The organism is Streptomyces sp. NPDC022910 (assembly GCF_055561075.1).
Map to the genome: position 1 here is coordinate 1 of NZ_JBVHHL010000026.1, position 54,046 is coordinate 54,046.

Below are 54,046 nucleotides of genomic sequence, written 5' to 3' on the forward strand. Positions count from 1 at the left end.
CACGCTCGCGCAGTTCGTCAGGGTACTTACGGGGAGCAGCCATGATCGGCATCCTTCCGGGTCTTCGATGTCTCCATCAAACCCGGGGCGATTCACATGACTGCGTCAAGCCGGCGGGGCGCCATCAATTGGTTGATGACGACGCCCACGCTGGCACAGGCATTGAGATCTAGCCTCATCCTTATCAGGTCGATCCCGGGAACTGTCGACGTCGGCCAACCGAGCTTGCGCCTCGGCCGATCGGCCCTCGAACGACTCGCGCTGCGGTGCTGGTGACCTGCAACCGAGCGGTCGTCCACGGTCGTTGTTGGTTACTGTGGGCCGCCCTTCGACGGCCCACAGACGGCCCAACTCAGGTACAGGTGAAGCTTCGATCGCTGACCACCACCTTGTAAGGGCGGCTGTGCGAGGCAGCGAAGGCGCGCAGGTCACCCCGAGTTCGACGAGGGTCCAGCTCATCGGTGCATCTCGACTGCGGCGAACCGTCGTTGACCGTGATTGACCGCATGATGTGGCACGGCTGTGGCACGGAGACTGCTTCGTCCCGAAGCAACTTGGTTTGGCGCTCGACCTGAAGTTGGTGTGCCTCTCACCTGCCGTGACGGTCCACAGGTGTGCGCGCTTGTCCGCCGCTATGCGTGGGCGTTGTCACGCAGTCAGACATTCACCGGCGTCTCTGGAACACGCGCGGGTAGGGCTCCGGTACTGCTGCGCGACCTGCCCGTCCGAAGGCCCCACGGTGGACAAGCGTCATGACAAGCGCGGACCCGGTCGAAGACCTTTTCGTACGCGGCCTTCGGCCCGGTGAGAGGGGCCATAGGGTCTCAGCTCTGTGCGGTTGCCGCTGTGTGCATCTCTGCCCAGATTGTCTTGCCTCCGGGTGTGGGGCGGGTGCCCCAGCGGTCGGCGAGTTGGGCGATGATAAACAGGCCGCGGCCACCTTCGTCGGTGGCGCGGGCATGGCGCAGGTGCGGGCTGGTGGCGCTGGTGTCAGTGACTTCAGCGGTCAGTGTGCGGTCCAGGATCAGGCGCAGGCTCAGGGGTGGGGCGCCGTAGTGGACAGCGTTGGTGACGAGTTCACTGACGATGACCTCGGCGGCGAAGACGGTTTCCTCGGGTACATGGTGCTCGGTGAGCCAGCTCCGGGTCCGGGCACGGGCCGATGCCGGTGCCCGTAGGTCGGCCTCGACGCTCCAGACGGTGGTGCGGTCGGTGGGAAGCGCGTTTGCGAGGGCCAGAACGAGGACGCCCTCGCCCTTCGGGGGCTGGCCGAGGCCGCTGGCGTAGACGATCTTGTCGCACAGTTCCTGCATCGATGCTCCACGGTGGGAGAGGAGCTGCTGAAAGCGCTCCGTGCCCACGGTGTCGAGCAGCGCGGGGGTGGCGAGGGCGAGGACCGTGCCGTCACTGATGTCGAGCGTGGTCGCGGCGAAGGGTGCGACGTCTGTACTGCCCAACAGCGGCCCATCGGGAAGCTCAGCCGTGGTGACGGTTCCGTCAGGGCAGGCCAGGTACAGGCCGGGTAGTCCGGAACGCCCTGCGACGCAGGTGCAGGAGACAGGGTCGTAGAGGGCGTAGGAGTAGGCAGCTGTGAGCGATTCGCCGTGCGCGGGGGCCCCGGCCGGCTGAGCACGTTCCTCAGCCAAGCGCAGGACGGTGTCGTTGAGGCGGGCAAGCAGGTCGTCCGCTTCCAGGTCGAGGGCAGCGAGCGTGTGGATGGCGGTGCGCAGCTGTCCCATGGAGGTGGCGGCAGACATGCCTTCGCCGGCAACTTGGCCGATCACCAAGAGACTGCGTGAGCCGGAGAGTGGAATGATGTCGAACCAGCTGCCCCCGGCGCTGCCGCTGGCCAGGTAGGCATACGCAGTATCCAGCCCGGTGTGAGCGACCGGGCGCTGAGGCAACAGACGCCGTTGGACCGTGGCGGCCATGGCGCGCTCGCGGGCGTATCGGCGGGCGTTGTCCAGACACAGCGTGGTGTACGCGGCCAGGTCCATCGCCAAGGCCAAGTCGCTCTGGTCGAACCGGGGAGAGCCGCGGCAGCGACCGAGGCACAGCAGCCCCAGCACAGTGCCGCGCAGTTCCAGCGGCACGACCAGGACGCTTTGGACCTGGTACGAGCGCAAGGCTTCCATGATTGCGGTGTCGGCATTCAGCCAGTCACTGGGTTCGTCCACCGAAACGAGCCGCGCCCGCAGGTCTTCCAGCGACAGCGCGAACGGTGTGCGGTTCGGGAAGAGGTGCAGCTCGCCTGGTGCCCATTTCCATTTCCCGGCCCCGTCCTGCGCCCCGGCACATGCAGCGCGGCGCAGCGGCACGCGGGCGGCCGACGTGGGCTGAGCAGGTTCGTTGCCCCACACGATCGCCTCCACAACGTCCAGGAGGGCCAGGTCCGCAAAGGCAGGCACCACGACCTCGGCAAGATCCCGGCAGATGGAGACCACGTCCAGGGTGCGCCCTACCTTTTCTCGACTGCGGGAGAGGACGGCAACGCGACGCCGGCGTTTCTCGTATTCGGTGACGTCCGCGACGACTGCGGCCAGGCCCAGTACAGCGTCGTGAAGATCCTGAAGTCGGAAGGCAGATACAAGAAAAGCGCGATCGGGTTGGGGCCCGGGTTTCAGAGAGCCGCGTACCAGCCGTTCCACCAGCGGAACGCCGCTGTCCAGTACCCGCAGGAAGGCTGCTTCCTGCTGCTCGGGATCTTCGAAGTGGTATGCCTCGCTCAGGCTCAGGCCATCGATCGGCTCCGACGCTGGCCGGCGCATGGCTTCCGCCGCGGCGTTCACACGCACCACGCGCAGCTGCCGGTCCAGGACATGCAGACCAAAAAGCGACTGGGCGAACAACTGTTCTAGAACCGCCGCGCCCAGCTCGTCCTCTGAGCCGATCGGGGCCTCGTGCACGACCCATACCACGGAACCGTCCGCCAGAATCTGCGGCCACACCTGCAACTCAGCCGTTGCACCCCCGGTCGCGCTCACTGCAGGCCGCCCCAGCACCTGCGCGGCCGAGCGGCCGAAAATCTCCTGAGCCCGCAGACTCCACTGGACGACCATCCCGTCCTGGCCTATGCGCATCAGCTCCTCGCGACCAGTCAAGGATCACCTCCGCTGCGAAGCCTGACTCAATGGTTCGCCTGACCACTCGCTTGTGCACGGCTGCGCCGTCGGCACTCCGGAACCTGCCGCGCTCGCGGACGAGGCAAGCGGGCGGCCGTGCGGCGGGCACCATCCGACCAGGACATATCTCTTCACATCAACGCTAAGGCGCTTGCGCATGGTGGCAAATCGGGCACGGACCCTGGCCCGGCCCCTGTACGTGGCAGGTCAAGGTTCGTGTTGGTTCACAGCAGGTCGATGTTCTCCGCACGGGTGGCCGCTGTCGCTGCTGGTGGCGGGGGCCCGCGCCCTGAGCCGATTCTGTCTTGAGGCCGTTGAGCTGGTTATGCAAGCGCTCCACCTCAACCACCACTCACCCCAGCTCCCATCCCGTCTGCCGTCGACCCACACACCGTGGAGCGGGCGTGGTTCCTGGCGTCCAGGTGGAGCGCGCCACTGTACGAACGACCTGGACGCCAGGGGCCGCGTCTGCTCGGCTCTGCCTGGGGCGACGGCAGACGGGATGGGAGCTCCCGCGCACGCCACTACTTGTCGGCACTCGCGTACGGCGCCCCGTCCATCCTGGAGCCTGAGCGCCCCCGCCGGAGGCTTGTTCTGACCGTGCCGCTTGTCGTACGGGTTTCTACTCAGGGCCGTAGCCTGCTGCGGCCCCAGGGGCCGGCCCCGGCGCCGCAGGCGCAGAGGGGCCGAGCCCCAGGGGCCAGCCCGCGCTCGCGCGGGCCCTTGATGAAGTAGGGAAAGTCTTACCGCACAGCGGTCAGGCCGTGTCCTGCGCGATCACGCAGCTCGGGTACCCGGCTTCTGGCCGTGCTCCAAGTACACCGGCGCAGAGTCGATCCTGGCCTCGGCCGCCGCGAGGATGCATCGGGCCAGTCTGGGGATCGTGCGCTCAGTGATCTGCTCTGGGGAGAGGAACGCGAAGCTCTTCAGCTCCTCGGGCTGCAAGATGATCGCTGCCAGGTCTTCCTGGCTGAGCTGGCCGCCGTCGAAGAGGTACAGCACCTTGTCGCCCTCGGCGAGATCGCCGCCCGCGCCGGCATCACCCAGCGCGAGCTGAAGGAATGCGCCCGGCTCTCGTACGGCAAGGTCGCCGAGTTCCAAAAGCGCGGTGCGGTCCACTTCCATGCAGTGATCCGTCTCGACGGCCCGGAAGGACCGGACACCCCGCCCCGGCCTGGGCGACAGTCGACCTCCTCACCGACGCGATCCGCGCCGCCGCCGCGCACTCCTACACCTCGGTCTCCGTCCCGGCCGCCGAAAACCAGCCCGCCCGGACCTTCCGCTGGGGCACCCAGCTCGACGTCCGCCCCGTGAAGGCCTTCGGCGACGGCTCCGACATCACCGAACAGGCCGTTGCCTCCTACGTCGCCAAGTACGCCACCAAGGCCGCCGAGAACACCGGCACCCTGGACCGCCGCATCGGCGAGCTCGCCGAACTCGACCGCCACGGCGTCCCCGACCACACCCGCCGCCTGATCGAGGCGTGCAAGATGCTCGATCCGCTGTACCCGGACCGCCGCCTCTGGGCCTGGGCTCACATGCTCGGCTTCCGCGGCCACTTCAGCTCCAAGTCCCGCCGCTACTCCACCACCCTCGGCGCCCTCCGCCAGGAACGCGCCGACTACCGCGCCGCCCAGGAACGCGAAGCCCTCGGCCTGGACGACGCCGACCCGGACACCGTGCTCGTCCTCGCCGACTGGCAGTACGCCGGACACGGCCACACCCCCGGCGAATCCGCCCTCGCCGCCACCATCGCCCGCGGCCTCCAACTCAACCGTGAAACAGCCCGCGAAGCCCTACGCGACCAACTGGCCCTGGAAGGAGCCGCCGCATGACGACCGCAACCGCCGAGCTGCTGACCGTGCCGGAAGTCATGGTGCGGCTGAAGCTCGGGCGCTCGAAGGTCTACGACCTGATCCGTTCGCGCCGCCTGACCTCGATGAAGATCGACGGCGCCCGCCGCATCCCCGCCGACGCTGTCCACGACTTCATCCTCGGCCAGATCGAGGAGGCTGCCTGATGGCCGGTGAGCGCAAGCGCAACCCGAACGGCGCGGGCACCATCACCAAGCGCAAGGACGGCCGCTACCAGTGCGCGGTGTACGTGCTCCAGCCGGACGGCACCCGTGCCCGCAAGTTCGCCTACGGCAAGACGTGGGCCGAGTGTGACGCCAAGCGCCGGGAACTGCTCGCCAAAGTCGACCAGGGCGTGCCCGTGCCCACCCGGTCGGCCAAGCTCGCCGAGTGGCTGCCGTACTGGCTGGACCACTTCATCAAACCCAACCGCAAGCGGACGACCTACAACAAGTACGCCATGCACGTGCGCCTCCACCTCGTGCCGCTGCTCGGTTCGAAGAGCCTGGAGGCACTGGGGCCGCGCCATGTGCGGGCGTTCGTGGCCGAGGTGTCGCGCCGTGCCTCCCCGGCCACGGCCAAGGAGGCACACCGTGTGCTGAGGACCGCCCTCACCGCGGCCTGCCGTGAGGAGCTGGTGACGCGGAACGCCGCCTCGCTCGTGGAGGCCCCGAAGGTGCCCCGCCGCGAGCTGACTCCGTGGACGCTGGACGAAACGCTGAGGTTCCTGGAGGAAGCACGCCGCGATCCGCTGTACGCCGCCTTCGTCCTGGCGGTCTCCATGGGCCTGCGGCGCGGCGAGATCCTGGGGCTTCGCTGGTCGGACGTGGACCTTGAACACCGTGTGTTGCGGGTCAGCAAGCAGGTGCAGCGCGTCGGCGGGGAGCTCTACGAGGACACGACCAAGAGCGGCCGGGCGCGTCCCGTGCCCCTCCCGCTGATCTGCCTGGCGGCGCTCCGTTGGCACCGGATGCGGCAGACCGATGCGGGGCGCCGCAAGGGAGTCGAGCTCTCCCCGTCCTCGTACGTCTTCACCACCCGCACCGGCCGCCCGATCGACCCGCAGAACGTCAACCGGTCGTTCTTCCGCATCACGGCCGCCGCCGGCCTTCGGCGCATCCGTCTGCACGATGCCCGGCACGGCTGCGCCACGCTCCTCACCGCGGCCGGCGTCGCGCCCCGCGTCGTGATGGAGATCCTTGGGCACAGCCAGATCAGCATCACGATGGACGTCTACACGCACGTGACATCGGACACACAGCGCGAGGCCATCAGTCACATGGACCGTCTGCTCAGGCGCCGCGTCGACCGTGGGTGACCGCCACGGTTGATGTCACCCGTGGATGTCGAACGCCCCGGACCGATCATCGGCCGGGGCGTTGGTGCTGCTCAGAAAGGGAGCCCCCTGTCGGATTCGAACCGACGACCTTCGCTTTACAAGAGCGGCGCTCTGACCAGCTGAGCTAAGGAGGCGTGCACATGCGCGCCCGTGCAGTGTACCCAGGTCCGGGCCCGGCCCCGTCGAAAATTTCCGCGAAGTTCACAGTCCCCCAGGTACTGACAGAGCAGGCAAACGCCAGGTACCGTCCTGACCCAGTTCACTCTTGTGGACTACACCACTACGGAAACCCGTAGTGGAACACCACCTTTACAACGGATCGTCCGGCACGTTCCTGCCGGTGAAGGGGGCCCATTCACCATGGCCACTGTCTCGTTCGACAAGGCGACCCGGATCTACCCGGGTTCCGACAAGCCCGCCGTCGACGCGCTCGACATCGAGATCGAGGACGGAGAGTTCCTCGTCCTGGTCGGCCCGTCCGGCTGCGGCAAGTCCACCTCGCTCCGCATGCTGGCGGGGCTCGAGGACGTGAACTCGGGCGCCATCCGCATCGGCGACCGCGACGTCACGCACCTGCCGCCCAAGGACCGGGACATCGCCATGGTGTTCCAGAACTACGCGCTCTACCCGCACATGTCGGTCGCCGACAACATGGGCTTCGCGCTCAAGATCGCCGGCGTGAACAAGGCGGACATCCGCAAGAAGGTCGAGGAGGCCGCGAAGATCCTCGACCTCACCGAGTACCTGGACCGCAAGCCGAAGGCGCTCTCCGGTGGTCAGCGCCAGCGTGTCGCCATGGGCCGCGCCATCGTGCGCGAGCCGCAGGTGTTCCTCATGGACGAGCCGCTGTCCAACCTCGACGCCAAGCTCCGCGTCTCCACCCGTACGCAGATCGCGTCCCTCCAGCGCCGCCTCGGCATCACCACCGTCTACGTCACCCACGACCAGGTCGAGGCCATGACGATGGGCGACCGCGTGGCCGTGCTGAAGGACGGCATTCTCCAGCAGGTGGACTCGCCGCGGAACATGTACGACCGCCCGGCCAACCTCTTCGTCGCCGGCTTCATCGGCTCCCCGGCCATGAACCTCGTCGAGGTCCCGATCACCGACGGCGGTGTGAAGTTCGGCAACAGCGTCGTGCCGGTCAACCGCGACGCCCTCAAGGCCGCCTCCGACAAGGGTGACCGCACGGTCACGGTCGGCGTCCGCCCCGAGCACTTCGACGTGGTCGAGCACAATGGCGACGTCGCCTCCTCGCTCTCCAAGGACACCGAGGACGCCCCGGCGGGCCTCGCCGTCTCCGTGAACGTCGTCGAGGAGCTCGGCGCCGACGGCTACGTCTACGGCACCGCCGAGGTCGGCGGCGAGACCAAGGACCTTGTCGTCCGCGTCGGCGGCCGCCAGGTGCCGGAGAAGGGCGCGAAGCTGCACGTCGTGCCGCGCCCGGGCGAGACCCATGTGTTCTCCACCTCGACGGGCGAGCGTCTCTCCGACTGAGGCGGTTTCGATCGCCACCAGGGATTGACGAAGAGGGCCCCGCAGCAGACTGCGGGGCCCTCTTCGCTGTCGACAAATACCCCGGCAAAACGAGGCATTTCGATGGCCCGCGTCAACCCCCTACCCCGAAAATGCCCTTTCTTCATCCCCCGAACCGGTGACTAAATGTCGCCAAATCACTACCCCGCGCTACTCTCACTCGCGTGAAGCACACCACTACTCCAGGGACACGGCGCGGCCGCGGCCCCGCCCGGCGGATCGGCCGCACCCTCGCCCTCGTACTGCCCGTCGTCCTGGTGCTGTCCGGGACCCTGGCGGTCACTCGCATCAACTGGTCGGGGAGCCCTTCGAACTCGGTGCTCGCCGCCTCCTCCGAAGACGTCTCCACGCGCGCCTCCTCCCGCGCCCCGCAGGACGTGCTGCGCGACAAACTGCTGCTGGAGCTCCAGGAGAAGAACCCGGGCGTCGCGCTCACCCACCTCCAGCAGGCGGTCAACGGCCGGCCGTCGCTGGCGAAGCACTGCGTGGCCATCGCACGCGCGCTGGGCCGCGCCGCCGTCCGCATCTACGGCCCTTCGCGCGCCCAGTCCTACGCCCGCCCGGTCTGCGACACCTCCTTCGCCTCGGGCGTCGCCGCGCAGCACAGCTGAGACCGCCGGTCGTCCGGATCGAGGACGGGGCGCGCGGCTACAGTTCGGTCATGACCGACCCGCACGCCGCCTCGCGCCCCGTCCAAGCCGTCATCCTGGCCGGCGGCCAGGGCTCACGGCTGCGTCCGTACACCGACGACCGGCCCAAGCCGATGGTGGAGATCCCGGGCACCGGGACCCCGATCATCGGGCACCAGCTCACCTGGCTCGCCGAAGAGGGCGTCACGCACGTCGTGGTCTCCTGCGGCCATCTCGCCGACGTCCTGCAGAAGTGGCTGGACTCGGCCGACCTGCCCGTCCACGTCACGACGGTCGTCGAGTCGGAACCGCTCGGCCGCGGCGGCGGTCTGCGCTACGCCGCCGGACACCTCCCCCACCCCGACCAGCCGTGGTACGCGACGAACGGCGACATCTGGACCCGCTTCTCGCTGCGCGACATGGCGGACTTCCACACCGAGCGCGACGCCGTCGCCACGCTCGCGCTGGCACGTCCGCGCATCCCGTGGGGTGCCGTCAAGACGGACGGCTTCGGTCATGTCACCGACTTCATCGAGGCCCCGCCGTCGACGTTCGAGATCAACGCGGGGGTCTACGTCTTCGCCGCCGAGTTCGCCCAGCTGCTCCCCGAGCGCGGCGACCACGAACGCACCACCTTCCCCCGCCTGGCCCGGGAACGCCGCCTGGCCGGCTTCCCGATCCCCCAGGGCGCGTACTGGCGGGCCATCGACACGGCGAAGGACCTCACGGAGGCGGCCAAGGAGCTTGCGGCGCTGGGGCGTTGACGCTCCGCCGAAGCGCAGGGCCGTGCCCCCGGCACGTCCTCGCACTCGCACGAAGGGGCCCCGCACACCGAGTGTGCGGGGCCCCGTTCGCAGGACCACCCTGAGCTACCCCAGCAGCCCGCCGACCAGGTGGTCCGAACCTCCGGAGCTGCTGCCTCCGGTGCCGCTCGACCCGCCCGAGGGGCCGCCCGCACCGCTGCCGCCCGAGGACGAGGGCCCCGCGCTCGTGCTCGGGGGCTGCTGCGCCGGCGCCGAGTGGCGCGGCGGGACCTGGCCCGTGGTGCCCTGGGTCTGGCTCGGCCGGCCGCCGGACACCGTGCCGGTCGCGCCGGCCGCGCCCGGCGTCGTGGCCCCGCTGGACGGGGACGACGTCGTGCCCTGCGTCGACGCCGGCGAGTGGGAGGCCGAGGGGCTCGCCTTGTGCTGCTGCTCGCTCGGCGTCTCGGGCAGCGGCGAACCCGGCAGTTCGTTGCGGGGCGCCTCGCCGGGTCCGGGTACGACCACGCGGTCCGCGTCCCGCACCGCCCCGCCGAGCAGCGATCCGACCAGCAGCGTCACCCCGGTCACGAGCGCCGTCACCAGGGCCCCACGGCGCAGCACGTACTGCCGCAGCTCCCAGATGTCCGCCCGCGGCCCGAGCCGGCGCCAGGCGCTGCCCGCGAGGCGACCGTCCACGGAGTACACCGGTGCCCCGGCGATGATCAGCGGCGACCAGGCGGCGAGGTAGATGATGTCGGGCGTGTCGTACGCGGGAACCGCCCGCCAGCTCACCGTGACGATCAGGGCGGCCGACAGCAGCGCCCCGACCGTGGCCGCGATCCGCTGCCACAGGCCGAGGACCGTGAGCACGCCCACGATCACCTGGAGGAAGGCGATGACAAGACCGGTTCCGACGGGGTGCAGGAGCGCGAACTGCCGCAGCGGCTCAGCGACTTCCCAGGGGTGCAGCGTGTTGAGCCAGGTGACCATGGAGACCCGCTTGCCGCCGTCGAAGTAGACGGGGTCGCAGAGCTTGCCCATGCCGGCGTAGACGGAGATGGAGCCGAGGAAGATGCGCAGGGGCAGCAGCACCACGCCGAGGTTCATCCGGCGGCCGGGGTAATAGGCGTGCCGCACGGGATCGCCGGCGTGCCGCCTGGTCGGCGGCTCCGGCTCCCCGGTCCCGTCGCCGCCGGCGAACTCCGTGTTGTCGTAGGGGGATTTCGGGTAGCCCGGTTCGTCGTACGAGGGGTCGTCGTAGGCGGGCTCGTCGTAGCCGGGCGCCTGGTAGGCGGTTTCGTCGTACGCGCTGCCGGCGCTCCGCATGTGCGGCAGCAGCCGGGTCTCGCCGTAGCGGTGACCGCGTCGGCTGCCGGCGACCGGCGTCTCCACGGCCCGCGTGGCCATGCCGTCGTCGTAGGCGTCGGCCCCCGGCAGGTCGTCGACCCCGATACGGGGGATGACCTGGGTCGCGCCCATGTCCGCGGCCGACTCCTCGCCGTGGTGCACGCTCGAGCTCCGCACGGCCTGCAGCAGCCGGTGGGCGCCGGTGTCGTCGGGTGCGGACCTGCCGCTCCAGACGACGGGCCGACGGCGGCCGTCGGAGGCGTCGGCTCTGCCCGCCGAACCGACGACGGGCATGCGCGGCGTGTTCTGGGGGGCGCTCAAGTGGCGTGCGACCTGCGGGGACTGGGCGCGCCGAGCGGACGCGCCCAGCTGCACGCGGAAGCTCGCGTGATTGACGATGACCTGCGCCGGGTCGCTCGGCACCTTCACCATGCTCAGCGCGGGACTGTCGTCGAATCCCGACGATCGGTCCCCCGTGGGTGTGCGGGGCGTTCTGGTCTCCACACCCATCTAACCGAGTGCCGTGTGATTAGGACACTGCCTCGACCGCGCGGATCTGTCCGGACCCCGTCAAGCTCGCCGTGGACGACCGGATTACCCCATACGGGTGAGGATGTGAACGTCTGTTCACGCATCCACGGTCGTGGGTGTCACGACCGCCTGCGGGACGCCTCGTACAGCACGATGCCCGCCGCCACACCGGCGTTGAGCGACTCGGCGCCACCCGGCATCGGGATCCGCACCCGGACGTCGCACGTCTCGCCGACCAGCCGCGACAGCCCCTTGCCCTCGCTGCCGACGACGATCACGACAGGGCCCTCCAGGGCCTCCAGCTCGCCGAGTTCGGCCTCCCCGTCGGCGGCCAGCCCGACCACCGTGATCCCCGCCTTCTTGTACGCCTCGAGCGCGCGCGTCAGGTTGGTGGCACGCGCGACGGGCGTGCGGGCGGCCGTACCGGCGGACGTCTTCCACGCACCGGCGGTCATCCCGGCCGCGCGCCGCTCGGGCACCACGACCCCGTGCCCACCGAAGGCGGAGACGGACCGGACGACGGCACCCAGGTTGCGCGGGTCCGTCACCCCGTCGAGGGCGACGATCAGCGGGTCCTCGCCCTCGTCGTAGGCGGCGTCGGCGAGGTCCTCGGGGTGCGCGTACTGGTACGGCGGGACCTGGAGGACGAGTCCCTGATGGTTGAGGCCGTTGGTCATACGGTCCAGCTCGGGGCGGGGGGCCTCCATGAGGTTGATTGCACCGCGCTCGGCCGCGAGCTGCAGTGCCTCGCGCACGCGCTCGTCGTTGTCGATGAACTGCTGGACGTAGAGCGTGGACGCGGGCACGCCCTCACGGAGCGCCTCGACGACAGGGTTGCGCCCGACGACCAACTCGGACGACGCCTTTCCGCCCGTACGGCGCTGGGGGCGCACCTGTGCGCGGCGTGCCTTCGCCTGCGCGGCGCGCTGCTTGGCGTGCCCCTTGCGCATCTCGGCGGGCGGAGTCGGGCCCTTGCCCTCCAGGCCGCGGCGCCGCTGTCCGCCGCTGCCGACCTGCGCGCCCTTCTTGCCGGACATGCGGCGGTGGTTCGCGGCCATGACCTACCCGTCTGTTGAAAGTTTCGTACGTACGTCTATGAAGTCTGCCGCCGGGGTGGCCGGACGGCACAATCGATCACCGGAACCCCGGCGCGCTCAGCGCGGGCCGAGCGTCCAGCGCGGACCCTGCGGGCTGTCCTCGATGACCAGGCCCGACTGGTTGAGCTGGTCGCGGATGGCGTCCGCGGTGCCCCAGTCCTTGCGGGAGCGTGCCGCCTCGCGCTGGTCGAGGACCATGCGCACCAGGGTGTCGACGACGCCGTGCAGGTCCTCGCCCCGGTCGGTCTCGTCGGCCCAGTGCGGGTCGAGCGGGTCCAGGCCGAGGACGCCGAGCATGGCCCGCACCTCGGCGAGCCGGGCCACGGCGGCTTCCTTGTCGTCGGCGGCCAGCGCGCTGTTGCCCTGCCGGACGGTGGTATGCACAACGGCGAGCGCCTGCGGGACGCCGAAGTCGTCGTCCATCGCCTCGGCGAACGCGGGCGGCACCTCGGCGGCCGGCTCGACGGTCTTCCCGGCCAGCTCGGTGACGCGCTGCACGAAGCCCTCGATGCGCGCGAACGCGGACTCGGCCTCTCGCAGGGACTCCTCGCTGTACTCGATCATCGAGCGGTAGTGCGGGGTGCCGAGGTAGTAGCGCAGAACGATGGGGCGCCACTGCTTGACCATCTCGGAGACGAGGACGGAGTTGCCGAGGGACTTCGCCATCTTCTCTCCGGCGATGGTGACCCAGGCGTTGTGCAGCCAGTACTGGGCGAACTCGTCGCCGTAGGCCTTGGCCTGGGCGATCTCGTTCTCGTGATGCGGGAAGATCAGGTCGATGCCACCGCCGTGGATGTCGAAGGCGGTGCCCAGGTACTTGTGGGCCATCGCCGAGCACTCCAGGTGCCAGCCGGGGCGGCCGGGGCCCCACGGGGTCGGCCAGGTCGGCTCGCCGGGCTTGGCGGACTTCCACATGGCGAAGTCGCGCGGGTCCCGCTTGCCGGTCTCGCCCTCGCCGGACGGCTGGAGCAGGTTGTCCAGCTCCTGCCGGGACAGCTCCAGGTACTGCGGGAAGGAGCGCACGTCGAAGTAGACGTTGCCGTCGGCCTCGTAGGCGTGGCCGCGCTCGATCAGGGCCTGCATCATCTCGACCATCTCGGTGATGTGGCCGGTGGCGCGGGGCTCGTACGTCGGCGGGAGGCAGCCGAGTGCCGTGTAGCCGTCGTCGAAGGCGCGCTCGTTCTCGTACCCGATCGACCACCAGGGCCGGTTCTGCTCGTAGGCCTTGGTGATGATCTTGTCGTCGATGTCGGTGACGTTCCTGATGAACGTCACCTCGTAGCCGCGGTACTCGAACCAGCGGCGCATGATGTCGAAGTTGAGCCCCGAGCGGATGTGCCCGATGTGGGGTGCGGCCTGCACGGTGGCGCCACACAGGTAGATCGAGACACAACCCGGCTTGAGCGGGGTGAAGTCACGGATCTGCCGGGCGCTGGTGTCGTACAGGCGAATGGTCACGTGTCCAGGGTAGTGGGCCGGGAGGAGTGCCTCACGCCCCTTACGGCCAAGGGCCACGCATTCGTGACAAACGTCAGGGACACCGAGACCCCGGCCTCAGAGACTCCCGACCACCAGGCGTCCCCTCAAAAACTCCCCACCACCTTCCGCGGAACCACCCGCACCACCACCCGCTCCGCGTCCTGCGCCGACGCCGGGTTGAACTCGGCGTACTTCCTGCCGGTGTACTTCAGCGACAGCTCTTCGATGAGTTGCTGCCCGCCCTCCGTCGTCATCTCCGCGGTGCCGCGGATCTCCGCGTACTCGTACGGCGACCGGGGGTCCTGGATCACGACGCTCACCCGGGGGTCGCGGTCCAGGTTCTTCTTCTTGCGCCGGTCGACGGTCGTGGAGACGAAGAGATGGTCACCGTCCCTCTTCACCCACACCGGCGAGAGCTGCGGGCTGCCGTCGGGCTGGATCGTCCCGAGGACGATGAAGACGGGGGTGTCGAGAAGGGCCTTGAGCCGGTCGGACAGTACGGCGGCTGGCATGGGTACCTCCGGAGTCTCGATCACTGGTGACTCTCCGGGTACCCTCGCACGCCCTCAGCTCACCCGCACCACGAGCGCCGTCGCGATCGCCATCAGCCCCTCGTCACGGCCGGGGAAGCCGAGGCCGTCCGTCGTCGCGCCGGACACCGAGACCGGCGCGCCCGCCGCCTCCGAGAGGATCTTCTGCGCCTCCTGTCGGCGCTTGCCGATCTTCGGGCGGGCGCCGACCACCTGGACCGCGATGTTGCCGACCGTGAAGCCCGCCTCGCGGACGATCCGCGCGGCCTCCGTCAACAGCATGACCCCGGACGCACCGGACCACTCCGGCCGCCCGGTGCCGAAGTGCTGCCCCAGGTCGCCCAGCCCGGCCGCCGAGAACAGCGCGTTGCACGCGGCGTGCGCGACCACATCCGCGTCCGAGTGACCCGCGAGGCCCGGCCCCTCGCCCTCCCACTTCAGGCCCGCGCACCACAGCTCCCGCCCCTCCTCGAAGGCGTGGATGTCGGTCCCGATGCCCACCTGGGGCAGCAGCGGCGCCTCAGAAGCCATCGGTCACCCTCCTGCGGGCCAGGACCGCCTCGGCCAGCACCAGGTCCAGCGGCCGTGTGACCTTGAACGCCTCCTCGTGGCCGGGGACGGCCACGACCCGCAACCCGAGCTGCTCCACCATGCTCGCGTCGTCCGTGACGTTGTCCTTCACCGTCTCGTGGGCCCGGATCAGGGTCGCGCGGTCGAAGCCCTGCGGGGTCTGCACCGCGCGCAGCCGGGAGCGGTCGGGCGTGGCGACGACCGGCTCCGGCTCGCCCGGCGTTCCCGTCGGCTCGACCTCTTTCACCGTGTCGGCGAGCGGCAGGGCCGGTACGACAGCCGGCGCGCCCTCGCGTACCGCCTCGATCACCGCGTCCACCGTGTCCACCGGCACGAGCGGGCGGGCGGCGTCGTGGACGAGGACGATCCGGTACTCCGGCGGCAACGCGTCGAGGCCCAGCTTCACGGACGCCTGGCGCGTGTCCCCGCCCGGGACGACCAGGAAGTCCGTCCTCTCCGGCAGCGCGTGCGCGTCGAGCAGCGACTTGACCTCGGCGGCGCCGTCCGGCGGGGCCACCACGATCACGAGGGAGACGGCGCGGGAGGCGGCCATCGCACGCACCGCGTGGATGAGCATGGGCGTGCCGTTCAGCGCGCGAAGCGCTTTGGGGGCGCCAGGACCGAGGCGTACACCCCGGCCTGCGGCCGGAATCACGGCTGCCGTACGAACTCCGGTGTGCGAAGGGCGCGAATCGTCAGACATCGGTTCCTGTCAGGTTTGTGTGCTCGGCCGGGATGGGTATGGCCATGGGTGCCGGGCGCGAGGCCTTGACCGGACCCTTCCGTGACCTCCGGTCGAGCCGATTGCCCGGGCCCGGCACCCAAGTATCGGGGGGTTTCCCGTATCAGGGGTTTCCCGTCGGCGTACGGCATCCGAGCAGTGCTCCACCTTTTCGGCAAGGTTCACGTCGTGGCGTCCAGGCACGGACATGCCGCAGCGCCCGGCGACAGCTACTGCGTCATCGGGCACCACGGCATGTGCATACGTGCTGTGCGCCGGTCCGTCCACCGCGCTCCCGGTCGGGAGGCGAGCGAAGGGGAGGGGCGTCAGGACGCGAGGACCTCGTCGAGCAGAGCCTCGGCCTTGTCCTCGTTCGTGTTCTCCGCGAGAGCGAGCTCACTCACCAGGATCTGCCGGGCCTTGGCGAGCATCCGCTTCTCACCCGCGGACAGTCCGCGCTCACGCTCGCGACGCCACAGATCACGAACGACCTCCGCGACCTTGATGACATCGCCGGAGGCGAGCTTCTCGAGATTTGCCTTGTAACGACGCGACCAGTTCGTGGGCTCCTCGGCGTACGGCGCGCGCAGCACCTCGAAGACCCGGTCCAGCCCGTCCTGACCGACCACATCACGTACGCCGACGAACTCCGCATTGTCCGCTGGCACACGTACCGTCAGGTCACCCTGGGCGACCTTCAGCACCAAGTAGGTCTTGTCCACGCCTTTGATCTGGCGAGTTTCGATAGCCTCGATCAGCGCGGCCCCGTGATGGGGATAGACCACGGTGTCGCCAACCTTGAACGTCATGTGACAGGTACCCCTTCCGTGGCTATCCAGGGTAACACGGAAACCGCGTCTTCTGAATGGCGTTTTCGCAGGTCAGGGCATATCTCGGGGCTTGACAACCACAACAGGAACGTGCTTCGAGGGGGGAGCGGAAGAGGGTATTCGCAGGTCGGAGCGGCTCTGCGGGCGAGGAGAAACGCGCACGTTACACACATCGACCGCCTCGATCCAGGTCCACAACGCCCCTTTTTGTCCGGCTGCAAGCGATCGAGTTCCGCTACTCCGTTCGGTGCCTGGAGGCGGGTACGAGACGAATCCCGGAAATTGATCAAGGCGCACGGCGATCCGCGGCTGTTGTCCGGGTCATCGATTTTCGCCACCGCCATGCATTCCTTACGGGAAATCTCCAAGCCGGGACTGGAGACGCTTATGTGAATGCTGGACAACAAGGAGGTCAAAGATGCTGATGAGACACATGGGAACTGCGGGGCAGGGTGTGCGCGACGCACGCCGGGAGTGGGCCTGGGGTGCGTAGGGGCGGGTCGGGTGCGGCGGCCGGGGAACGGCTCGGTAACCTAAGGCCGCTGACAGACACTTAGGGCGGCTTTATCAGGGAGTCGCCCTGCTCCGCCCACGTTCAAGGAGTTGCCGCCGCCGTGAGCAGCAGCCTTCGACGCGGCGCCCTCGCCGCCGCCGCCATCGCGTTCTCGATCGCCTCGCTCGCCGCGTGCGGTGCCGGCAACAACGCCCAGACGCTCGAGATCAAGCCGGACAACGCGGCGACCAGCGTCGGCGACATCAAGATCCAGAACGCGCTCGTCATCACCCAGCCCGACCCGAAGGCCACCGGCCCGGCCGTGATCTCGGCGACGATCTTCAACACCGGCCGCACCCCCCAGACGCTGGACTCGATCAGCGTGGAGGGGGACGGCACCGCCGAGCTCTCGCCCGCGAAGGGAACCGGCAAGGTGACCATCCCCGCCCTCGGCTCCGTCATCCTCGGCGGCAAGGGCAACGCCGTCGCGACGCTCAGCAACCCGGGAGCGACGGTTCAGAACGGCAACGCCCAGAAGATCACCTTCACCTTCAGCAAGACCGGCGACGTCAGCCTGCGAGGCTTCGTCGTCCCTGCCGACAGCTACTTCACCAAGTGGGGGCCGAGCAACATCCCGACGGTGCCGACCGCCACCGGCTCGCCGACCGAGTCGGCGACCGGGTCCTCCACCGAGAGCCCGAAGCCGTCGAAGTCGGCGACGGGCTCTCCGGCGGCAGGGGCATCGGGCGGCACGCCCGAGGGTGACGCGACGGCAACCGCGTCGAGTTCGGCCGGGCACTGAAACGCACCGCGGTAACAACCGAGTACCACGACCCGGGCGCCACCGCCGGACACGCACGAAGGGCGGTACCCCTCCAGGGGTGCCGCCCTCGGTCGTACCGTACGCGCGCGTGGATGCCGTTGGGGTCGCACGCGCGCGTGGAGGCCGTTGTCGGCTGTGCTTGTACGCCGCCTTCGGCCTGCGCGCCGTCTTCGGCTTACGGCTCGAACTTGTAGCCGAGGCCGCGGACCGTCACCAGATAGCGCGGGGCGCCCGGGTCGGGCTCGATCTTGGCGCGCAGGCGCTTGACGTGGACGTCGAGGGTCTTGGTGTCACCCACGTAGTCGGCGCCCCAGACGCGGTCGATGAGCTGCATACGGGTCAGGACGCGGCCCGCGTTGCGCAGCAGCATCTCCAGGAGGTCGAACTCCTTCAGCGGCAGGTCGACCTTCGAGCCGGAGACCGTCACCACGTGACGGTCGACGTCCATGCGCACCGGCCCGGCCTCCAGCGCGGCCGGCGCCACCTCCTCCGGCTCACCGCGGCGGCGCAGGACGGCGCGGATACGGGCGACGAGCTCACGCGAGGAGAAGGGCTTGGTGACGTAGTCGTCGGCCCCTATCTCCAGCCCGACCACCTTGTCGATCTCACTGTCCTTGGCGGTCACCATGATCACCGGGACGTTGGAGCGGCCGCGCAGCTGCCGGCACACCTCGGTGCCGGGAAGACCGGGCAGCATCAGGTCGAGCAGGACGAGATCGGCGCCGTTGCGCTCGAACTCGTCGAGACCGTCGGGCCCCGTGGTCGCGATGGCGACCTCGAAGCCCTCCTTGCGGAGCATGTAGGACAGGGCGTCGCTGAAGGACTCCTCGTCCTCGACGACGAGCACTCGGGTCACGGAAGGACCTCCGGGGCGGGAAGCGGTTCGTACGGGGATGAGACGGTGGTCGTCCCGTCAGAGCGGCCGTCCTCATCTTCGAGGTCGGACGGATGGTCGGTCGCGCGGTCGCGGGCCGCACCCGCCTCCGGCAGCCGCAGGGTGAACGTGGAGCCCTGACCCTCGGAGCTCCACACCGTGACCTCCCCGCCGTGCGAGGCGGCCACGTGCTTGACGATCGCGAGGCCCAGTCCCGTACCGCCCGTGGCACGGGAGCGAGCCGGGTCGACGCGGTAGAAGCGCTCGAAGATGCGCTCCTTGTCCTTGTCGGAGATGCCGATGCCCTGGTCGGTCACGGCGATCTCGATCAGGTCGCCGCCGGGCACGGACACCCTGCGAGCGGCTATGCCGACGCGGGTGCGGGCCGGCGAGTAGTTGACGGCGTTCTCGACGAGGTTGCCGAGGGCGGCGGCCAGCTGGCCGCGGTTGCCCCACACGTGCAGGTCGGCAGTGCCGCCGGCGGCCATGGTGATCTGCTTGGTACCGGCCTGATGGCGGCAGCGGTCGATGGCCTCGGCGACGAGTTCGTCGACGCGCACGGGTTCGGCGTCCTCGAGGGGATCGTCGTTCTGTACCCGCGACAGGTCGATGAGCTCCTGCACGAGGTTGGTCAGCCGGGTCGCCTCGATCTGCATCCGGCCCGCGAAACGCTCCACGGCCTCGGGATCGTCGGAGGCGTCCATCACGGCCTCGGAGAGCAGCGACAGGGCACCCACCGGAGTCTTCAGCTCATGGCTGACGTTGGCCACGAAGTCGCGGCGCACGGCTTCTATCCGGCGGGCTTCGGTGAGGTCCTCGACGAGCAGCAGCACCAGCCGGGAGCCGAGGGGCGCCACACGCGCCGAGACGGCGAGGGCCTCGCCGCGCCCGGTGCCGCGTCGCGGCAGGTCCAGCTCGACCTGGCGTATCTCACCGTCCCGCCGGGTGTCACGTGCCATCTGGAGCATCGGCTCGATGGCGAGTTTGCCACCGCGTACGAGTCCGAGGGCATACGCTGCGGAACTGGCCTTCACGACGGCGTCGGCCTCGTCCAGGACGACGGCCGAGGAGCGCAGTACGGACAGGACCGTGTCCACGCCCGGCGGAAGCACGGGGTCGGTGTGCAGGGACGTGCGGGTAGGGCGCTTCTGGTCGCGCTCGCTCCAGCGGAACGCCAGCATGGCGATGACGCCGGTGAGCACTCCGGCGATCGCTGCCGCTGCGGCGACCGCCGCGTTCACGTCCATGCACCCAGGTTAGGCATGCGGGTACGCCAGTCCACAGCCATCCGAGTGCGACCTCGGACACTCGTCGCCCAGAGTTCACCTTGGAGCCAGTACTGATTCATTTGGCATGACGGAAACGGTCGCGTAAGCGCCGGAACGTGGGAGCGTGGGGTGCCAAAGGCGCCGTGTCCGCCGTGTTCGCCATGGTGACGACGGGCCCCGGCCCCCGGCCCCCGAAGCAGACGTAAGAGAGGGACACCCTGATGCGGGACGCGTACCACGAGGAACTTGACTCGATCGGTGAGGGTCTGGTCGAGATGGCCCGGCTCGTCGGGTCGGCGATCGGGCGCGCCACGACGGCGATCCTCGACACCGACCTGAAGCTGGCGGAGTCCGTGATCGAGGCGGACCAGAAGGTCGACGACCTCCAGCACGACCTGGAGGCGCGCGCGATAGCCCTGCTCGCCCGCCAGCAGCCGGTGGCGACGGACCTGCGCATCGTCGTCACGTCGCTGCGGATGAGCGCCGACCTGGAGCGCTCGGGCGACCTGGCCCAGCACGTCGCGAAACTGGCCCGGCTGCGCTTCCCGGCGCGTGCCGTCCCGTACGACCTGCACGCGACCATCCTGGAGATGGGCCAGCTCGCGCAGCGTCTGATGGCGAAGGCGGCGGAGGTCATCATCACCAAGGACGTCGACCTGGCGATGCAGCTGGAACGGGACGACGACGAGATGGACCTCCTGCACCGCGCGCTCTTCCAGCACCTGATCGACGACCGCTGGAAGCACGGCATCGAGACGGCCGTGGACGTCACCCTGCTGGGCCGCTACTACGAGCGCTACGCCGACCACGCGGTAGCGGTGGCGAAGCGGGTGGTGTACCTGGTGACGGGCGAGCACGCGGACGAGCTGCAGCCGGAGATCCAGCCGGTCACGGGCGTCGAGGGCGCCTGACCGGGACGGCGGGTACCTGTCCCGGCGAGGCATCCACCACGGCTCCGCTATCCGATCCCGGGGCTTGCAGGGGTCCGACTGGGCGTGCGCAAGCATCTGTGCGCCGTTGATGCGCCCGTCTGCACGGGTATGAAATGGGCACAGGCACCAGTCTCGAGGAGGGGACCCATGGCCGAGACCCCCAGCACGCCCGACCCCACGCAGGAGCGCGAGACCCAACAGCCCGTCGAGATCAAGAACCTCCCGATGGTCGGCGCGTGCGGCTGCGGCTCCGGTTGCGGGTGCGGGTGCCAGTCGGGCGCACCGTGCCAGTGCGGCTGACGGCGCACGACGAGGACGATCTCACGGCACAACCGAACACGGAGCACGACGAGGGGCCCCGGCGCGACGCCGGGGCCCTTTCGCATCCGTAGCACGCGCCGTCGTGCGAGCGCAGCATGGAGGAAAGAGCAGGCGAGCGCGCCCGGAAGGAGGTGCGAGGCCATGACCCAGTTCATGGACGTCCACCACGGTATGAAGGGCATCACGGATGACCAGCTGAAGCAGGCTCACCAGGCAGACCTCGCCATGGAAAAGGAAGAGGGCGTGCACTTCGAGAGGGCCTGGGCGGACCCGGAGTCCGGAACGGTGTACTGCCTCTCCGAGGCCCCCTCGGCCGAAGCGGTCCGCCGCGTCCACGAACGCGCCGGCCACAAACCCGACGAAGTCCACCCGGTCCCGCTGTCCATCTGGTGACCGCACCGACTGGTGACCCGCACCATGCCGACCCCCTGCCTGCAACAGGCCGCGGACAGGGGGTCGGCATGGGTGCGCGAGCAATGGCTGCGACGACGGCAAGGGCTGGTGGGCGTGGGCGACCTCAACAGCTACGGAACGGGAGACCTTCTGGGCCGGGACAAGGCCGGGAACCTCGGTGGTGTGACGGTGACCCGAGTCCGGCCCGTGTTGGATCACGGGTGCATGAATTCGTGGACGATCAAACACGTCTCTCAGGCCAACCCGGCAGGCGCCGGGCAGAGTGACGTGCCTGCCCTTCTCCGCAGGGTCGCAGACTCCTGGTTCGCCCGCGCGCTTCCCAGCGAGCCGGTGGTGCTCTGCACCCAGACCGCCAACGACCGCTCGATGCGCCTCGCGGCGAAGCTGGGGTTCACCGAGGTGGAGCGGTTCGAGGAGTACGGCGCCGAGCAGTGGTTCGGCGTGTGGTCCTCGGTCACGCCGTCCGGTTGAGCTCGGCCGCTCCTTTCAGATCATCAGATCTAGGCGGTTTCGTTTGGATCATCTTGCGGACCAGAGCAAGATGCCCGCGATGTGGAGTCCGGCGAGGTGGACGGTGGCAACTTGAAGGCGATCGCGCGATCGATCCAGTCGACGGCACCATGCACGTGTACAACCTCAACAGGACCGTTCCGAGCCGGACCGACGTCCGCGGGCGCTCGGCCATGTCCGACCGGGACAACCCGGGCTCCATGGCGGTCTTCGGCGGGGCCTACGGCTTCAGCAAGAAAATGCGCCTCACGGACAAGGGCGCCTACTGGTTCGACACCGCCGTGAACAGACAATGCGCTTCGGCGAACGTCAACTCGACGTCCGTCAAGTGCACGATGAGCGCGACCAAACGACCTGTGGGGGCCGCCGCCCCTTTCGGGGCGGCCCCCACACCGGATGTCACTCCTCGCACCATCTGAGAGACCCGTTCACCACCTGCGGGCGCTGAACGTCCCAGTTGCCGAGGTCCATTCCGTCGGCGAACGATCTCAACAGTTCGCCCAGGGAAGTCGTCGGATCGGTCTCGTTCGGACTTATTTCGGCATAGTGCAGCACACGGAATCCGGAAGATCCAGAGGTATCCAGGACATAGCCGTAGTAGGCGCGTTCAAAGTCCCAGATGACCGGGATCAAATGGGGCTGCCAGTAGCCCTCGGCCTCTTGTGCCATGTCCAGCAGCTGGGCGCGTCTGGACGATCTCCTTGCATCCCAGGAGCACGTTGCTGAACGGGAAGATCGCCGAATCCACGTGATTGACCGGCACCACACGCCCGTTGGAGAGGGTCTGTGTGGTGTCCTTCGCGCCGCTGCCGTTGTTCGTCCGCAGCAGCGCCTCGAGCACGTCGGGTACCTCGAACCCCAGTGCGTCGCGCAGTCTCGCGATGTCCTCGTCCGTCGCCGGACGGCGCAGCGCCTCCGCCGTGGACGGCGCGTTGGCCGTGAGCCAGCGTGTGATCTGTCCGGCTATCCCCGCAAGGAGCCCTGCGATCCCCTGATCCATGCATGAGATTGTTGCGGCCGACTACATGCCACGGGGCATTTGGGGGCGCCCCCAAATGCCGTCCACAACCCGGCCGTCTGGCCCGACTCGGGGCCGGGGCAGGCACCCCTGACGTCACCGTCGTCGAGGCGGACGGCCGGCAACGGCGGGTCGAGGTGCGTACCGGAACGGCCGGTGACGGCTTCGTGGCCGTCGAGCCCGTGGGCTCGGCCCGGCTGGCAGAGGGCGAGCAGGTGGTCACGGGGGTCAAGCGGGAGGGGAGTGGTCCGTGACGGATTCCCTCTCGTCGCCCCCGGTCATCCAATTCAACCAGGTCGGGCTGACCTACCCGGGACCGCCCCCGGTGGCGGCGCTCAAGCCCTGCGATCTGACGGTGCGGCGCGGGGACTTCGTCACCGTCGTCGGCCCCTCCGGCTCCGGCAAGTCCACGTTCCTGAACATCGCGGGACTGCTGGACGCCCCCACGCACGGAAGGTATCTGCTCGACGGGCACGACACCGGAGCACTGCGCGACGCCGACCGCACCGCGCTGCGGGGCAGGAGGATCGGTTTCGTCTTCCAGGCCTTCCACCTGCTGCCGCACCGCTCGGCGCTGGAGAACGTCGCCCTGTCCATGATGTACAACGGCGTCGCCCGGGCAGAGCGTGTGGCGAGGGCCAGGCAGGCGTTGATCCGGGTCGGGCTCGGGCACCGTGTCGACGCGCTGCCCACCCGGCTGTCCGGAGGCGAGCGTCAGCGGGTCGCCATCGCCCGCGCCCTCGCGGGCGGACCGTCGCTGCTGCTGTGCGACGAGCCGACCGGGAACCTGGACTCGGCCAACGCCCACACCGTGCTCGAACTGCTGGAGGAGCTGCATGCGGAAGGGCTGACCGTCGTGCTGATCACCCATGACCCGGAGGTGGCCGCGCGCGGCGGGCGGACCGTGTCCATCCGCGACGGCGTGCTCACAGAGCGCCGGGAGGCCGCGGCCGTATGACATCACGTGCGCGCGGACGCGGAACGACGGGCATCGACCGCTCCTCGTTCACGGTGCGCGACCTGCTCTCCGAGGCCGGCGCCGGGATGCTGCAGCGCCCCTCGCGGTCGGCGCTGACCGCGCTCGGCACCGTGCTCGGTGTCGGCACCTTCGTCGCGATACTCGGGCTGACCTCCACCACGTCCTCCCAGATCGACTCCCGGTTCAACGTGCTCACCGCCACCGAGGTGACCGTGGAGGACGCCGTCCATGACCCCGACGGGCTGATCGGGCCTGCCTTCCCCGAGGACGCCGATGCCCGCATGCGCCGTGTCAACGGGGTGCGTGCCGCCGGGGTCTTCTGGCCGGTGCGTGACGACCGGGCGTCGACCGTGCGGTCGGCCCCCGTCGCCGGGGGTGAGGGGAAGCCGATCGACGTGGTCGCCGCCTCGCCCGGAGTGCTGCGGGCAGCCGTGCCGACCCTGGCGGAGGGGCGGCTGTACGACGACGCGATGGCCCGCCGGGGCCGGGTCGCCGTCATCGGCGAGGCGACGGCCGCGCAGCTCGGGATCACCACGCTTCAGACGCATCCGGCGGTGTTCATCGGGGACGAGCCCTTCACCGTCGTCGGCATCGTGCAGGACGTGCAGCGCAAGCCCGATCTGCTGCTCAGCGTGGTGGTTCCGCGCACCTCAGCGGAGGAGCTGTGGGGCCGGCCGGGCCCCGGCGAGGCAAGCATGCTCGTCGCCACGGAGCTGGGCGCCGCCCGGCAGGTCGCGGAAGAGGCCCCGACGGCGCTGCGGCCCGACCACCCCGAGTACCTCAAGGCCGAACCGCCGCCGGACCCACGCGGCTTGCGCTCCGGAGTCGGCTCCGACCTGAGCCAGCTCTTTCTCCTGCTGGCCGGGATCTGCCTGGTCATCGGCGCGGTCGGCATCGCCAACACCACCCTCGTCGCGGTGCTCGAGCGGACGGGCGAGATCGGCCTGAGGCGCGCCCTGGGCGCTCGCGCCCGGCACATCACCGCCCAGTTCCTGGCCGAGTCCGGAACGCTGGGGGCGCTCGGCGGACTGGTCGGCACCAGCCTCGGCGTACTCACCGTGGTCGGCGTGGCCCTGGCCCGCCACTGGACTCCCATCCTGCATCCGGACACGGTCGCGGCCGCCCCTCTGGTGGGGCTCGCCACCGGCGTCCTGGCCGGCCTCTATCCGGCATGGAGGGCGTCCCGTATCGAACCGGTGGAGGCGCTGCGGCGCTGACGGGTCCCTACAGCGTGCTGCGCGGCTTGGACGGGCGGGATGCCGCTCGAGGCGCTGTCGGGGGCTCGACAAGACACACCTGCTGCACGCGATCGGCCTCGGGCTCGTGGGTCAGGAGGCGTGGTCCTCGCTTACCCACGCGTGGATCACAGCGGCCCAGTCGGCGACGACGGGGGCGAGGCCGACTCACTTCTCGGCGCGCTCAGTTCTCCCGGAGTCGCTCGGGCTCTGCGCGGCAACGCACAACCTTCCGCGTGGTTCGTGAGTACAGAGGGACGGCTGTTCGTGACCGAGATCAACACCGACCGTGCGCGGGCGGGGCGGCCGTGCTGCCGAACGATGACCTGACCGGGTGCGTGCGGTGGCGGTTCCTGCCCACGAGCAACGTCCGTCAGCGACGCTTGGCCGACATCCCGGGAAGTCCGGAATGGTCGCACACACAACGGACTCCGCTGGTCAGCGTGGCGCCGACGCCATCAGGCCGAAGCCCGGCGACACCACTTCCGACGCCGCATGCGACAACAAGTCGCACCGACACAGACCGCCTCTAAATGCCCTCTGAGTGGGCGTTCAGGTATGCCTCATGCCGGTATGCGAGTTCTGTCGCTGTGTCAGTTTGAGGCCTTTCGGCGGATCGATGCTGTTCATCGCTTCCAGACTTCCGGACCTGCCCGCCCGTTTCGCTCGGCTTCGATCCTCGAAGTGCGTCTGACGCAGAGATGGCACAGAACCGCCCGATGATCACCGGAACCCGATCTTCCGTCACACCCATGATCCCTCTGGGACGTGAGCCAGCGGAAGCCGTACCCCAGCGACCTTTCCGACGCCCGATGGGCCCTGATCGAGCCGACGTTGACGGCCTGGAGAAAAGCCCGGCTCGACCGCAGACCCACCGGGCAGCCGGCCAAGGTCGACCTGCGCGACGTATTCAACGCACTCCTCTACATCAACCGCACGGGAATCCCCTGGAAATACCTCCCGCACGACTTCCCGAACTACGGCACCGTCTATGCCTACTACGCTTCCTGGCGCGATGAGGGAATCCTCGCCCAGCTCAACTACGACCTGACCGGGCTCGCCCGCGTGAAGGAAGGACGCAAGCCCGAACCCACAGGGTCCGTCATCGACACCCAGAGCGTGAAGACCTCCACCAACGTGCCCCTGACCAGCCAGGGAACGGACGCCGCCAAGAAGATCGTCGGACGGAAGCGAGGCATCCTCACCGACACGATCGGACTGATCCTCGCCGTGACCGTCACCGCCGCGAGCCTCTCCGAGAACGCCGTCGGAATCCAGCTCCTCGACCAGGCCAAGAAGACGTATCCAACCATCACCAAGAGCTGGGTCGACACCGGCTTCAAGAACGCCGTCATCGAGCACGGCGCACGTCTCGGAATCGACGTCGAAGTCGTCAACAGAAACCCCGGAGTTCGTGGCTTTCACGTTGTCAAAAGGCGCTGGTTAGTCGAGCGAAGCCTGGGTTGGCTTATGTTGCACCGGCGCCTTTCTCGCGATTACGAGACCCTTCCCGCCAGCTCCGAGGCCATGATCCACGTCGCCTCGATCGACAACCTTGCCAAGCGCATAACGGACGAGACGACACCAACCTGGCGAGGGACTTACTAGAACAGAAAGTTCAATTCGCCTAGATCAAATGCCCTCTGAGGTTCCAGAGAGGTTCCAGAGCATGAAAATGCCCCTCATCTGCGCCGAACGCGCAGGTGAGGGGCATGATCGCAATACCTACTTCTTCTTGCCCTGGTTCTTGACCGCCTCGATCGCCGCCGCGGCCGCCTCCGGGTCGAGGTAGCGGCCACCCGGGGTGAGCGGCTTGAAGTCGGCGTCGAGTTCGTAGAAGAGCGGGATGCCTGTCGGGATGTTCAGGCCCGCGATGTCGGCGTCCGAGATGCCGTCGAGGTGCTTGACCAGGGCGCGCAGGCTGTTGCCGTGGGCCGCGACCAGGACCGTGCGGCCGGTCAGGAGGTCCGGGACGATGCCGTCGTACCAGTAGGGCAGCATGCGGAAGACGACGTCCTTCAGGCACTCCGTCTTCGGGCGCAGCTCCGGCGGGATCAACGCGTAGCGCGGGTCGTTCGCCTGCGAGAACTCCGAGTCGTCCTCGAGCGGCGGCGGCGGGACGTCGTAGGAGCGGCGCCACAGCATGAACTGCTCCTCGCCGAACTCCTCGAGGGTCTGCGCCTTGTCCTTGCCCTGCAGGGCGCCGTAGTGGCGCTCGTTCAGGCGCCAGGAGCGGTGGACCGGGATCCAGTGGCGGTCGGCCGCCTCCAGTGCCAGCTGCGCGGTGCGGATCGCGCGCTTCTGGACGGAGGTGTGGACCACGTCGGGCAGCAGGCCGGCGTCCTTGAGCAGCTCACCGCCGCGGACGGCCTCCTTCTCGCCCTTCTCGTTGAGGTTGACGTCCACCCAGCCGGTGAACAGGTTCTTCGCGTTCCATTCGCTCTCGCCGTGGCGGAGGAGGATCAGCTTGTACGGTGCGTCGGCCATGCATCAGAGCGTAATCCACGCTTTCGCCCCCTCGTGCGGCCCGCCCGGCAGGCGGACAGTTGACGGCATCTGTTAATCGAGTGGCCATCCCGGGTCGCGCACTCGTAAGTTGTGCTCACCGCCCGAGCTGCTTACATCCGTGGGGGACCCCGTCATGTCACTCGCCGCCCTCAGACGTGCCGCCCGCGAGACCGTCTCGGGGCTTCCCCGTGAGTTCTGGTGGCTGTGGACCAGCACGCTCGTCAACCGGCTGGGCGCCTTCGTCGCCACCTTCATGGCGCTCTACCTGACCCTCGATCGCGGCTACTCCGCCTCGTACGCCGGTCTCGTCGCCTCCCTGCACGGACTCGGCGGGGTCGTCTCCTCCCTCGGCGCGGGCGTGATGACCGACCGGCTGGGGCGACGGCCGACCCTCCTCGTCGCCCAGTCGTCCACTGCCGTCTCCGTCGCCCTGCTCGGCTTCATGCGCGACCCGGTCGCGATCGCGGCCGTCGCCTTCCTGGTCGGGATGGCGAGCAACGCCTCCCGCCCCGCCGTGCAGGCGATGATGGCCGACATCGTCCGCCCCGAGGACCGGGTCCGCGCCTTCTCCCTCAATTACTGGGCGATCAACCTGGGCTTCGCCGTCTCGTCCATGGCCGCCGGCTTCATCGCCGAGTTCAGCTATCTCGCCGGGTTCCTGATCGAGGCGGGGATGACCATGGTCTGTGCAGTCGTGGTCTTCGCCAAACTGCCCGAGTCACGGCCGGCGCCGACGAGCAAGGAGGCCGCCGAGGACGTGGGGCTCGGCACGGTTGTGCGTGACGGCCGCTTCATGAGCGTGGTCGGGCTGTCCTTCCTCGTCGCGCTCGTCTTCCAGCAGGGGTCCGTCGGCCTACCGGTGGCGATGGGCGAGGCCGGCTTCACGCCCGCGGACTACGGCATGGCGATCGCCGTCAACGGTGTGCTGATCGTCGCACTGCAGATCCCGGTCACGCGTTTCATCGAGCACCGCGACGCGCGCCGGCTTCTGGTGGTCTCGTCCCTGCTCGCGGGGTACGGCTTCGGGCTGACCGCCTTCGCGGGCTCGGTCGGCGTCTTCGCGCTGACGGTCTGCGTGTGGACGCTGGCGGAGATCGTCAACGCGCCCACCCAGACCGGCCTCGTCGTCCGCCTCTCCCCCGTGCACGGGCGCGGCCGCTACCAGGGCATGTACACCCTGTCCTGGTCGGTGGCGGCCCTGGTCGCCCCGCTGATGTCCGGCTTCGTCATCGACAGCTACGGCGCGGAGTGGCTGTGGGGGCTGTGCGCGGTGGTCGGCACGGGAGCGGCCGCCGGATACGGCGCCCTGATGCGCCGTATCCCGGTGGAGGCGACGGCGACGGCGGCCAACATGGCGGCGGCCGAGGTGGAGGCCAGCGCGGCCTGAGCAGGGTGCCCCACCTGTGCGGCACTGCGTGGACGGGTCAGCGCCGGCGCCCCTCCCACGCCTCGCTCGTCAGGAAGTGGTTGTCGTAGAGCTCCTGTACCTCCAGGAGCGTCTCCGGCGGCACCTTCCCCAGGCCGACGCGCTCCAGGTGACGGAAGTACTCGAAGCGTTCGACACCCGGAGTGATGACGATCAGGATGTCGGCGTCCTGCCCGGGAGCGGCTGCGAAGGCGTGCGGCGTGCCAGGCGGTACGACGACCAGATCGCCCTGCTCCGCGGTGACGATCCGGTCGCCGGAAAGCAGCTGTGCCGTGCCGTCGAGGATGAAGAACATCTCGGCCGAGCGCGTGTGGTGGTGGGGTTTCGCCCCGTCCGCGCCCCCGGTGAGGGTGACGCGTTGCGTGGACAGCGCCCCGCCGGTCGCGCTGCTGTCCGCCAGCAGCCGTACGGTCGTGGGGGTCCGGCCGACGACTTCGGTATCGGCGGAGCGGACGATCACAGACGAGTCGAAGTGCGGTACGAACAGCGACATTTCGCAACTCCCCGGTAAGAGCGTCGGCGGTTCAGACGGCGAAGAGCAGGGCCCCGGAGGCGAGTACCACCACCGCCGTGGCGAAGTGGATGCCGAAGGCGGCGGCCCGTGTGCCGCCGTGGCGCAGCACGATCAGCGTGTCGCCGAGCGGCACCAGGGCTGCGGCCAGCATGAACCAGGCCTCGGCGCGCGCTCCGGCAAAGGCGAGCAGAGCGAGCCCCAGTATGCCGGTGGTGGCGTCGCGCAGGCCCTTGATCTCCAGATACGCGGCGTCGCCGTCCGGCTTGGCGGGCACGCCGTAGCCGGTGGCGGCCGCCCCGGGCTGCAGTAGGAAGCGCGCCCCGATGACAAGAACGAACAGGTCGAGCAGAAGGGCAAGGCCGTAGGCGGTGGTGGTGAGCACGTCGGTCTCCTTGCTAGCGCTGCTAGATGTTGGAGCGAAGCTGGCATAGCGCCGACAGAAGAGCTAGCGATGCTAGAATTCTGCCCATGTCGATTCAGACGCGCCGCGAGCGCGAACGAGCGGAACGCGAGCGGCTCATCGTCACGGCCGCACGGGAACTCGCGGAGACCGAGGGCTGGGACGCGGTGACCACGCGCCGCCTCGCCGCCGAGATCGAATACAGCCAGCCCGTCCTCTACAGCCACTTCAAGGGCAAGGAGGCGATCATGGCGGCCGTCGCCGTAGAGGGCTTCGAGGAACTGGCCGGCGAGTTGCGCGCAGCACGCACCGCGGCGTCCTCACCACGCGCGGCACTCGCCGCGGTGGGCCGGGCGTACGCCGACTTCTGCGAGCGGCGTCCGGCGCTGTACGACGTGATGTTCACGCACGCCGTGGACCTGCCGTTCGCGACGCCCGAGGCGCCCGCCCCGCTGCGCGCCGCCTTCAACGAACTGCGTCTGGCCGTCGCGCCGCTCGCCGCCGACGAGGACCCGGGCGTGCTCACCGAGACCGTCTGGGCCGGACTGCACGGCCAGCTCACGCTGATGCGCAGCGGTCGTCTGCGCCGCGAGCAGCACGACAGCCGCCTGTCCCTCCTGATCGACCGTTTCTGCCCAACGGAGAACTGACCGGGGCACAGGTGTGGACCGGTCCGGGAGCGCCCGCAGGAGACGCCCCCGGGAACCGGCGCGGTTCACAGCTCGCGTTGCGCCTCGTACAGGTTCCGCGGACGTACCACGTCCGTCGTGCCGTACAGCTCCAGGCGGGAGTGCAGATCGCCCGTGAAGTCGGGCACGTCGATCTGGTCGAACTCCGTGACCTCGTTCAGGCCGACGGTGGCGGAGTACGGCGCCAATGCGTCGATCTTCATCAGTCCCGCCCGGCCGTTCGTCACACGCACGTTCCAGTGGGTGAAGCGGGCGCCGAAGAGGGGGCCGGCGGAAGCGTCCCCTCCGTGACGGCCGTTGTTGTTCACGGTGATGTCCGTGCGGACGTTCGCGAAGGGCAGTCCCCGGTGCGAGTCGAAGGTGCCCATCTGCATCTCGCCGCGCGACCAGACGTTGTAGGAGGACAGGCCTTCCACGTTGATGCCGTGGAGCTGGGTGTTCGACGGGGCCGGGACCGTGCGCTGTTCGATCGTGAAGTCCTCGATCAGGTTGTCGTGCGAGCCCTCCCGGCAGAAGTACGGGTGGTGCGAGCCCCGGCCCGCCACGCGGGTGCGGCGCAGGGTGCAGGAGGACGCGGCGACCAGACCGAAGCCGTTGTCGACGTGCCGTACGACGACGTCGTCCGCCCAGCAGTCGTACGCGCACTGGAAGGCGACCCCGTTGTAGCCCTTGTCCAGCAGGTGCGGGGACTGCGGCGTCTCGATCGCCTGGAGGGTCAGGCCCTCCACGCCGGCGCCCGTCAGCGCCCGTACGTGTGTCGTCAGACGCGGGTCCCACTCCGGGCGCACGTCCAGGGGAAGCGGTCGCTCGAACGTGACCTTCCGGCCCGCAACGCGCGCGATACGTACGGGCCACTCATAGGGGACGTACGACGTCAGCTTCGTCTTGTCGTCCCAGTAGTACGCCTCCGGGCCCGGGCCACCGCCGGACATGTGCTCCAGGAGGGTGTGCCCGGCGTCGTCGGCCAGGCGAAGGAGGACGAGCTGACCCGGCCTCAGCCGCCGGGCGTCGGCGACCGTCACCGTCCAGGAGCCCTGCCGGGCCGGGGACACCGTGGTCAGCGTCTCCCATTCGTCGCGCTTGTTGCCCGTCCAGCCCTCGAACGGCCATGCCTTCGCCTGGATGGCCGTGACCAGGGAGTCCCAACGCGCCGTGGGCGCCAGCCAGATGAGGCCACCCGCCCAGGACCAGGAGGACTTGTCGCCGCCGTACCGGGAGCCGTAGACGCCGATGAGCTCGGTGAGGTTCTTCGTCGCGTACAGCGTCGTACGGTCGCTGCCCGCGCCCCGCAGGACGACGTTGTCGTACCCGATGCGGATCAGGCCGTCGATGCGGTACGTGCCGGGCGGGACGATGACCGTGCCACCGCCGGCCCTCCCGGCGGCGGCGATGGCACGGTTGATCGCGGGGGCGCAGTCCGTCGTGCCGTCCGCCACGGCTCCGAACGCGGTCACGTCGGCCACCACGGGGCGGCGGGGGAAGCGCACAGCCCCGCCGCGGTAGCCGGCCCGGCCGACGTACGGGATCTGCGGATGGGTGAAGGGGGTACGGACGAACTCATGCCAGAGGACGGGGACTTCGCCCTTCGGCTGTGCGGGTGCGGCGGCCGCCGCCGTCGTTCCGGTCACGGCGACGGCCGCCACGGCGATGGCGCTGCCGAGCAGACTCCGTCTGCTGATGTCCGCGTACCCCTTGCCCATGCCCGAACCGCCTTCCAAGGATTGCAAGGATTCTCAGGGAGATGAATTTCCATGGACGTGAACGACGTTCAGATCTGCGTCGGCGGTGAGCATGCCACGGAGCCCCTTGGCGGGGAAAGGGTCGTGCAGTGATTGATTTGTACGGTCCGGAGGGTCAGTTCTCGGAACGCTCGGTCAGATGACTGAACGCTTCCAGATTGCGGGTCGACTCGCCGCGCGACACCCGCCAGGCGTACTCCTTGCGGATCGCGGACGCGAAACCGAGCTCCAGCAGAGTGTTGAAACTGCCGTCAGCCGCCTCGAGGACCGAGCCGAGCAGCCGGTCCACCTCGTCGGCGGTGACCGCGGCCAGCGGCAGCCTGCCGGTCACATAGATGTCGCCGAGCGGGTCGACGGCGTAACTCACCCCGTACAGCTTGAGGTTGCGCTCCAGCAGCCAGCGGTGCACCGCGGGCTCGTTCTCGTCGGGGTGCCGGATCACGAAGGCGTTGAGGGAGAGGGAGTGCCTGCCGACGATCAGCGAGACGGTCGTCGCCAGCTTGCGCGTCCCGGGGAGCTTCACGACGTACGAGCCCGACCGCGGGCTCTCCCACTCCAGCTCGGCGTCCTTGAGGACCCCTTCGATGACCTGTGCCGCCCGCTGTTCGTCAGACATGTGGGGAGCGTACGTGACAGGTGTCAGCCGTGGTGCGCGCGCGCCCGGCGCCGGTGCGCCTGCATGGCCGCCGTGTAGACCCCGGCCGTCGCGGCGGCGGCCGTGTCCCAGCCGAACGACTCGGCGTGCCGGGCCGCGGCCTGGCCCATGCGGACACACAGCCCCGGGTCGTCGGCGAAACCGCGCAGTACGCGCGCGTACGCGGCGGGATCGTGCCCCTGGACGAGAAACCCCGTCCGCCCGTGCTTCACCGCCACGGGCAGCCCGCCGACCTCTGCCGCCAGCACCGGCGTGCCGGTCGCCTGCGCCTCGATGGCGACGAGCCCGAATGACTCGCTGTACGACGGCATGACCAGTACGGACGCGGCGCGGAACCAGTCCGCGAGCCGGTCCTGCTCGACGGGCGGCCGGAAGAGCACGACGTCGGCTATGCCCAGCCGGGCGGCGAGCTTCTGCAGTCCCTCCGGCTTGGCGAGTCCGCTGCCGCTGGGACCGCCCACCACGGGCACGACGATGCGGGAGCGCAGCTCGGGGCGCTCGTCGAGGAGAACGGCGACGGCTCGCAGCAGCACGTCTGGCGCCTTGAGGGGCTGTATGCGCCCAGCGAAGAGGGGGATCAGCGCGTCCTGCGGAAGCCCGAGCCGGGCCCTGGCGGCGGCACGGCCGTCGGCGGGCCGGAAGCGGTCCAGGTTCACCCCCGGATGGACGACGGCCACCTTGCCGGGGTCGGCCGCGTAGTGCCGTACGAGCTCGTCGGCCTCTTCGGCGGTGTTGGCGATGAGCCGGTCGGCGGCGGCCACGATCTGCGTCTCGCCGATGACGCGGGCGGCGGGCTCGGGGGTGTCCCCCTCGGCGAGGGAGGCGTTCTTGACCTTGGCCATGGTGTGCATGGCGTGCACCAGGGGGGCGCCCCAGCGCTGGGCGGACAGCCAGCCGACGTGGCCGGAGAGCCAGTAGTGGGAGTGCACGAGGTCGTAGTGGCCGGGGCGGTGTCCTGCCCAGGCCTGCATCACGCCGTGCGTGAAGGCGCAGAGCTGGGCGGGGAGGTCCTCCTTGGCGAGCCCTTCGTACGGTCCGGCGTCGACGTGCCGGACGAGGACGCCGGGGGTGAGCTCGACGACCGGCGGGAGGGCGGCCGTGGTGGCCCGGGTGAAGATCTCGACCTCGACGTTGATCTCCGCGAGGCGCTGGGCCAGTTCCACGATGTAGACGTTCATGCCGCCGGCGTCGCCTGTGCCGGGCTGGTGGAGCGGCGAGGTGTGCACAGAGAGCATGGCGACGCGGCGAGGCCTGCGGTGCGGCAGCCGCAGCCGCGAGGGAGCCGCCGGGGAGCGACGCCCGAGCCTGCTGACGTACTGGCTCACGTGGCGTTTCCTCCTTGCTGCGGGCATGCCTTGCGGGAAAGGCGCAGCACGCCCTCCAAGGGGTGCGAACGCCGGAGGAGGACGGTCCATTTCCCCGACGGGCGACTTTGCCGAATCATTACCGTTCATCGCTCAACCGTTCGAGGCCCGCTCGGCGTGCGCTGTCGCAGCCGCCGCCCAGCCGTCCGCCGCAGCGGTCGGTCCTCCATGCATCCCCCGGCCGGTTGTCCACAGGCCGGTCCGTTGTCCACAGGCCGACCCTCCCCCTTTCCAGGCCCCTTACTCTCGTACGCATGTCAACCCGCGCCGCGTCCCGCCCCGTGGGTACGGTGACGCGCGGGACCACCAATCCGAACCGCCTGCGCCGGATGGACCGCTGGATCGCCGCGGTCCACGGTGCGGAGCTTCGCCGCACGGCGAACCCCGTGGCCGTCGACCTCGGGTACGGGGCCGCGCCCTGGACCGCGGTCGAGCTGCTGCAGCGCCTGCGCAGCGCCGCCCCCCGCGTCCGCGTGGTGGGCGTCGAGATCGAACCCGCCCGGGTCGCGGCCGCACAGCCCTACACCCGCAAGGGCCTGGTCTTCCGGCACGGCGGCTTCGAGGTGCCCGTACCGGGCCGCCCGTCCCTCATCCGCGCCGCGAACGTCCTGCGGCAGTACGAGGAGGGCGAGGTCGCCGCCGTCTGGGAGCGGCTGTGCGCCCGGCTCGCCCCCGCCGACCCGGCGGCCGGCTCCCGCGGCGGACTGCTCGTCGAGGGGACGTGCGACGAGATCGGCCGCCGCCATGTGTGGATCGCGCTCGGCCCCGAGGGCCCGCGTACGGTCACCTTCGCCACCCGGCTCGGCTCCCTCGACCGCCCGTCCGACCTGGCCGAGCGACTCCCCAAGGCGCTGATCCACCGCAATGTCCCGGGCGAGCCCGTGCACGCCTTCCTGCGCGACTTCGACCACGCCTGGGCCGCCGCCGCGCCCTACGCCTCGTACGGCGCACGCCAGCGCTGGATACGCACGGTCCGCCGACTGACGGCGGACTGGCCGGTCACCGACGGCCCGGGACGCTGGCGCCAGGGGGAAGTCACCGTGACCTGGGGAGCCTTGGCACCCCGCGGCTGAAACCCCCACCCGACCTGCGGGGAACGATCTTCTCGAGTCCTTCGTCACATTCGCGGGGAGATCGTCGTACAAGGGCGGGGAACGGGGAGGGAGATCATCGTACGAGGCGGGGCAGGGGAGGGAGTTTTTGCGGGGCTTGGTCCTGCCCTCTGTCACTTTGCACGCCAACGTGGCACGATCCCCCCGGCGTCGTAAGTTACTGACAGTAAATCAGATTTGGGGGAGCGAGTATGGGATCCGGGAAGCGGACCCTGACCACGGCGGCCATCGCCCTGGCCTGCGCAGTCACCGTGCTGGGCACACCAGGAGGAGCGTATGCGAGCCCGGGCCGGCCGACCCCGACCCCCACTCCGTCCAGCGGGTCACCTGCCGTGACAGGCAAGGACCTCGAAGCCGTCCGCAAGAAGCTGGACAAGCTGTACCACGACGCCGCGGTCGCCACCGACGCCTACAACGCGGCCGAGGAGAAGACGGAGAAGCAGTCGGCGCAGATCGTCCAGTTGGCCCGAGAGATCGTCAAGGGCCAGGAGAAACTGGACGAGTTGAAGGACCGGGCGGGCGCCGCGGCCCGCGCCCAGTACCGCGGCGGGGGCCTGCCGCCGGAGGTCCGGCTCTGGCTGAGCGACAACCCGCAGGAGTTCCTCAACGACGCGGGCACCGCCCTCCAGGGCGAGCGTGCGACCGAGGGCCTGCTCACCGAGATGACGCGCACCCAGCAGGACTTGGCCCAGTACGCGCGCGACGCCGCCGACCGGTGGAAGGAACTCGACGCCAACCGCAAGGCCAAGGCCGAGGCCAAGAAGAAGATCGAGAAACAGATCGCCGCCGCGGAGAAGCTCGAGTCACGGCTGAAGAAGCAGGAACAGGAGCGGCTGCGCAAGCTGGAGGAAGAGGCCGCACACAAGGCACAGACGGCCTGGCTCGACTCCGGGATACTCAAGGAAATCAGCGGCAAAGCCTCCCAGGAGGGCAGGAAAGCCGTGAGGTTCGCCAGCCATCAGATCGGCAAACCGTACGAATGGGGTGCCGAGGGCCCGAAGTCGTACGACTGCTCGGGACTGACGTCTCAGGCCTGGGCCGCGGTCGGCACCGCCATTCCGCGCACCTCGCAGGAGCAGTGGAAACAGCTCAGACACGTCGACGTCAAGGACATGCGACCCGGCGACCTGATCATCTACTTCGACGACGCCAGCCATGTGGCGATGTACGTCGGCGACGGCGCGATCATCCATGCCCCGCGTCCCGGCCGGACGGTGACGATCGCGGGCGCGGGCTCGATGCCGATTCTGGGGGTCGTACGGCCGGACGCGTAGTGCCTTCCGGCGGCGGCGGTGCTGTCGAACGCCCTTCGGGCCCCTCCCCGGTCGCGGACAGGCTCCCTCCCTCCCGGTCGGCCGAGTGATCTGCCCCATGTGACGGGGCACACTCCACCCCCGGCCCCAAACCTCTGCCGCCACGTGACATTCGTCATCCCCGCCGGAGCCCACCGTGTCCAACTGCGGTAGGGGATGCGGCATATGACGGCGGCCGGTTGCCCTACGCCACTCCGTCAGGCATTCCGTTGGGCCCTCGGCTACCGCTATGGTCCCCGTCGGTGGGTCGAGCTCCCTCGCCCCGCCGTGCCCTCGGGGGGAGGGAAGGAACCGAAGACGATGCCCGTACCCGTACCGCGGCAGAGGGCGATCCCGGCCGCGGAGAGTGGTCAGGCTCAAGCCGAGTCCCTGCCCGGGGCCCAGGCCGCACAGGCGTCAACCGCGCGCGGCAAGGCCCCGACCGACACACTCACCCTGCTGGTGATCGAGGACGACCCGGCCGGTTCGCCGATAGTGCCCGAGATGCTCGACGCGGCGGGCCGCCCCATCCGGCTGCGCACCGCCCGCAACCTCACCGAGGCCGAGCGGCTGCTCACCCACGACGTCCACTGCATCCTGCTGGACCTCGCCCTGCCCGCCCCGGGCCGGGCCGCCGAGGAGTACGACGAGCTGGCCGTGCTGAGGCACGTGCTGCAGCTCGCGCCCCGTCATGCCGTGCTGGCCCTCACCGCGTCCTGCGACGCCGAGCGCGGCGCAGAGGCGGTGCGCGTCGGGGCCCAGGACTATCTGTTCCGCGACGAGCTCGACGGACGGCTGCTGAGCCGGGCCATACGGTACGCGGTCGAGCGGAAGCGCTCCGACACGGCCGAGCGGCGGCTGACCGAGTCCAAGCTGCGGGCCCAGGAGAACGCCCGTCTGGAGCGCGGTCTGCTGCCCACCCCGCTGCTGGACGGTTCCTCACTGCGTTTCGCGGCCCGCTACCGCCCCGGCCGCTCCCGCGCGCTGCTCGGCGGTGACTTCTACGACACGGTCCGCACCCCGGACGGCACCGTGCACGCGATGATCGGCGACGTCTGCGGGCACGGCCCGGACGAGGCCGCGCTCGGCGTGGAGCTGCGCATCGCCTGGCGCGCCCTGACGCTGGCGGGACTGTGCGGCGACCAGCTGCTCTCCACGCTCCAGCAGGTCCTGGAGCACGAGCGCGACAACGACGAGATCTTCGCGACGCTGTGCACGGTGGACATCGCGCCGGACGGGCGCCGCGCCGGGCTGTGCCTGGCCGGCCACCCGTCCCCGCTGATCGCCCGCCCGGACCGCCCGGCCGAGCTGCTGCCGTACGACAACAACGGCCCGGCGCTGGGTCTGCTGCCGCGCGCCCGCTGGCCGCGCATGCAGGTCGAGCTGGGGCCCGCGTGGAGTCTGATGCTCTACACCGACGGGCTGATCGAGGGGCGTGTCGGCGAGGACGGGGAGCGTCTCGGCCTGGAAGGCATGGTGGAGCTGGTCCGCCGTCGGCTGGCCGAGGGTCTGAGCGGCGAGGAACTGCTGCGCGCGACGGTCAACGAGGTCCGCGACCTCAATGGCGGGGAGCTGGCGGACGACGTGGCCGTCGTCCTGCTCGACCGCGCGCCGTAGCACGGCCGCGATCGCGGCGCGCACCACTCGCTACCGGTCCGGGCGGGAGCTGCCGCCCACCGCCCCACGCTGGCGTACCGACCACGGCCTGCCGCCGGGCACCGCTCACCGCCGGACCGGACGAGAGCTGCCGCCCACCACCCCACGCTGCCGTACCGACCACGGCCTACGACCCAGCGCGCGCCCCGTCCGGCCACCACCGCTCCTTGCCGGACCGACCATGGCCTGCGACCCAGGGCGCGCCCTTGTACCGGCCACGGCCTGCCGCCACCCCCGGCGTCCTACCGCCGCGGTCGCAGTCCGCGGTGCCGTCTACCGTCCGCCGTTGTACGGACCGTACGGCCCGTCGCTGCTGCTTCCGCGGCGGCGACGGCCCCAGCCGCCGCCCGAGACGTGCTTGAGGGCCGGCCGGACGTCCACGAAGAACACGATCGTGGCGACGAGGCCCGCGAGCTGCAGGAAGAGCATCGGCACCAGCAGGTTCACCGCGACCGCGATACCCAGGATGATCAGCCAGAAGCCCTTGTTCTGCTTGTCGGCCGCCCGGTACGCGTCATCACGGAACAGCGCTGCCATCACCAGTGCCACCACGGCAAGCACCAGCATGGCGAGGTAGAGCAGCGACAGAACGCCGCCGAATGCCGTCATCAGCACAATGCCCACCACCAGGGTCGAGTCCTTTGTACGGTCACCGTACCCGTGTCCGGTGGCCCTGTATCCGTAAGAACGGGCCGGGCACTGCAGGAGTGCCCGGCCCGTTCTTACGTTGTCCGGCATGCGTGCTTACTTGGCCGGCGGCGTGGTCTTCTTCGCCACGGGCCGCTTGGCGGCCGGAGCGGCCTTCTTCGCCACGGGCTTCTTGGCGGCAGGGGCGGGCTCGGCCTCGGCCGGCTTCGGCTCGTCCTTGACCACGACGGGCTCCGGCTTGCCCTCGACGGCGACGGCCAGCTCCTCGATCTCCTCGGCGGCCTCGCCACGCCAGGTCTTCACGGTCTGCTCGCCGTGCTCGGCGACCTTCTCGTAGGTCTCACGGGCCTTGACCGCGTACTCGGCGGCGACGCCGACGCCGCGCAGGGCGATGTCCTGGGCGGTCTCGCCGAGCTTCTTCAGGTCGGCGTCGAGGTTGCTGCCGAACTTCTTGATGTCCGAGTCCAGGCTGTTGAGGAACTCACTGACCTTGGTCTGGATGGTCTCCTGCGTCTCCTTGACGCGGGCGCCGGCCTCCTTGGCGCGGGCCGCGGCCCGCTCCTGGACCGCCTTCGGGTCGCTGTTGCGCACGGCCTCGATGCGGGCCGGGGCCTCGGCGCGCAGCTGCTCCACCAGACCGGGCACCTTCTTGGCCTGCTGGAGGGCCAGGTCCGCGGTGCCGGCGGCGAAGTAGAGCGGGGTCGGGTCGCTGAGGGTCTTGCGCAGGTCGTCGGTGATGGCCATGGAAATGGTCCTCCCGGTTCGGCTTTCGGCTGAGGGTCTTTGGGTGGTCCGCGGAACGCTTGTCGGTCGTCCCGGTCGTTCGGTCGTCTCTGCTGCGGGTCAGCTGGCGGTCTGCCGCGGACCGGCATCGCCGTCGCCAGCCGTGCGGGGGCCGGGGTATGCGGTGTCCTGGGCTGCATCCGGGTCCTGGGCTTCCACCCGGTCGTCCTCGTCGACCGTGTCCGCCCGGGCGATCTCGAAGCCGTTCTCCTTGCGGAAGGACTCGTAGATCTGGAGCAGCACCTGTTTCTGCCGCTCGGTGAGCGTGGGATCGGCGAGGATGACGGCACGCGTCTCCACCTCGTCCCGGTCCCGTTCGGCGTCGAGGATGCCGGCCCGCACGTACAGCGTCTCGGCGGAGATCCGCAGCGCCTTGGCGACCTGCTGCAGTACTTCCGCGCTCGGCTTGCGCAGCCCGCGCTCGATCTGACTCAGATACGGATTGGACACCCCGGCGGCGTCGGCGAGCTGCCTGAGCGACAGCTGCGCGTTGCGCCGCTGCTCGCGCAGATACTCACCGAGATTGCCGACGTTGAGCGATGCCATGTCTCCACCTTGCCGCACTTGCGCTAACAATTGCAAGCACCCCGCTTGCAAAAGTGCGCTGCCCCACGCGCGGCGTCACACTGCCGACGTACATCCCACACCGCTCGCGGGCGGGAGCGGGGGAGACCCCACCGCACGGATGGGTGATGAGCTTCCGTAACACGGCCCCCGGGAGAAACGGGTGCCTTGACCTCAACCGGACTTGAGGTCGAAGACTGCACGGTGTCACGGACGAGATCCAGGAGTGGAGAACGGGATGCTGGCGGCGCAGGTGAGGGAGTTCGGGGGCCCCGAGGTGCTGGTCCCGGTGGACCTTGCGGACCCGGTGCCGGGGCGGGGCGAGGTGGTCATCGACGTGGCGTACGCGGACACGATCTTCGTGGAGACGCAGTTGCGGTCGGGCTGGGGCCAGGAGTACTTCGCGGTGACGACACCGTATGTGCCGGGTGGAGGCGTGGCCGGGGTGGTGACCGCGCTGGGCCCGGAGGCGCCGGCGGACTGGCTGGGCCGGAGCGTGGTGTCCTTCGTGAGGGGCAGCTACGCACAGCGGGCGGTGGCGCCGGCCGCGGGCCTGACTCCCGTACCGGACGGCCTGGATCTGCTGACGGCGGCGGCCCTGGTCCACGACGGCGTGACGGCGACGGGCCTCCTGGAACGCACGGCGGTCAGCGAGACCGACCGCGTCCTGATCACGGGTGCGTCGGGCGGCATGGGCACGCTGCTCGTCCAACTGGCCCAGGCCCGCGGTGCCCGGGTTGTGGGAGTGGCACGGGGCACGGCGAAACTGGCGCTGGTACGGGGGCTGGGGGCGGACGGAGTGGTGGACGCCACGGATCCGGACTGGCCCGCCGAGGCCGGGTACGCGCTGGGCGGGGCGGATGGCGCGGCGGAGGTGGTGCTGGACGGAGTGGGGGGCGAGGTGGGACTGCGGGCCTTCACCCTGACGGCGGAAGGCGGTCGCTTCTCGGCGCACGGGGCACCCACGGGAGGCTTCGCCCTCGTCGACCGCGCGGAGGCCGAACACCGGGGCATCACGCTCTTCGGCATCGGCGACGTGCAGTTCGACGACTCCACGCTGCGGCGCCTGACGACGAGCGCCCTGCAGGAGGCGGCGGCGGGGCGGTTGCGGCCGGTGATCGGAGAGGTGTTTCCGCTGAAGCGGGCTGGGGAGGCGCATGCCGCCGTGGAAGGACGGGAGGTGGTGGGGAAGGTGCTGCTGCAGCCCTGAACGGGCGCCTTCCTTCACGACCACCTTGTCCCGGTGCAGATCGGTTTCACACGGGACGCGCGGACCTCAGAGCACCGCCTGGCGACCGTGCGTACGGAAAGCCGCGTTCATCACATCCGAGGCTGTGAAGCCGTCCGCCTCCATCGGGCGAGCGACACCATGACATCCCGCAGCGAGGGCACCGGGGCGAGAACCAGGGGCTCCGCAGCGGCGGTCAGCACCTGGTGCACCTTCATCGCCTCCTGTTCCAGCACGAGTTCACCGGCCTCCGGGCGTGCATCGAGCAATTGGGTCGCACGGATGATGTCGGTGAACACGGACTGGACCCGCTTGAAGTCGAGGAGTCTGGGGAGATCCTCTTCCCAGCCGTTCGAACTGCCCTCTCTCTCCTCCTCCATCACCTCGCACCACCGCTTGGCCATCAAGTCGTGCTGCGTCTTCGGATAACGCATCAAGTAGAGGTGGGTCGCCAGGTCGTAGAGGGGGTCGCCGAACATCGCCAGTTCCCAGTCGATCGCCCACAGCACGCCCTGGTCGTCGACGATGAAGTTCTCCCGGTGCAGATCGGCGTGCAACAAGCAGAAAGGGCGCCTGCTCAGGCCTGTGACATGCTTTCTCAGTCTCTCGAAGGAGTCTCCGTCGAGCCCCAGAGAGGCGAACAGGCCCGGAAACCTCTTCACGTTCTCCTGGTACACGCGCTCTTCGGCGAAACAGACGAGGCGCTCCAGGAACCCGTCGGTGTCACCATCGGCAGACCGGTCCTCCGGACTGCACTCGCGCTCCACTTCGAGCGACGTGGGTGTCACACGGGCCAGGTGCCGGAACAGGTCCAGGATCTGGGCGGCGATGGTGTCGGGAATCTCTTCGCCGGACGCGTGGAGCGAGCCCAGCGTCCGTCCCTCGATGAATCTCTGCAGGCGCAGGCCTTCGGTCACCTCGATGAGGGCGGGGATACCCGGGATACGGCCCTGCAGAGCGAGGAGCAGCGTTTCCTCCGAAGCGAAGCACCGTCGGTCGAACCAGAGCAGGTTGCTCCGCGGCTCCCGGCACTTGCCCCGCGCCGCATGCGGCCCGGCGACCGCGGCGGGCAGGGGGATCACATAGGTCTCGTGGTGATAACCCGCGAGCGGCCCTTCGACCGCGCTCGGATCGCCGCTCACCTCGGCGGCGCGTTCCCACGCGGGAGAAGAGACACGTTCGGCTGACATCGTTCGTTCCCTGGCCTGAAAGCGCACCCATGGGTGCGGAAGTGATGCACGGTGCTCCCCCGCAGATGAGCATGCTGCCAGAAAGATTTCATTCCACGTGTCGGTCGCCTCCGTGGCGGATGGAACGGCCGTGTGTACGCCCCGTATGGCCCGGCATGTCCGTCAACCCCGATACGCAATTCGCCGGGCACAGCGCTCGCCTCCCCGCACCGAGTGCCGCGGTGCTCAACACTGGCGAGGTGATCACGAGCAGACGCACGGGCCGCGGACTCGCCGACCAGGAGTCCCTCAGGGGGCTTCTGGACCGCGCGCGGGCCGTGCTGTTCGATTTCGACGGCCCCATCTGCGACCTCTTCCGCGGGGAGTCGACCGCGTCCATCGCCGACGAGGTCAAGGTCAGGGCCCGGCGGGAATGGGGCCTGCTGGACCCCGAGGCCGAGGCGTGCACGGACTCGCACGGCATGCTCCGCAGGCTCGGCGACATACTCGACCGGCACGGGCCCGCGCTCGGCGAGCCGCCGGTCTGGGCCGACGCCATCGTCACGGAGCACGAACACATGGCGGTGGACTCCGCCAGGGCCACCGACGACGTGCATCTCCTGGTGGATGTGCTGCACGCCCTCGGGAAACGGCTGCTGGTGGTCACCAACAATGCTCCCGGGGCCGTGCGGGCCTATCTGGAACGAACCCGTCTCCTGCCGAAGTTCGACGCCATCTGCGGCCGGGACCCCAAGGATCCGCGGCGCATGAAACCGCATCCCGATTCCGTGCGGCGTGCCTTGCTGCACCTTCCCGAAGTGAAAGCGGATGCTGTGTTGCTGATCGGCGACCAGGTGACCGACCTCCTCGCAGCGCGCGCGGCGGGAACGCTCTTCCTCGGTTACCCGCGTTCGGAGAAGCACGCCCGTGAGATGGACGCCTTCCAGCCGGAGGGTGTGGTCGACTCCTACACCCCGCTCATCGACGCCGCAAGGGAACTCCTGCGCACGGCGGCGCCGGAATCACCGGGTCATCCCTCCGGTTCGGTGGCGATGAGGTTCCAGACCGAGTCGAACCAGGACCGCATGCGGTCCACGAACGCCGTCCCGTAGAACTCCGGGTCGTCGCTCTTCACGAAATGGAGGAGGCGGGCCCCCAGTCCGTCGACGTCGATCGCGTCTATCTGCTCCATCGTCGGCAGCACGATGGGGCGCTCGATCACCTCGTACATGCCGAACAGAGCCTCACGGCCGTTGAGGAGGTAGAGCTTGAAGGGCGGCGGGATCGCCACGTGCCGGATGCTCACCTCCACGTGCGGGACATGGCCCTGAGCCCGGAGTTCCTCGAGCTTCCTCCACAGCGATGTCGTGCTGTCGTGCGAGATCTTCCGCAGGCGCTCCAGGGGGCGCGTGTCGTCCGGGTCCGCGAGGGCGCGCAGATAGGGCAGGGGAAGGTCCTCGGGGGGCAACAGCATGCGCAGGGCTATGCGCTGGGGCGCGATCTCCCCGGTCCTGATCCGTTCTCCCTGCAGGGTGATGCTCGAGTCCAGTGACTCGGACGTCAGCGTGAAGACATCGAGGGTCACCTCGGGCCGCTGGAACGCCTCGGAGATCAGCGAGGACACGGTACTACCCGACCGCCGGACGGACGTCGCCGCCTCCGGATACGGCTCCCCCACCACCCCCGGGGGCTGCTCGCCCGGGGAGACCACACGGGAGCCGCTGCCCTGCCGGGACTCGATGAGACCCTCGTCCCTCAGCTTGGCGAGCGCACGCTGCACGGTGTCGCGCGAGACACCGAACTCCTCGGCCAGCTCACGCTGGGTGGGCAGCAGCGAGCGCGGTGCGTAGCGGCCGACGGCGATGCGGGACCGCAGTGTGCTCGAGACGCGCTCGAACTCCCTGCCGCCGCCCTCGTCACCGATGCGCTCGCCACTCACAAGCCCGACCGTACCTCTCCCCACTGACAAGCAAACCAGTTTCAGTCAAATGAGCACTCCAACTGGGCTGCCAGTTAAGCGATCAACTTTTAAGGGGATGACCAATATACGTCAACCAGTCCAATAGGACCGGAAGTTGATCGCCTCTCGCAAAGAAGCGGCAACCAGGGGGAGACATGATGATCGCCCAACTCTTCTGCCGGGCCCTGATCATGGGATTCCAGCAGCTCTTCGTGTCCAGGTACGGCGCACTGGGAGCCCTGTGCCTTTTCCTCATCGGGGTAGGAGCCCGGGCACGGAACACGACGTGCCTGTCGGCCGGCGCCGTGCTGTTCGTCCTCTTGATGTCCCAGGCCTGAGGATCAACCGAACGATCACCCAGTCAACCAGTCCAATTGACCGGGCTGAATGGACCGCAGTGCTGCGGCAGATCAGGCCCGGCCCCGCAGGATCAGCAGCACCGACTCCAGCGAGCGCACGATCACGTCGGCACCCGCGTCGCGCAGCAGTTTCTCCTTGCGCTCGTTGCGCGCGTAGCCCAGGAACGGCACGCCGGCCTGTTCGGCGGCCCGGAGGTCCGACGGGGCGTCACCGATCATCACGGCGGCCTCGGCGGCCGCTCCCATGGCCTGCAGGGCCCGGTTCAGGTGGTAGGGGTCCGGCTTCTGCTGGTGGAGTTCGACGGTGCGGCCGTAGATGTGCGGGGTGAAGCACTCGGCGAGATCGCGGCGCCCCAGGTATGCGGCGACCGTGCGCGCCGAGTTGTTGGTGGTGACGGCCAGCCGGGCGCCGAGCGCGGTCCAGGTGCGTATCAGCGGATCGGCGTACGCGGTGGGCAGTGCGCTGGGGACGGCTCTGAGCTCCCGCTGGGTGAGCATCTCCTCCAGTTCGGCCACCAGATCGCTCCCCCGGTGCCGCTGGTCGACCGCGAGCAGGACGGCCTGCGGATCGGGGTCCTCCTTCTCCTCCTTGGTCAGCAGCCGCAGAAGCCCCTGCCGCTCCAGCCGCTCCACGAGTTCCCGTGCGATCTCCGCCGCCGAGTAGCCCGCGAACAGCCGGCAGATCGGCCCGTCGAAGTCGAAGAGGACGAAGCGCGCGCCAGTGATCAGTTCGCGCAGTTTTGCCGTCTCAGCTGTCACCGGATCAGTCTGCGTCGTATCAGAAGTCACTAGGAGAGTGTCAGGTCCGTCGTGATGGTTTCCCAGAGGGCGTCGAACCACTTCTGTGACTGGTCGACGAACGCCGCGTCCCGCTGGCTCGCCCGGCGCTCGAAGGAGAAGAGGAGGGATTCGGTCCCCAGGGCGTCGTACATCTCGAGGGTCCGGCTCTCCACCTCCTCCTCCCGCTTCGTGAGCATGTAGTACGCGATCAGGGCCTCCGCCCCGTTGAGCAGATACAGCTTCACCGGCGGGGTGAAGGGAAGTGCGCGGAACGCCACACGGACGTCGATGTTGTGCGACGAGCGCAGGGCCTGGAGATTGTGGCGCAGGACATGGCCCTGGGCGTTGCGCTGGTCCAGCCAGCGCTTGTGGACCGGATCGACATCGCCGCGGCCGCCGACCGGGACGGGGAACGCCAGGTTGATGTCACGGGACGGCAGCAGGATGCGGGCGTCGATCGACTCGGGGTGCAGGCGGCCCTCGTGGATCTGGCGCAACGGTTCGCCCAGCGCCAGCATGAGCGTCTCCGCGGTCAGGCAGGCAGCGTCGATGTGGACGTGCGGTGCCGCGAACGCCTCCGCGAGCCTCGGAGCCAGCCCGACCATCGTCGGCTGCGGCTCGTCCATGACCGGCTGGGCCTCGGCGATCCTGGGCGGGCTGCCCTTGCTGACGTTGCTGAGCAGGCCGGCCTCCTGGAGGACGCGCAGGGCCTGGCGGACCGTGCCCCGCTCCACGCCGAACTCCTCCGCCAGTTCGGCCTGGGTGGGCAGGCGGTCGCCCGCCTTCAGGTCGCCGGTGCGGATGCGTGCCCTCAACGCGTCGGCGATCTCCTGGGGCGAGAGCCTTCTGCTGCCGTTCACTGCGACGTTCTCCTGGGTCACGACCAAACGCTACAACCCACGTCCATCTATGTGGAGTTGTCTGATGGTTGTTTATGAGTAGAGACCAACTGGGGATAACTTCAATGGAGTTGGTTGCCAACTTGACCGAGTTGGCGGAGGGGTTGCCTCCTCTCCCACATCATCCGCAGGTAGTCATCCGATGCAGACGGCTCATTCCCCCTGCCCCGCCCGCCGGATCCCCGAGATCCGCCCCCGGAAAGAGGTGCCGCCATGCCAGCCCTAGCCCTTCTCTCCGCCTTCTTCGTCGTCGGATTCGACCAGTTCGTCCAGTGGAAGTACGGCACCATGGGCATCCTCGGCCTGCTGCTGCTCACCGTCGGCATCAAGGCCAAGAGTCCCACCTGCAGCTCCGTCGGAGCCGTGGTCCTCGCCCTGACGGTCGCCCAGCCCGCCCTCTGACCAGCCGGTACGGGAGACCGCTCGAGGAGGCCCGGGGAGGAGGACGGGCTAGCTCCCGAACTCCAGGTCCGAGCTGATGGTCTCCCACAGCGCGTTGAACCACAGATGCGACTGCTCCACGAAGGTCGTGTCCCGCAGCCCCGCCCCCTGCGCGAAGGGGAACAGCATGGACTGTGTGCCCTCCGCGTCGTACATCTCGAGGTGCTCATGGTCGATCTCCGCGCCGCGGCGGGTCACCGTGTAGTACGCGAACAGCGCCTCCGACCCGTTGAGCAGGTACAGCTTCACAGGCGGCGTGAAGGGCAGCGCGCGGAAGGAGACGTGCACGTCGATGCCGTGGGTGCTGCGCAGCGCCAGCAGGTTGTGTCTGAGGACCCGCCCCTGGGCGTTGCGCTGCTCCAGCCAGCGCCGGCGCAGCCGGCCGTCGTCCGTGTCGTCCACCGGCGTGGGGAACGCCAGCTCGATCCGGCCGCTCGGCAGCAGTAGGCGCACGTCGACCCTGGCCGGTTTTATGCGCCCCGCGTGAATCTCGCGCAACGGCTCGCTCATCGCGAGCGTCAGCGATACCGAGGTCAGACACAAGGCGTCGATCTCCACATGCGGAGCCGCGAAGGCGGCGGATATCCGTGGGGCGAGCGCCACCATCGTGGGCTGCGGCGGGGCTTCGGGCCCGGTCAGCGCCTTGTCCATGTGCGAGGCGACGGTCGCCGGGCTTCCCTTGGACACGTTGGTGAGCAGATGCTCCGACTGCAGGATGCGCAGCGCCTGGCGCACCGCCCCCCGCTCCACGCCGAACTCGTCGGCCAACTTCGCCTGAGTGGGCATGCGCTGGCCCGGCCGCAGCACTCCGGACCTGATCCGGCTGCGCAGCTCGTCGGCCACGTCGTGGTGTGACCTCTGTGGCCGTTGTGGCGTCTTCCGCCCGTTGACGGCAGCGTGTTCCGGGTCCACGACCAAACACTACAACTTCACGCCATCTTTGGGCAGTTCAGGGGAAGGTGGTTATGAGACGACTCCAAACGGAGATAAGCAAGGTGAAGTTGGTCGCCAACTTCGACAAGTTGAACAAGCTTGGCCAGGAAAACGGCTGACCGAACTCCCTTCCGGAGGGGAGCCGGGAGCTCGGTCGGTCCGCACCACCCGCACCATCACAACCACAACTGAATCACCGGCAGAACAACCACAACTGAATCGCTACGGATGAACAGCACGAAGAGCCACCACCCGCACGGAAGGAGTGCCACCGAAGAGTCCGCGAGGGCTCAGAAGATGTCCGGGCACCACGGTCGCCTGGACGTACGCAGCAGGGCGTCGGCGACACGGGCGGCGCCCTCTTGCTGTTCCCGCACGCGTCCGAGCGCCACGAGCCGCGAGCCGTCCTGACCCTCCCGCCCCGACAAGCCGCCGGTGGGAGAGCAGCGCTGGCAGGCAGCGCGAGGAGCGACCCGCGACACACCTATGAGCAGCCGTGCCGACGGCCGCGCGGTGACGCTCGTTGCCAGACGCGCGGAACGCTCCCGACGCACAACCGGTCATGCGGTAGCCAACCCGCGGATATCAGGCTGACCGCGCGTCGCGCAGACCCCCAACGCTGTCTCCCACCGGCTTCACACTCCTGCCCAGGCCCGTCACACTCGTGCACGGGCACGACCCCGCACGCCCACTTGACACACGTGCACTCCATATCAGGTGTACGGCAGAGGGGGTGGCGCGCGGATTTTTCGGCGCCCTTCGCGGGCGGTGCGGGCCTCGCTCGTTCTGGGTCCTGTCGTCACACTCCCGTCCGCCCGGAGGGCGGGCTTCGCGGCGGCGTAGGGGCACCTCCCGCTCGAGCGAAGCCGAGAGTGCGAGTGGCGTCGTCGCGGGGCAGGCGGGAGTTTGACGACGAGGCTCCTGGCCGCCGCTATCGGGGGCTGCGCCCCAGACCCCCGCGGCGGCATCACCGGCCTCGTCCTCGGACGCCGGACGGGCTGGGAGTGGCTGAGCTGCGCCGGACAGTGCGGGCGAGTGGCGAAGGGGGCTAGAACGTCGCCCGTATCTCGCCCACCTCGCGGCCCCCGCCCAGCAGCGGTACGCGGCCGATGCGTTCCACCACCGGGTCCTCCACGCCGATCAGGGTCAGCGCGCGGGAGAGGACCGGGCCCAGCGTCCGGGTCGCGCCGTCGTCCACCTTGAAGGCCAGGGCCCGGCCGTTCGGGAGGGCCACCGCCTGGACCGCCTCCGCGCCCATCTTCGACAGGGCGCCGGGGATCTCGCGCATCAGCCAGGTGTCGGGGCGGCGCGTGCCGGCCACGTACTCCGGGTGGGCACGCATCGCGTCCGCCACGCGGCGTTCCGCCGTGCCGGGAGCGGCCAGGACGAAGGAGCGGAAGCCACGGGCCAGGCCGGTGAGGCTGATCGCCATCAGCGGCGCCCCGCAGCCGTCCGTGCCGACCGCCGCCACCGGCTCCCCGGCCGCCTCCTCCACCACGCAGTGGATCAGCTGCTGCAACGGGTGCCCGGGGTCGAGGTACGAGTCCAGCGGCCAGCCCCGCAGCGCGCACGCCGCCAGCATCGCCGTGTGCTTGCCGGAGCAGTTCATGGCGACCCGCTCGCGCACGGCACCGGACGCCAGGTACGCCTCCGCCTCCGCCGGGTCCAGCGGCAGGTCCGGCGGGCACTGGAGTCGCTCGTCGGTCAGGCCGTGCTCGGTCAGCATCGCGCGCACCAGGTCCAGGTGGAACGCCTCGCCCGAGTGGCTCGCGGCGGCGATCGCCAGCCGCTCCCCGGCCAGGTCGAGGCCGGCCCGCAACACGCCGGCCGCCTGCATCGGCTTGTTGGACGAGCGCGGGAAGACCGGCGCCGTCACGTCCCCGAGCGCGAACTCCACGGAGCCGTCCGCGGCCAGCAGGACCAGGCTGCCGCGGTGCCGCCCCTCGACGAACCCGGACCGCACCACCTCGGCGAGCACCGGGGGCACGGAGGAGACGGAGGAGACGGAGGAGACCGCGGGGGCGGCGGGGACGGCGGGCAGGGCAGGACTCGACATGGGTGGTTGCCTTCGGGACGCGGGACCCGCCCCCGGCGCCCCGGGGGGGCCGCTGCCGCCGGAGTCCCGGGGCCATCGTGCACGCGGACGGGCCCCGGGTGCGCCGGGGCCCGCCGTGTCACATGAGCAGGTCGTCTACTTGTGCTTCTCCTTCACGGTACCTGCGTGCGATCTCGGCGCTGCAATCGTCCGCCGTGCGCTGCAGTTGCTGCCGCCGCCGGGAGACCTGCCGCTCGTACCGCACGAGCCGGCGCATACCCGCGCCCAACTCCTCGTCCGTACGCGCCTGGAGGTCCGACAGCTCGACCTCGGCGAGCATCTCGGCCGCCAGCCGCCGGTACTCCTCGCCGTGCGGTGTGCCGACCGTCACATGGCGGGCCGAGGAACGGTGGCGGGCGGGCGCGTCCCTGAGGATCTCCGGGAGCCGCTTCACGACCCCCTCGGGCGTCCGGCCGCCGCGCCGGGCGAGCTCCGCCCGGAGGATGTCGATGCGGCCCTGGAGCAGCCGCCGTACGTAGCTGAGGTCGGCCTCGTCGCGCTGGGCGTCCCGGCGCAGGGCGCGCAGCTCGGTCAGCCGCAGTGCGGACAGGTGGTGCTCGGCAGCGTCCGAGGGCAGCGGGCTGTCCGTGCGCTGGACGGGCGCCCGGCACTCCCCGACGCTTCCCGTACGGGCGGGCGCCACAACTCCGGGCGGTTGCCCGGTACTCGCTGTGCTCATGTACTTACCGTCCCCTCGACCGGCGCGGCACCCCCACGGATGCGCCGCAACACACGCATCGTGCCACCCGAAGTGGCCGCTATGTGACCGAGTGCCCCTGATCTGCCCCGGATGGAGGCTTACGGCCCGATAAGAATGCCCCCGTAAGAGATCATCGGAAGACATCATGTGTATGCCCGGTGGGCGGTCGCACGAGGAACCGGGGGCCGTCGTCGGCCCCTTCCCGACGCCGGCGGGTGGCACGGCATGATGGTTCTCATGCGTGCGGTGGTGCAGAGGGTGGACGGCGCGAGCGTCGTCGTGGACGGCGAGACGGTCGGAGAGATCAACGGCGAGGGGCTGTGCGTGCTCGTCGGGGTCACGCACGAGGACACCAAGGAGAAGGCGGCCCAGCTCGCCCGCAAGCTCTGGTCGATCCGCATGCTGCACGACGAGAAGTCCTGCTCCGACATCGACGCGCCGCTGCTGGTGATCAGCCAGTTCACGCTCTACGGCGACGCCCGCAAGGGCCGTCGCCCCACCTGGAACGCGGCCGCCCCGGGCGATGTCGCCGAGCCCCTCGTCGATGAGGTGGTCGCCCAACTCCGTTCGCTGGGCGCGACGGTGGCGACGGGCCGGTTCGGTGCGCAGATGCGCGTGTCGCTGACGAACGACGGCCCGTTCACCGTGCTGCTGGAGATCTAGTCGGAGCACCCGGGGCGGGTTCTCGGGTGCTCCGATTCCTACGGTTCGACGATCACTTCCTGTGCCGCCGCCGTCGAGTCCGCGACCAGACGGGCGTCGACCGGGACGTTCCGCTTGACCAGGGCGAGGGCGACCGGACCCAGTTCGTGGTGGCGCACCGAGGTCGTCACGAAGCCGATCTTGCGACCCTCCGGGCCCTCGTCCGCGAGGCGCAGCTCGGTGCCGTGCGGCGGAAGGTGGACCTCGCTGCCGTCGAGGTGGAGGAAGACCAGCCGGCGCGGCGGCTTGCCCAGGTTCTGCACCCGGGCGACCGTCTCCTGGCCGCGGTAGCAGCCCTTCTGCAGGTGCACGGCCGTGCCGATCCAGCCCAGCTCGTGCGGAATGGTTCGGTGGTCGGTCTCGAATCCGAGGCGGGGACGGTGGTGCTCCACACGCAGCGCCTCGTAGGCCAGCAGACCGGCCGCGGGGCCGTTCTTCTCCGCGTACGACTCCAGATCGGCCCGCGGGAGGAAGAGGTCGCGGCCGTACGGCGTCTCGCGGACCAGGACGCCCTCGGGCGCCTCGGTGATCGAACCGGCCGGCAGGTGCACCATGGCGAACTCGTCCGTCCGGTCGGCAACTTCGACGCGGTAGAAGAACTTCATCGACTCCAGGTACGCGACGAGCGCGTCCTGGGTGCCCGGCTCTACATGGGCCCAGACCGTCTCGCCGTCGTCGACCAGGTACAGCGCGTGCTCGATATGACCGTGCGCGGAGAGGATGAGCGCCTCGGTGGCCTGGTGCGGGGGCAGTTCACTGACGTGCTGGGTGAGCAGCAGGTGCAGCCAGCTCAGCCGGTCCTCGCCACTGACGGCGATGACGCCGCGGTGCGAGAGATCCACGAATCCGGAGCCGTCGGCGAGGGCACGCTGCTCGCGGAACAGGTCGCCGTAGTGGGCGGCGACGCCTTCGTCCACGCCCTCGGCGGGAACGGCGCCGGGCAGGGACAGCAGAGGACTCTTCATGGGTCCAGCCTACGACGGGGTAGTTGAACTCTTGAGGGAACAGTCCTTGCACCGGCCGAAGATCGCGAAGTGCTTCATGTCCGTGTCGAATCCGAAGGTGTCGCGAAGCTTGGCGGTGAACTCGGCGGCCACGTCGAGGTCGGCCTCGATGACGTTCGTGCAGTCGCGACAGACCAGGTGGATGTGGTGGTGCCGGTCCGCGAGGTGGTACGTGGGTGCGCCATGCCCGAGGTGGGCGTGGCTGACCAGTCCGAGCTCCTCCAGGAGCTCCAGGGTCCGGTAGACGGTGGAAATGTTGACCCCCGACGCGGTCTTCCTCACCTCGCCGAGGATGTCGTCGGGGGTCGCGTGCTCCAGGGTGTCCACGGCTTCGAGCACGAGTTGCCGCTGCGGGGTCAGCCGGTAGCCGCGCTGCCGCAGATCGCTCTTCCAGTCGGTGCTCACCACACTGAAAGTCTAGAGCTACTTGAAGAAGGCGATCCCGTCGTCCGGAAGGTCGTCCGGGAGGGCCTTCGCCCATCGCTCGACGTCCTCCGGGGTGACGACCTTCTTGAGATGGGCCGACATGTAGGGGCGCAGCGGCACTTCGGGGGTCTGCTTCTCGCCGACCCACATGACGTCGCCGTTGACATACCCGTAGAGCCGCTTGCCGCCGGTGTAGGGGCCCGATGCCGCCGTCCGGGCGACGGCGTCCGTTGCGAGGTCGATCTGCGGCTTCTTCTCGGCCAGCTCGCCGTACCAGACCTCGACGACCCCGTCGTTGCGGGCCATGGTGACCTCGACCTTGCGGTCCGCGTCGACCCTCCAGAAACCCGACTCGCTCTCCAGCGGCCTGACCTTGTTCCCCTCGCCGTCCAGCACCCAGGTGTGGGAGTGGTACTCCAGGAAGTCCCGCCCGTCGTGGGTGAAGGACACCTCCTGCCCGAAGTTGCACTTCTCGGAACCGGGGAAGTCGTGCACGCCCGCCCCGGCCCAGTTGCCCAGCAGGAAGGCCAGGGGGACGAGGTCCTTGTGGAGGTCGGACGGGATCTCGATCATGAGCAGCTCTTCGTCGTGGCGGTCGTGTACGTCGGGGGGTGCGGGGGTCAGCGCTGGCCCTCGTACAGCTTCTTCACGGTCAGTCCGGCGAAGGCGAGGACGCCGACGCAGACCAGGACCAGCAGGGTTTCGAAGAAGATCTCCACGGGGTGCTCCTCGGTTGAGCAGGTTGCGGTCGTACACAGGGCCGGGCCCAAGCTTAGTCGGCAGGGGCCCGGCCCCGCCTGGCGAGG

The 54,046-nt window shown here is 69.5% G+C and carries 55 protein-coding genes, 1 tRNA gene and 1 pseudogene; 25 read left to right on the forward strand and 32 right to left on the reverse strand.

Features of this window, described 5'->3' with window-relative positions:
* Positions 1-824: 824 nt before the first annotated feature.
* Entirely contained in the window at positions 825-3,080 is a 2,256-nt protein-coding gene (locus tag ACZ3TS_RS23710; RefSeq protein ID WP_467621116.1) for a SpoIIE family protein phosphatase, read from the reverse strand.
* An 819-nt stretch (positions 3,081-3,899) separates the two neighbouring features.
* Positions 3,900-4,247: an NUDIX hydrolase gene (locus ACZ3TS_RS23715; RefSeq protein ID WP_467621414.1), complete on the reverse strand. Its 348-nt coding sequence runs from the start codon at positions 4,245-4,247 to the stop codon at positions 3,900-3,902.
* Here ACZ3TS_RS23715 and repSA point away from each other — a divergent pair.
* The 3 genes and pseudogenes from repSA to ACZ3TS_RS23730 form a co-directional block, all read left to right on the forward strand.
* Positions 4,140-4,957 (forward strand): annotated as a pseudogene (repSA, locus tag ACZ3TS_RS23720) (replication initiator protein RepSA); the annotation flags it as partial. The gene ACZ3TS_RS23715 and the pseudogene repSA sit on opposite strands and share 108 nt — an antisense overlap.
* A complete protein-coding gene (locus ACZ3TS_RS23725) occupies positions 4,954-5,142 on the forward strand; it encodes a helix-turn-helix domain-containing protein (protein ID WP_467621119.1) in 189 nt (62 codons plus the stop codon). The pseudogene repSA and the gene ACZ3TS_RS23725, both read left to right, overlap by 4 nt.
* Complete coding sequence (locus ACZ3TS_RS23730; RefSeq protein ID WP_467621121.1) at positions 5,142-6,293, forward strand: tyrosine-type recombinase/integrase; 1,152 nt, start codon at positions 5,142-5,144, stop codon at positions 6,291-6,293. Before ACZ3TS_RS23725 ends, ACZ3TS_RS23730 begins: the two co-directional genes overlap by 1 nt.
* Before the next feature lie 81 nt (positions 6,294-6,374).
* Here ACZ3TS_RS23730 and ACZ3TS_RS23735 read toward each other — a convergent pair.
* Positions 6,375-6,448 (reverse strand) — tRNA-Thr (locus ACZ3TS_RS23735).
* Between the two features lie 226 nt (positions 6,449-6,674).
* Here ACZ3TS_RS23735 and ACZ3TS_RS23740 point away from each other — a divergent pair.
* The 3 genes from ACZ3TS_RS23740 (at position 6,675) to ACZ3TS_RS23750 (ending at position 9,243) form a co-directional block, all read left to right on the forward strand.
* Positions 6,675-7,811, forward strand: coding sequence for an ABC transporter ATP-binding protein (locus tag ACZ3TS_RS23740; protein WP_467621124.1), 1,137 nt, complete (start codon positions 6,675-6,677; stop codon positions 7,809-7,811).
* A gap of 203 nt (positions 7,812-8,014) precedes the next feature.
* Positions 8,015-8,461: a hypothetical protein gene (locus ACZ3TS_RS23745; RefSeq protein WP_467621127.1), complete on the forward strand. Its 447-nt coding sequence runs from the start codon at positions 8,015-8,017 to the stop codon at positions 8,459-8,461.
* 50 nt (positions 8,462-8,511) lie between these two features.
* On the forward strand, positions 8,512-9,243 hold the full coding sequence (locus ACZ3TS_RS23750; protein WP_467621130.1) for a nucleotidyltransferase family protein: 732 nt from the start codon (positions 8,512-8,514) through the stop codon (positions 9,241-9,243).
* Positions 9,244-9,348: 105 nt separating this feature from the next.
* On the opposite strand, the gene ACZ3TS_RS23755 is transcribed toward ACZ3TS_RS23750, so the two are convergent.
* The 7 genes from ACZ3TS_RS23755 to ACZ3TS_RS23785 all read right to left on the reverse strand — a co-directional run bounded on the left by ACZ3TS_RS23755 (position 9,349) and on the right by ACZ3TS_RS23785 (position 16,306).
* Complete coding sequence (locus ACZ3TS_RS23755; protein ID WP_467621134.1) at positions 9,349-11,079, reverse strand: DoxX family protein; 1,731 nt, start codon at positions 11,077-11,079, stop codon at positions 9,349-9,351.
* 140 nt (positions 11,080-11,219) lie between these two features.
* Positions 11,220-12,158, reverse strand: a complete 939-nt coding sequence (gene rlmB, locus ACZ3TS_RS23760) for a 23S rRNA (guanosine(2251)-2'-O)-methyltransferase RlmB (RefSeq protein ID WP_467621137.1) — start codon at positions 12,156-12,158, stop codon at positions 11,220-11,222.
* A gap of 96 nt (positions 12,159-12,254) precedes the next feature.
* Positions 12,255-13,655 carry a cysteine--tRNA ligase gene (cysS, locus tag ACZ3TS_RS23765; protein ID WP_467621140.1) on the reverse strand — a complete coding sequence of 467 codons (1,401 nt, stop codon included), beginning with the start codon at positions 13,653-13,655 and terminating at the stop codon, positions 12,255-12,257.
* Positions 13,656-13,780: 125 nt separating this feature from the next.
* Entirely contained in the window at positions 13,781-14,188 is a 408-nt protein-coding gene (locus ACZ3TS_RS23770) for a PPOX class F420-dependent oxidoreductase (RefSeq protein WP_467621143.1), read from the reverse strand.
* Positions 14,189-14,242: 54 nt separating this feature from the next.
* Positions 14,243-14,737 carry a 2-C-methyl-D-erythritol 2,4-cyclodiphosphate synthase gene (gene ispF / locus ACZ3TS_RS23775; protein ID WP_467621145.1) on the reverse strand — a complete coding sequence of 165 codons (495 nt, stop codon included), beginning with the start codon at positions 14,735-14,737 and terminating at the stop codon, positions 14,243-14,245.
* Entirely contained in the window at positions 14,727-15,479 is a 753-nt protein-coding gene (gene ispD / locus ACZ3TS_RS23780; RefSeq protein WP_467621148.1) for a 2-C-methyl-D-erythritol 4-phosphate cytidylyltransferase, read from the reverse strand. The genes ispF and ispD overlap by 11 nt, the downstream gene beginning before the upstream one ends.
* 344 nt (positions 15,480-15,823) lie before the next feature.
* Positions 15,824-16,306: a CarD family transcriptional regulator gene (locus tag ACZ3TS_RS23785; RefSeq protein WP_003953493.1), complete on the reverse strand. Its 483-nt coding sequence runs from the start codon at positions 16,304-16,306 to the stop codon at positions 15,824-15,826.
* 635 nt (positions 16,307-16,941) lie between these two features.
* On the opposite strand from ACZ3TS_RS23785, the gene ACZ3TS_RS23790 reads away from it, so the two are divergent.
* Positions 16,942-17,622 (forward strand): copper chaperone PCu(A)C domain-containing protein, encoded by a 681-nt coding sequence (locus ACZ3TS_RS23790; RefSeq protein WP_467621151.1) that lies wholly within the window; start codon positions 16,942-16,944, stop codon positions 17,620-17,622.
* A 196-nt stretch (positions 17,623-17,818) separates the two neighbouring features.
* Here ACZ3TS_RS23790 and phoP read toward each other — a convergent pair whose 3' ends face one another.
* Together phoP and phoR are read right to left on the reverse strand one after the other, a co-directional pair.
* On the reverse strand, positions 17,819-18,490 hold the full coding sequence (gene phoP / locus ACZ3TS_RS23795) for a two-component system response regulator PhoP (RefSeq protein WP_464823599.1): 672 nt from the start codon (positions 18,488-18,490) through the stop codon (positions 17,819-17,821).
* A gap of 5 nt (positions 18,491-18,495) precedes the next feature.
* Positions 18,496-19,764, reverse strand: a complete 1,269-nt coding sequence (gene phoR / locus ACZ3TS_RS23800) for a two-component system sensor histidine kinase PhoR (RefSeq protein ID WP_467621154.1) — start codon at positions 19,762-19,764, stop codon at positions 18,496-18,498.
* A gap of 242 nt (positions 19,765-20,006) precedes the next feature.
* Between phoR and phoU the strand changes: the two genes are divergently transcribed.
* The 5 genes from phoU to ACZ3TS_RS23825 all read left to right on the forward strand — a co-directional run bounded on the left by phoU (position 20,007) and on the right by ACZ3TS_RS23825 (position 22,381).
* Positions 20,007-20,696: a phosphate signaling complex protein PhoU gene (gene phoU, locus ACZ3TS_RS23805; RefSeq protein WP_467621157.1), complete on the forward strand. Its 690-nt coding sequence runs from the start codon at positions 20,007-20,009 to the stop codon at positions 20,694-20,696.
* A gap of 168 nt (positions 20,697-20,864) precedes the next feature.
* Positions 20,865-21,017: a hypothetical protein gene (locus ACZ3TS_RS23810; protein WP_467621160.1), complete on the forward strand. Its 153-nt coding sequence runs from the start codon at positions 20,865-20,867 to the stop codon at positions 21,015-21,017.
* A 162-nt stretch (positions 21,018-21,179) separates the two neighbouring features.
* A complete protein-coding gene (locus tag ACZ3TS_RS23815; protein WP_467621163.1) occupies positions 21,180-21,431 on the forward strand; it encodes an SCO4226 family nickel-binding protein in 252 nt (83 codons plus the stop codon).
* A gap of 24 nt (positions 21,432-21,455) precedes the next feature.
* On the forward strand, positions 21,456-21,923 hold the full coding sequence (locus ACZ3TS_RS23820; RefSeq protein ID WP_467621166.1) for an N-acetyltransferase: 468 nt from the start codon (positions 21,456-21,458) through the stop codon (positions 21,921-21,923).
* Positions 21,924-22,072: 149 nt separating this feature from the next.
* Positions 22,073-22,381 carry a hypothetical protein gene (locus ACZ3TS_RS23825; RefSeq protein WP_467621169.1) on the forward strand — a complete coding sequence of 103 codons (309 nt, stop codon included), beginning with the start codon at positions 22,073-22,075 and terminating at the stop codon, positions 22,379-22,381.
* Between the two features lie 188 nt (positions 22,382-22,569).
* Here ACZ3TS_RS23825 and ACZ3TS_RS23830 read toward each other — a convergent pair whose 3' ends face one another.
* Positions 22,570-22,962 (reverse strand): SMI1/KNR4 family protein, encoded by a 393-nt coding sequence (locus tag ACZ3TS_RS23830; RefSeq protein WP_467621172.1) that lies wholly within the window; start codon positions 22,960-22,962, stop codon positions 22,570-22,572.
* A gap of 268 nt (positions 22,963-23,230) precedes the next feature.
* Between ACZ3TS_RS23830 and ACZ3TS_RS23835 the strand changes: the two genes are divergently transcribed.
* The 3 genes from ACZ3TS_RS23835 (at position 23,231) to ACZ3TS_RS23845 (ending at position 26,802) form a co-directional block, all read left to right on the forward strand.
* Positions 23,231-23,938, forward strand: a complete 708-nt coding sequence (locus ACZ3TS_RS23835) for an ABC transporter ATP-binding protein (protein WP_467621175.1) — start codon at positions 23,231-23,233, stop codon at positions 23,936-23,938.
* On the forward strand, positions 23,935-25,176 hold the full coding sequence (locus tag ACZ3TS_RS23840; protein WP_467621178.1) for an ABC transporter permease: 1,242 nt from the start codon (positions 23,935-23,937) through the stop codon (positions 25,174-25,176). The genes ACZ3TS_RS23835 and ACZ3TS_RS23840 overlap by 4 nt, the downstream gene beginning before the upstream one ends.
* Positions 25,177-25,962: 786 nt before the next feature.
* Positions 25,963-26,802 carry an IS5 family transposase gene (locus ACZ3TS_RS23845; protein WP_467621181.1) on the forward strand — a complete coding sequence of 280 codons (840 nt, stop codon included), beginning with the start codon at positions 25,963-25,965 and terminating at the stop codon, positions 26,800-26,802.
* A 117-nt stretch (positions 26,803-26,919) separates the two neighbouring features.
* On the opposite strand, the gene ACZ3TS_RS23850 is transcribed toward ACZ3TS_RS23845, so the two are convergent.
* Positions 26,920-27,681: a phosphoglyceromutase gene (locus ACZ3TS_RS23850; protein WP_467621184.1), complete on the reverse strand. Its 762-nt coding sequence runs from the start codon at positions 27,679-27,681 to the stop codon at positions 26,920-26,922.
* Positions 27,682-27,835: 154 nt separating this feature from the next.
* Here ACZ3TS_RS23850 and ACZ3TS_RS23855 point away from each other — a divergent pair, with 154 nt between their 5' ends.
* Positions 27,836-29,089 carry an MDR family MFS transporter gene (locus tag ACZ3TS_RS23855; RefSeq protein WP_467621187.1) on the forward strand — a complete coding sequence of 418 codons (1,254 nt, stop codon included), beginning with the start codon at positions 27,836-27,838 and terminating at the stop codon, positions 29,087-29,089.
* Positions 29,090-29,126: 37 nt separating this feature from the next.
* On the opposite strand, the gene ACZ3TS_RS23860 is transcribed toward ACZ3TS_RS23855, so the two are convergent.
* Positions 29,127-29,621 (reverse strand): cupin domain-containing protein, encoded by a 495-nt coding sequence (locus tag ACZ3TS_RS23860; RefSeq protein ID WP_467621190.1) that lies wholly within the window; start codon positions 29,619-29,621, stop codon positions 29,127-29,129.
* A gap of 31 nt (positions 29,622-29,652) precedes the next feature.
* The gene (locus ACZ3TS_RS23865) at positions 29,653-30,024 is read right to left on the reverse strand and encodes a DUF4267 domain-containing protein (protein ID WP_467621193.1); all 372 of its coding nucleotides are present in this window, start codon (positions 30,022-30,024) and stop codon (positions 29,653-29,655) included.
* Between the two features lie 86 nt (positions 30,025-30,110).
* On the opposite strand from ACZ3TS_RS23865, the gene ACZ3TS_RS23870 reads away from it, so the two are divergent.
* On the forward strand, positions 30,111-30,692 hold the full coding sequence (locus ACZ3TS_RS23870; protein WP_467621196.1) for a TetR/AcrR family transcriptional regulator: 582 nt from the start codon (positions 30,111-30,113) through the stop codon (positions 30,690-30,692).
* A gap of 65 nt (positions 30,693-30,757) precedes the next feature.
* On the opposite strand, the gene ACZ3TS_RS23875 is transcribed toward ACZ3TS_RS23870, so the two are convergent.
* The 3 genes from ACZ3TS_RS23875 to mshA form a co-directional block, all read right to left on the reverse strand.
* Positions 30,758-32,431, reverse strand: coding sequence for a glycosyl hydrolase family 28-related protein (locus tag ACZ3TS_RS23875; protein ID WP_467621198.1), 1,674 nt, complete (start codon positions 32,429-32,431; stop codon positions 30,758-30,760).
* A 154-nt stretch (positions 32,432-32,585) separates the two neighbouring features.
* Complete coding sequence (locus ACZ3TS_RS23880) at positions 32,586-33,086, reverse strand: type III secretion system chaperone family protein (RefSeq protein WP_467621201.1); 501 nt, start codon at positions 33,084-33,086, stop codon at positions 32,586-32,588.
* A gap of 23 nt (positions 33,087-33,109) precedes the next feature.
* A complete protein-coding gene (gene mshA, locus ACZ3TS_RS23885; RefSeq protein WP_467621204.1) occupies positions 33,110-34,450 on the reverse strand; it encodes a D-inositol-3-phosphate glycosyltransferase in 1,341 nt (446 codons plus the stop codon).
* A gap of 293 nt (positions 34,451-34,743) precedes the next feature.
* On the opposite strand from mshA, the gene ACZ3TS_RS23890 reads away from it, so the two are divergent.
* The 3 genes from ACZ3TS_RS23890 to ACZ3TS_RS23900 all read left to right on the forward strand — a co-directional run bounded on the left by ACZ3TS_RS23890 (position 34,744) and on the right by ACZ3TS_RS23900 (position 38,510).
* On the forward strand, positions 34,744-35,562 hold the full coding sequence (locus tag ACZ3TS_RS23890) for a class I SAM-dependent methyltransferase (RefSeq protein ID WP_467621206.1): 819 nt from the start codon (positions 34,744-34,746) through the stop codon (positions 35,560-35,562).
* 230 nt (positions 35,563-35,792) lie between these two features.
* Positions 35,793-36,875, forward strand: a complete 1,083-nt coding sequence (locus ACZ3TS_RS23895) for a C40 family peptidase (RefSeq protein WP_467621209.1) — start codon at positions 35,793-35,795, stop codon at positions 36,873-36,875.
* A gap of 339 nt (positions 36,876-37,214) precedes the next feature.
* Entirely contained in the window at positions 37,215-38,510 is a 1,296-nt protein-coding gene (locus tag ACZ3TS_RS23900; protein ID WP_467621212.1) for a PP2C family protein-serine/threonine phosphatase, read from the forward strand.
* A gap of 312 nt (positions 38,511-38,822) precedes the next feature.
* Here the strand turns inward: ACZ3TS_RS23900 and ACZ3TS_RS23905 are convergent, their stop codons facing one another.
* The 3 genes from ACZ3TS_RS23905 to ACZ3TS_RS23915 form a co-directional block, all read right to left on the reverse strand.
* Complete coding sequence (locus tag ACZ3TS_RS23905; protein WP_467621402.1) at positions 38,823-39,158, reverse strand: DUF2516 family protein; 336 nt, start codon at positions 39,156-39,158, stop codon at positions 38,823-38,825.
* A gap of 135 nt (positions 39,159-39,293) precedes the next feature.
* Entirely contained in the window at positions 39,294-39,941 is a 648-nt protein-coding gene (locus ACZ3TS_RS23910; RefSeq protein WP_467621215.1) for a hypothetical protein, read from the reverse strand.
* Between the two features lie 99 nt (positions 39,942-40,040).
* On the reverse strand, positions 40,041-40,526 hold the full coding sequence (locus tag ACZ3TS_RS23915; RefSeq protein WP_467621218.1) for a helix-turn-helix domain-containing protein: 486 nt from the start codon (positions 40,524-40,526) through the stop codon (positions 40,041-40,043).
* A 256-nt stretch (positions 40,527-40,782) separates the two neighbouring features.
* Here ACZ3TS_RS23915 and ACZ3TS_RS23920 point away from each other — a divergent pair, with 256 nt between their 5' ends.
* The gene (locus ACZ3TS_RS23920) at positions 40,783-41,754 is read left to right on the forward strand and encodes a zinc-binding dehydrogenase (RefSeq protein WP_467621220.1); all 972 of its coding nucleotides are present in this window, start codon (positions 40,783-40,785) and stop codon (positions 41,752-41,754) included.
* 110 nt (positions 41,755-41,864) lie between these two features.
* On the opposite strand, the gene ACZ3TS_RS23925 is transcribed toward ACZ3TS_RS23920, so the two are convergent.
* Entirely contained in the window at positions 41,865-42,962 is a 1,098-nt protein-coding gene (locus ACZ3TS_RS23925; protein ID WP_467621223.1) for a phosphotransferase, read from the reverse strand.
* Positions 42,963-43,201: 239 nt separating this feature from the next.
* Between ACZ3TS_RS23925 and ACZ3TS_RS23930 the strand changes: the two genes are divergently transcribed.
* The gene (locus ACZ3TS_RS23930) at positions 43,202-44,053 is read left to right on the forward strand and encodes an HAD family hydrolase (RefSeq protein WP_467621226.1); all 852 of its coding nucleotides are present in this window, start codon (positions 43,202-43,204) and stop codon (positions 44,051-44,053) included.
* Here ACZ3TS_RS23930 and ACZ3TS_RS23935 read toward each other — a convergent pair.
* Positions 43,972-44,880: a GntR family transcriptional regulator gene (locus ACZ3TS_RS23935; RefSeq protein ID WP_467621229.1), complete on the reverse strand. Its 909-nt coding sequence runs from the start codon at positions 44,878-44,880 to the stop codon at positions 43,972-43,974. The genes ACZ3TS_RS23930 and ACZ3TS_RS23935 overlap by 82 nt on opposite strands.
* Positions 44,881-45,056: 176 nt before the next feature.
* Between ACZ3TS_RS23935 and ACZ3TS_RS23940 the strand changes: the two genes are divergently transcribed.
* Positions 45,057-45,239, forward strand: coding sequence for a hypothetical protein (locus ACZ3TS_RS23940; RefSeq protein ID WP_467621232.1), 183 nt, complete (start codon positions 45,057-45,059; stop codon positions 45,237-45,239).
* A gap of 72 nt (positions 45,240-45,311) precedes the next feature.
* Here ACZ3TS_RS23940 and ACZ3TS_RS23945 read toward each other — a convergent pair whose 3' ends face one another.
* Together ACZ3TS_RS23945 and ACZ3TS_RS23950 are read right to left on the reverse strand one after the other, a co-directional pair.
* Complete coding sequence (locus tag ACZ3TS_RS23945; protein WP_467621235.1) at positions 45,312-46,100, reverse strand: HAD family hydrolase; 789 nt, start codon at positions 46,098-46,100, stop codon at positions 45,312-45,314.
* The gene (locus tag ACZ3TS_RS23950) at positions 46,049-46,927 is read right to left on the reverse strand and encodes a GntR family transcriptional regulator (protein WP_467621238.1); all 879 of its coding nucleotides are present in this window, start codon (positions 46,925-46,927) and stop codon (positions 46,049-46,051) included. The genes ACZ3TS_RS23945 and ACZ3TS_RS23950 overlap by 52 nt, the downstream gene beginning before the upstream one ends.
* A gap of 225 nt (positions 46,928-47,152) precedes the next feature.
* Between ACZ3TS_RS23950 and ACZ3TS_RS23955 the strand changes: the two genes are divergently transcribed.
* A complete protein-coding gene (locus tag ACZ3TS_RS23955; protein WP_467621241.1) occupies positions 47,153-47,341 on the forward strand; it encodes a hypothetical protein in 189 nt (62 codons plus the stop codon).
* 48 nt (positions 47,342-47,389) lie between these two features.
* Here ACZ3TS_RS23955 and ACZ3TS_RS23960 read toward each other — a convergent pair whose 3' ends face one another.
* The 3 genes from ACZ3TS_RS23960 to ACZ3TS_RS23970 form a co-directional block, all read right to left on the reverse strand.
* Positions 47,390-48,298, reverse strand: a complete 909-nt coding sequence (locus tag ACZ3TS_RS23960) for a winged helix-turn-helix domain-containing protein (RefSeq protein WP_467621244.1) — start codon at positions 48,296-48,298, stop codon at positions 47,390-47,392.
* A 1,063-nt stretch (positions 48,299-49,361) separates the two neighbouring features.
* Positions 49,362-50,369, reverse strand: a complete 1,008-nt coding sequence (locus tag ACZ3TS_RS23965; RefSeq protein WP_467621247.1) for an asparaginase — start codon at positions 50,367-50,369, stop codon at positions 49,362-49,364.
* Between the two features lie 118 nt (positions 50,370-50,487).
* Positions 50,488-51,087: an RsiG family protein gene (locus ACZ3TS_RS23970; protein ID WP_467621250.1), complete on the reverse strand. Its 600-nt coding sequence runs from the start codon at positions 51,085-51,087 to the stop codon at positions 50,488-50,490.
* Positions 51,088-51,345: 258 nt separating this feature from the next.
* Between ACZ3TS_RS23970 and dtd the strand changes: the two genes are divergently transcribed.
* Positions 51,346-51,771 carry a D-aminoacyl-tRNA deacylase gene (gene dtd / locus ACZ3TS_RS23975; RefSeq protein WP_467621254.1) on the forward strand — a complete coding sequence of 142 codons (426 nt, stop codon included), beginning with the start codon at positions 51,346-51,348 and terminating at the stop codon, positions 51,769-51,771.
* Positions 51,772-51,809: 38 nt separating this feature from the next.
* Here dtd and ygfZ read toward each other — a convergent pair whose 3' ends face one another.
* The 3 genes from ygfZ to ACZ3TS_RS23990 are packed head-to-tail and all read right to left on the reverse strand — an operon-like array spanning position 51,810 to position 53,813.
* On the reverse strand, positions 51,810-52,775 hold the full coding sequence (gene ygfZ / locus ACZ3TS_RS23980; RefSeq protein WP_467621257.1) for a CAF17-like 4Fe-4S cluster assembly/insertion protein YgfZ: 966 nt from the start codon (positions 52,773-52,775) through the stop codon (positions 51,810-51,812).
* 9 nt (positions 52,776-52,784) lie between these two features.
* Positions 52,785-53,222, reverse strand: a complete 438-nt coding sequence (locus ACZ3TS_RS23985) for a Fur family transcriptional regulator (protein ID WP_467621260.1) — start codon at positions 53,220-53,222, stop codon at positions 52,785-52,787.
* Positions 53,223-53,237: 15 nt separating this feature from the next.
* Positions 53,238-53,813, reverse strand: coding sequence for a heme-binding beta-barrel domain-containing protein (locus ACZ3TS_RS23990; RefSeq protein WP_467621263.1), 576 nt, complete (start codon positions 53,811-53,813; stop codon positions 53,238-53,240).
* Between the last annotated feature and the right edge of the window lie 233 nt (positions 53,814-54,046).

What these genes read in the sequence shown, in the direction of transcription:
- ACZ3TS_RS23710 (WP_467621116.1), bottom strand. Translation starts at nt 3,080, where the DNA reads ATGCGCATAGGCCAGGACGGGATGGTCGTCCAGTGGAGTCTGCGGGCT.
- ACZ3TS_RS23715 (WP_467621414.1), bottom strand. Translation starts at nt 4,247, where the DNA reads ATGGAAGTGGACCGCACCGCGCTTTTGGAACTCGGCGACCTTGCCGTA.
- ACZ3TS_RS23725 (WP_467621119.1), top strand. Translation starts at nt 4,954, where the DNA reads ATGACGACCGCAACCGCCGAGCTGCTGACCGTGCCGGAAGTCATGGTG.
- ACZ3TS_RS23730 (WP_467621121.1), top strand. Translation starts at nt 5,142, where the DNA reads ATGGCCGGTGAGCGCAAGCGCAACCCGAACGGCGCGGGCACCATCACC.
- ACZ3TS_RS23740 (WP_467621124.1), top strand. Translation starts at nt 6,675, where the DNA reads ATGGCCACTGTCTCGTTCGACAAGGCGACCCGGATCTACCCGGGTTCC.
- ACZ3TS_RS23750 (WP_467621130.1), top strand. Translation starts at nt 8,512, where the DNA reads ATGACCGACCCGCACGCCGCCTCGCGCCCCGTCCAAGCCGTCATCCTG.
- ACZ3TS_RS23755 (WP_467621134.1), bottom strand. Translation starts at nt 11,079, where the DNA reads ATGGGTGTGGAGACCAGAACGCCCCGCACACCCACGGGGGACCGATCG.
- rlmB (WP_467621137.1), bottom strand. Translation starts at nt 12,158, where the DNA reads ATGGCCGCGAACCACCGCCGCATGTCCGGCAAGAAGGGCGCGCAGGTC.
- ACZ3TS_RS23770 (WP_467621143.1), bottom strand. Translation starts at nt 14,188, where the DNA reads ATGCCAGCCGCCGTACTGTCCGACCGGCTCAAGGCCCTTCTCGACACC.
- ispF (WP_467621145.1), bottom strand. Translation starts at nt 14,737, where the DNA reads ATGGCTTCTGAGGCGCCGCTGCTGCCCCAGGTGGGCATCGGGACCGAC.
- ispD (WP_467621148.1), bottom strand. Translation starts at nt 15,479, where the DNA reads ATGTCTGACGATTCGCGCCCTTCGCACACCGGAGTTCGTACGGCAGCC.
- ACZ3TS_RS23785 (WP_003953493.1), bottom strand. Translation starts at nt 16,306, where the DNA reads ATGACGTTCAAGGTTGGCGACACCGTGGTCTATCCCCATCACGGGGCC.
- phoR (WP_467621154.1), bottom strand. Translation starts at nt 19,764, where the DNA reads ATGGACGTGAACGCGGCGGTCGCCGCAGCGGCAGCGATCGCCGGAGTG.
- phoU (WP_467621157.1), top strand. Translation starts at nt 20,007, where the DNA reads ATGCGGGACGCGTACCACGAGGAACTTGACTCGATCGGTGAGGGTCTG.
- ACZ3TS_RS23810 (WP_467621160.1), top strand. Translation starts at nt 20,865, where the DNA reads ATGGCCGAGACCCCCAGCACGCCCGACCCCACGCAGGAGCGCGAGACC.
- ACZ3TS_RS23815 (WP_467621163.1), top strand. Translation starts at nt 21,180, where the DNA reads ATGACCCAGTTCATGGACGTCCACCACGGTATGAAGGGCATCACGGAT.
- ACZ3TS_RS23820 (WP_467621166.1), top strand. Translation starts at nt 21,456, where the DNA reads ATGCCGACCCCCTGCCTGCAACAGGCCGCGGACAGGGGGTCGGCATGG.
- ACZ3TS_RS23825 (WP_467621169.1), top strand. Translation starts at nt 22,073, where the DNA reads ATGCACGTGTACAACCTCAACAGGACCGTTCCGAGCCGGACCGACGTC.
- ACZ3TS_RS23830 (WP_467621172.1), bottom strand. Translation starts at nt 22,962, where the DNA reads ATGGATCAGGGGATCGCAGGGCTCCTTGCGGGGATAGCCGGACAGATC.
- ACZ3TS_RS23840 (WP_467621178.1), top strand. Translation starts at nt 23,935, where the DNA reads ATGACATCACGTGCGCGCGGACGCGGAACGACGGGCATCGACCGCTCC.
- ACZ3TS_RS23850 (WP_467621184.1), bottom strand. Translation starts at nt 27,681, where the DNA reads ATGGCCGACGCACCGTACAAGCTGATCCTCCTCCGCCACGGCGAGAGC.
- ACZ3TS_RS23855 (WP_467621187.1), top strand. Translation starts at nt 27,836, where the DNA reads ATGTCACTCGCCGCCCTCAGACGTGCCGCCCGCGAGACCGTCTCGGGG.
- ACZ3TS_RS23860 (WP_467621190.1), bottom strand. Translation starts at nt 29,621, where the DNA reads ATGTCGCTGTTCGTACCGCACTTCGACTCGTCTGTGATCGTCCGCTCC.
- ACZ3TS_RS23870 (WP_467621196.1), top strand. Translation starts at nt 30,111, where the DNA reads ATGTCGATTCAGACGCGCCGCGAGCGCGAACGAGCGGAACGCGAGCGG.
- ACZ3TS_RS23875 (WP_467621198.1), bottom strand. Translation starts at nt 32,431, where the DNA reads ATGGGCAAGGGGTACGCGGACATCAGCAGACGGAGTCTGCTCGGCAGC.
- ACZ3TS_RS23880 (WP_467621201.1), bottom strand. Translation starts at nt 33,086, where the DNA reads ATGTCTGACGAACAGCGGGCGGCACAGGTCATCGAAGGGGTCCTCAAG.
- ACZ3TS_RS23890 (WP_467621206.1), top strand. Translation starts at nt 34,744, where the DNA reads ATGTCAACCCGCGCCGCGTCCCGCCCCGTGGGTACGGTGACGCGCGGG.
- ACZ3TS_RS23895 (WP_467621209.1), top strand. Translation starts at nt 35,793, where the DNA reads ATGGGATCCGGGAAGCGGACCCTGACCACGGCGGCCATCGCCCTGGCC.
- ACZ3TS_RS23900 (WP_467621212.1), top strand. Translation starts at nt 37,215, where the DNA reads ATGCCCGTACCCGTACCGCGGCAGAGGGCGATCCCGGCCGCGGAGAGT.
- ACZ3TS_RS23905 (WP_467621402.1), bottom strand. Translation starts at nt 39,158, where the DNA reads ATGACGGCATTCGGCGGCGTTCTGTCGCTGCTCTACCTCGCCATGCTG.
- ACZ3TS_RS23910 (WP_467621215.1), bottom strand. Translation starts at nt 39,941, where the DNA reads ATGGCCATCACCGACGACCTGCGCAAGACCCTCAGCGACCCGACCCCG.
- ACZ3TS_RS23915 (WP_467621218.1), bottom strand. Translation starts at nt 40,526, where the DNA reads ATGGCATCGCTCAACGTCGGCAATCTCGGTGAGTATCTGCGCGAGCAG.
- ACZ3TS_RS23920 (WP_467621220.1), top strand. Translation starts at nt 40,783, where the DNA reads ATGCTGGCGGCGCAGGTGAGGGAGTTCGGGGGCCCCGAGGTGCTGGTC.
- ACZ3TS_RS23925 (WP_467621223.1), bottom strand. Translation starts at nt 42,962, where the DNA reads ATGTCAGCCGAACGTGTCTCTTCTCCCGCGTGGGAACGCGCCGCCGAG.
- ACZ3TS_RS23940 (WP_467621232.1), top strand. Translation starts at nt 45,057, where the DNA reads ATGATGATCGCCCAACTCTTCTGCCGGGCCCTGATCATGGGATTCCAG.
- ACZ3TS_RS23955 (WP_467621241.1), top strand. Translation starts at nt 47,153, where the DNA reads ATGCCAGCCCTAGCCCTTCTCTCCGCCTTCTTCGTCGTCGGATTCGAC.
- ACZ3TS_RS23965 (WP_467621247.1), bottom strand. Translation starts at nt 50,369, where the DNA reads ATGTCGAGTCCTGCCCTGCCCGCCGTCCCCGCCGCCCCCGCGGTCTCC.
- ACZ3TS_RS23970 (WP_467621250.1), bottom strand. Translation starts at nt 51,087, where the DNA reads ATGAGCACAGCGAGTACCGGGCAACCGCCCGGAGTTGTGGCGCCCGCC.
- dtd (WP_467621254.1), top strand. Translation starts at nt 51,346, where the DNA reads ATGCGTGCGGTGGTGCAGAGGGTGGACGGCGCGAGCGTCGTCGTGGAC.
- ygfZ (WP_467621257.1), bottom strand. Translation starts at nt 52,775, where the DNA reads ATGAAGAGTCCTCTGCTGTCCCTGCCCGGCGCCGTTCCCGCCGAGGGC.
- ACZ3TS_RS23990 (WP_467621263.1), bottom strand. Translation starts at nt 53,813, where the DNA reads ATGATCGAGATCCCGTCCGACCTCCACAAGGACCTCGTCCCCCTGGCC.